At 67.1% G+C, this 57,086-nt stretch carries 54 protein-coding genes (2 of these 54 running past the window's edge); 32 read left to right on the top strand and 22 right to left on the bottom strand.

All coding sequences use genetic code 11. The features are described 5' to 3' along the window. From cysW to aceA, 7 genes are all read left to right on the top strand, one after another. Positions 1-622: the 3' portion of a sulfate ABC transporter permease subunit CysW gene (cysW, locus tag AAHB16_RS01315; protein ID WP_342049844.1), read on the top strand. It extends 404 nt beyond the left edge of the window; 622 of the gene's 1,026 nt are visible here — the last part of the coding sequence; its start codon lies beyond the left edge, outside the window; it ends in the stop codon at positions 620-622. Then, entirely contained in the window at positions 619-1,728 is a 1,110-nt protein-coding gene (locus AAHB16_RS01310; RefSeq protein ID WP_150372029.1) for a sulfate/molybdate ABC transporter ATP-binding protein, read from the top strand. Before cysW ends, AAHB16_RS01310 begins: the two co-directional genes overlap by 4 nt. Then, positions 1,725-2,675, top strand: coding sequence for a CysB family HTH-type transcriptional regulator (locus AAHB16_RS01305; protein ID WP_150372028.1), 951 nt, complete (start codon positions 1,725-1,727; stop codon positions 2,673-2,675). Before AAHB16_RS01310 ends, AAHB16_RS01305 begins: the two co-directional genes overlap by 4 nt. A 120-nt stretch (positions 2,676-2,795) precedes the next feature. Beyond that, positions 2,796-3,965, top strand: coding sequence for a sensor histidine kinase (locus AAHB16_RS01300; protein WP_342049843.1), 1,170 nt, complete (start codon positions 2,796-2,798; stop codon positions 3,963-3,965). A 19-nt stretch (positions 3,966-3,984) separates the two neighbouring features. Continuing rightward, a complete protein-coding gene (locus AAHB16_RS01295; RefSeq protein ID WP_342049842.1) occupies positions 3,985-4,806 on the top strand; it encodes a LytR/AlgR family response regulator transcription factor in 822 nt (273 codons plus the stop codon). A gap of 43 nt (positions 4,807-4,849) precedes the next feature. After that, complete coding sequence (locus AAHB16_RS01290) at positions 4,850-5,266, top strand: gamma-glutamylcyclotransferase family protein (RefSeq protein WP_150372026.1); 417 nt, start codon at positions 4,850-4,852, stop codon at positions 5,264-5,266. 295 nt (positions 5,267-5,561) lie between these two features. Further along, entirely contained in the window at positions 5,562-6,869 is a 1,308-nt protein-coding gene (gene aceA / locus AAHB16_RS01285; protein WP_342049841.1) for an isocitrate lyase, read from the top strand. A gap of 65 nt (positions 6,870-6,934) precedes the next feature. Here aceA and AAHB16_RS01280 read toward each other — a convergent pair whose 3' ends face one another. Both AAHB16_RS01280 and AAHB16_RS01275 read right to left on the bottom strand, forming a co-directional pair. Continuing rightward, positions 6,935-7,369: a universal stress protein gene (locus tag AAHB16_RS01280; protein WP_150372024.1), complete on the bottom strand. Its 435-nt coding sequence runs from the start codon at positions 7,367-7,369 to the stop codon at positions 6,935-6,937. Between the two features lie 106 nt (positions 7,370-7,475). Further along, complete coding sequence (locus tag AAHB16_RS01275; RefSeq protein WP_342049840.1) at positions 7,476-8,432, bottom strand: LysR family transcriptional regulator; 957 nt, start codon at positions 8,430-8,432, stop codon at positions 7,476-7,478. 147 nt (positions 8,433-8,579) lie between these two features. Between AAHB16_RS01275 and AAHB16_RS01270 the strand changes: the two genes are divergently transcribed. From AAHB16_RS01270 to AAHB16_RS01260, 3 genes are all read left to right on the top strand, one after another. Continuing rightward, on the top strand, positions 8,580-9,281 hold the full coding sequence (locus AAHB16_RS01270; RefSeq protein WP_150372022.1) for a haloacid dehalogenase type II: 702 nt from the start codon (positions 8,580-8,582) through the stop codon (positions 9,279-9,281). A 49-nt stretch (positions 9,282-9,330) separates the two neighbouring features. Continuing rightward, a complete protein-coding gene (aceB, locus tag AAHB16_RS01265) occupies positions 9,331-10,917 on the top strand; it encodes a malate synthase A (protein ID WP_150372021.1) in 1,587 nt (528 codons plus the stop codon). Between the two features lie 119 nt (positions 10,918-11,036). Further along, positions 11,037-11,507 carry an SRPBCC family protein gene (locus AAHB16_RS01260; RefSeq protein ID WP_342049839.1) on the top strand — a complete coding sequence of 157 codons (471 nt, stop codon included), beginning with the start codon at positions 11,037-11,039 and terminating at the stop codon, positions 11,505-11,507. 18 nt (positions 11,508-11,525) lie between these two features. Here AAHB16_RS01260 and AAHB16_RS01255 read toward each other — a convergent pair whose 3' ends face one another. Further along, entirely contained in the window at positions 11,526-11,795 is a 270-nt protein-coding gene (locus AAHB16_RS01255; RefSeq protein ID WP_150372019.1) for an acyl-CoA-binding protein, read from the bottom strand. A 141-nt stretch (positions 11,796-11,936) separates the two neighbouring features. Here AAHB16_RS01255 and tsaB point away from each other — a divergent pair, with 141 nt between their 5' ends. From tsaB to AAHB16_RS01235, 4 genes are read left to right on the top strand one after another with little or no spacing between them, the layout of a single operon-like run. Continuing rightward, positions 11,937-12,707: a tRNA (adenosine(37)-N6)-threonylcarbamoyltransferase complex dimerization subunit type 1 TsaB gene (gene tsaB, locus AAHB16_RS01250; protein WP_342049838.1), complete on the top strand. Its 771-nt coding sequence runs from the start codon at positions 11,937-11,939 to the stop codon at positions 12,705-12,707. Further along, positions 12,704-13,243, top strand: coding sequence for a ribosomal protein S18-alanine N-acetyltransferase (gene rimI / locus AAHB16_RS01245; RefSeq protein WP_411859817.1), 540 nt, complete (start codon positions 12,704-12,706; stop codon positions 13,241-13,243). Before tsaB ends, rimI begins: the two co-directional genes overlap by 4 nt. Continuing rightward, entirely contained in the window at positions 13,240-14,085 is an 846-nt protein-coding gene (locus tag AAHB16_RS01240; protein WP_446718049.1) for a uracil-DNA glycosylase, read from the top strand. Before rimI ends, AAHB16_RS01240 begins: the two co-directional genes overlap by 4 nt. Then, the gene (locus AAHB16_RS01235; protein ID WP_150372017.1) at positions 14,066-15,235 is read left to right on the top strand and encodes a DUF1853 family protein; all 1,170 of its coding nucleotides are present in this window, start codon (positions 14,066-14,068) and stop codon (positions 15,233-15,235) included. The genes AAHB16_RS01240 and AAHB16_RS01235 overlap by 20 nt, the downstream gene beginning before the upstream one ends. Before the next feature lie 40 nt (positions 15,236-15,275). Here AAHB16_RS01235 and lplT read toward each other — a convergent pair whose 3' ends face one another. After that, a complete protein-coding gene (gene lplT, locus AAHB16_RS01230; protein ID WP_150372016.1) occupies positions 15,276-16,595 on the bottom strand; it encodes a lysophospholipid transporter LplT in 1,320 nt (439 codons plus the stop codon). Between the two features lie 482 nt (positions 16,596-17,077). Between lplT and alr the strand changes: the two genes are divergently transcribed. The 6 genes from alr to AAHB16_RS01200 all read left to right on the top strand — a co-directional run bounded on the left by alr (position 17,078) and on the right by AAHB16_RS01200 (position 24,213). Further along, positions 17,078-18,184, top strand: coding sequence for an alanine racemase (gene alr / locus AAHB16_RS01225; RefSeq protein ID WP_150372015.1), 1,107 nt, complete (start codon positions 17,078-17,080; stop codon positions 18,182-18,184). 15 nt (positions 18,185-18,199) lie between these two features. Then, a complete protein-coding gene (gene radA, locus AAHB16_RS01220) occupies positions 18,200-19,567 on the top strand; it encodes a DNA repair protein RadA (protein ID WP_150372014.1) in 1,368 nt (455 codons plus the stop codon). After that, entirely contained in the window at positions 19,567-20,310 is a 744-nt protein-coding gene (locus AAHB16_RS01215; RefSeq protein WP_150372013.1) for a GntR family transcriptional regulator, read from the top strand. The genes radA and AAHB16_RS01215 overlap by 1 nt, the downstream gene beginning before the upstream one ends. Positions 20,311-20,620: 310 nt before the next feature. After that, positions 20,621-22,195: a gamma-glutamyltransferase family protein gene (locus tag AAHB16_RS01210; protein ID WP_342049837.1), complete on the top strand. Its 1,575-nt coding sequence runs from the start codon at positions 20,621-20,623 to the stop codon at positions 22,193-22,195. A gap of 86 nt (positions 22,196-22,281) precedes the next feature. After that, positions 22,282-23,568, top strand: coding sequence for an oxalate/formate MFS antiporter (gene oxlT / locus AAHB16_RS01205; protein WP_150372011.1), 1,287 nt, complete (start codon positions 22,282-22,284; stop codon positions 23,566-23,568). Between the two features lie 159 nt (positions 23,569-23,727). After that, complete coding sequence (locus tag AAHB16_RS01200; protein WP_342049836.1) at positions 23,728-24,213, top strand: disulfide bond formation protein B; 486 nt, start codon at positions 23,728-23,730, stop codon at positions 24,211-24,213. Positions 24,214-24,237: 24 nt separating this feature from the next. Here the strand turns inward: AAHB16_RS01200 and AAHB16_RS01195 are convergent, their stop codons facing one another. Then, the gene (locus AAHB16_RS01195; RefSeq protein WP_342049835.1) at positions 24,238-26,160 is read right to left on the bottom strand and encodes an ATP-binding cassette domain-containing protein; all 1,923 of its coding nucleotides are present in this window, start codon (positions 26,158-26,160) and stop codon (positions 24,238-24,240) included. Between the two features lie 282 nt (positions 26,161-26,442). On the opposite strand from AAHB16_RS01195, the gene AAHB16_RS01190 reads away from it, so the two are divergent. From AAHB16_RS01190 to AAHB16_RS01140, 11 genes are all read left to right on the top strand, one after another. Then, entirely contained in the window at positions 26,443-27,381 is a 939-nt protein-coding gene (locus AAHB16_RS01190; protein WP_342049834.1) for a MurR/RpiR family transcriptional regulator, read from the top strand. 13 nt (positions 27,382-27,394) lie between these two features. Beyond that, positions 27,395-28,369 carry an isoaspartyl peptidase/L-asparaginase family protein gene (locus tag AAHB16_RS01185; protein WP_150372007.1) on the top strand — a complete coding sequence of 325 codons (975 nt, stop codon included), beginning with the start codon at positions 27,395-27,397 and terminating at the stop codon, positions 28,367-28,369. Positions 28,370-28,371: 2 nt separating this feature from the next. Beyond that, the gene (locus tag AAHB16_RS01180; protein ID WP_342049833.1) at positions 28,372-30,264 is read left to right on the top strand and encodes a dipeptide ABC transporter ATP-binding protein; all 1,893 of its coding nucleotides are present in this window, start codon (positions 28,372-28,374) and stop codon (positions 30,262-30,264) included. Positions 30,265-30,296: 32 nt separating this feature from the next. Next, positions 30,297-31,853: a glutathione ABC transporter substrate-binding protein GsiB gene (gene gsiB, locus AAHB16_RS01175; protein WP_150372005.1), complete on the top strand. Its 1,557-nt coding sequence runs from the start codon at positions 30,297-30,299 to the stop codon at positions 31,851-31,853. Between the two features lie 59 nt (positions 31,854-31,912). After that, positions 31,913-32,833 carry a glutathione ABC transporter permease GsiC gene (gene gsiC / locus AAHB16_RS01170; RefSeq protein WP_150372004.1) on the top strand — a complete coding sequence of 307 codons (921 nt, stop codon included), beginning with the start codon at positions 31,913-31,915 and terminating at the stop codon, positions 32,831-32,833. An 11-nt stretch (positions 32,834-32,844) separates the two neighbouring features. Continuing rightward, positions 32,845-33,768: a glutathione ABC transporter permease GsiD gene (gene gsiD / locus AAHB16_RS01165; RefSeq protein WP_150372003.1), complete on the top strand. Its 924-nt coding sequence runs from the start codon at positions 32,845-32,847 to the stop codon at positions 33,766-33,768. Positions 33,769-33,774: 6 nt separating this feature from the next. Next, complete coding sequence (locus tag AAHB16_RS01160) at positions 33,775-34,818, top strand: DmpA family aminopeptidase (RefSeq protein ID WP_342049832.1); 1,044 nt, start codon at positions 33,775-33,777, stop codon at positions 34,816-34,818. 10 nt (positions 34,819-34,828) lie between these two features. Continuing rightward, positions 34,829-35,656, top strand: a complete 828-nt coding sequence (locus tag AAHB16_RS01155; RefSeq protein WP_150372001.1) for a M55 family metallopeptidase — start codon at positions 34,829-34,831, stop codon at positions 35,654-35,656. 55 nt (positions 35,657-35,711) lie between these two features. Continuing rightward, positions 35,712-36,548, top strand: coding sequence for a hypothetical protein (locus AAHB16_RS01150; RefSeq protein ID WP_342049831.1), 837 nt, complete (start codon positions 35,712-35,714; stop codon positions 36,546-36,548). Between the two features lie 85 nt (positions 36,549-36,633). Then, positions 36,634-37,719 (top strand): M14 family metallopeptidase, encoded by a 1,086-nt coding sequence (locus AAHB16_RS01145; RefSeq protein WP_150371999.1) that lies wholly within the window; start codon positions 36,634-36,636, stop codon positions 37,717-37,719. Positions 37,720-37,748: 29 nt separating this feature from the next. Further along, complete coding sequence (locus tag AAHB16_RS01140) at positions 37,749-38,498, top strand: sulfite exporter TauE/SafE family protein (protein WP_150371998.1); 750 nt, start codon at positions 37,749-37,751, stop codon at positions 38,496-38,498. Here AAHB16_RS01140 and AAHB16_RS01135 read toward each other — a convergent pair. The 9 genes from AAHB16_RS01135 to AAHB16_RS01095 form a co-directional block, all read right to left on the bottom strand. Continuing rightward, positions 38,485-39,939, bottom strand: a complete 1,455-nt coding sequence (locus tag AAHB16_RS01135; RefSeq protein ID WP_342049830.1) for a mannitol dehydrogenase family protein — start codon at positions 39,937-39,939, stop codon at positions 38,485-38,487. The genes AAHB16_RS01140 and AAHB16_RS01135 overlap by 14 nt on opposite strands. A gap of 6 nt (positions 39,940-39,945) precedes the next feature. Next, positions 39,946-41,157 carry a D-mannonate dehydratase ManD gene (gene manD, locus AAHB16_RS01130; RefSeq protein ID WP_342049829.1) on the bottom strand — a complete coding sequence of 404 codons (1,212 nt, stop codon included), beginning with the start codon at positions 41,155-41,157 and terminating at the stop codon, positions 39,946-39,948. Between the two features lie 27 nt (positions 41,158-41,184). Then, positions 41,185-42,732 carry a UxaA family hydrolase gene (locus tag AAHB16_RS01125; RefSeq protein WP_342049828.1) on the bottom strand — a complete coding sequence of 516 codons (1,548 nt, stop codon included), beginning with the start codon at positions 42,730-42,732 and terminating at the stop codon, positions 41,185-41,187. Positions 42,733-42,736: 4 nt separating this feature from the next. Next, positions 42,737-43,492 carry an SDR family oxidoreductase gene (locus AAHB16_RS01120; protein ID WP_150371994.1) on the bottom strand — a complete coding sequence of 252 codons (756 nt, stop codon included), beginning with the start codon at positions 43,490-43,492 and terminating at the stop codon, positions 42,737-42,739. Between the two features lie 44 nt (positions 43,493-43,536). Next, positions 43,537-44,940 carry a TRAP transporter large permease gene (locus AAHB16_RS01115; RefSeq protein WP_342049827.1) on the bottom strand — a complete coding sequence of 468 codons (1,404 nt, stop codon included), beginning with the start codon at positions 44,938-44,940 and terminating at the stop codon, positions 43,537-43,539. A 16-nt stretch (positions 44,941-44,956) separates the two neighbouring features. Then, complete coding sequence (locus AAHB16_RS01110) at positions 44,957-45,577, bottom strand: TRAP transporter small permease (RefSeq protein WP_150371992.1); 621 nt, start codon at positions 45,575-45,577, stop codon at positions 44,957-44,959. A 1-nt stretch (position 45,578) separates the two neighbouring features. Continuing rightward, positions 45,579-46,523, bottom strand: coding sequence for a sialic acid TRAP transporter substrate-binding protein SiaP (locus tag AAHB16_RS01105; protein WP_150373796.1), 945 nt, complete (start codon positions 46,521-46,523; stop codon positions 45,579-45,581). A 126-nt stretch (positions 46,524-46,649) separates the two neighbouring features. Then, a complete protein-coding gene (locus AAHB16_RS01100) occupies positions 46,650-47,720 on the bottom strand; it encodes an L-idonate 5-dehydrogenase (protein ID WP_446718048.1) in 1,071 nt (356 codons plus the stop codon). Further along, positions 47,720-48,466 carry a FadR/GntR family transcriptional regulator gene (locus tag AAHB16_RS01095; RefSeq protein WP_342049825.1) on the bottom strand — a complete coding sequence of 249 codons (747 nt, stop codon included), beginning with the start codon at positions 48,464-48,466 and terminating at the stop codon, positions 47,720-47,722. The genes AAHB16_RS01100 and AAHB16_RS01095 overlap by 1 nt, the downstream gene beginning before the upstream one ends. A gap of 285 nt (positions 48,467-48,751) precedes the next feature. On the opposite strand from AAHB16_RS01095, the gene AAHB16_RS01090 reads away from it, so the two are divergent. After that, the gene (locus AAHB16_RS01090; RefSeq protein WP_223851459.1) at positions 48,752-49,294 is read left to right on the top strand and encodes an RcnB family protein; all 543 of its coding nucleotides are present in this window, start codon (positions 48,752-48,754) and stop codon (positions 49,292-49,294) included. 79 nt (positions 49,295-49,373) lie between these two features. Here AAHB16_RS01090 and AAHB16_RS01085 read toward each other — a convergent pair whose 3' ends face one another. The 8 genes from AAHB16_RS01085 to AAHB16_RS01050 all read right to left on the bottom strand — a co-directional run. Continuing rightward, positions 49,374-51,539 carry a TonB-dependent siderophore receptor gene (locus AAHB16_RS01085; RefSeq protein WP_150371990.1) on the bottom strand — a complete coding sequence of 722 codons (2,166 nt, stop codon included), beginning with the start codon at positions 51,537-51,539 and terminating at the stop codon, positions 49,374-49,376. 165 nt (positions 51,540-51,704) lie between these two features. Continuing rightward, positions 51,705-52,607, bottom strand: coding sequence for a 50S ribosomal protein L3 N(5)-glutamine methyltransferase (gene prmB / locus AAHB16_RS01080; RefSeq protein WP_150371989.1), 903 nt, complete (start codon positions 52,605-52,607; stop codon positions 51,705-51,707). Positions 52,608-52,620: 13 nt separating this feature from the next. Next, complete coding sequence (dapE, locus tag AAHB16_RS01075; RefSeq protein ID WP_342049824.1) at positions 52,621-53,772, bottom strand: succinyl-diaminopimelate desuccinylase; 1,152 nt, start codon at positions 53,770-53,772, stop codon at positions 52,621-52,623. Positions 53,773-53,785: 13 nt separating this feature from the next. Next, positions 53,786-54,133 carry an arsenate reductase gene (locus AAHB16_RS01070; protein WP_150371987.1) on the bottom strand — a complete coding sequence of 116 codons (348 nt, stop codon included), beginning with the start codon at positions 54,131-54,133 and terminating at the stop codon, positions 53,786-53,788. Then, complete coding sequence (locus AAHB16_RS01065) at positions 54,130-54,513, bottom strand: hypothetical protein (protein ID WP_150371986.1); 384 nt, start codon at positions 54,511-54,513, stop codon at positions 54,130-54,132. Before AAHB16_RS01065 ends, AAHB16_RS01070 begins: the two co-directional genes overlap by 4 nt. Positions 54,514-54,527: 14 nt before the next feature. Further along, positions 54,528-55,355 (bottom strand): 2,3,4,5-tetrahydropyridine-2,6-dicarboxylate N-succinyltransferase, encoded by an 828-nt coding sequence (gene dapD, locus AAHB16_RS01060; protein WP_150371985.1) that lies wholly within the window; start codon positions 55,353-55,355, stop codon positions 54,528-54,530. Positions 55,356-55,405: 50 nt separating this feature from the next. After that, a complete protein-coding gene (gene dapC / locus AAHB16_RS01055; protein WP_342050013.1) occupies positions 55,406-56,605 on the bottom strand; it encodes a succinyldiaminopimelate transaminase in 1,200 nt (399 codons plus the stop codon). 90 nt (positions 56,606-56,695) lie between these two features. Next, a protein-coding gene (locus tag AAHB16_RS01050) for a ferritin-like domain-containing protein (RefSeq protein ID WP_150371984.1) crosses the window boundary here: on the bottom strand, positions 56,696-57,086 show its 3' end. It continues 413 nt past the right edge of the window; 391 of the gene's 804 nt are visible here — the last part of the coding sequence; its start codon lies beyond the right edge, outside the window — the gene reads right to left on this strand; the stop codon is at positions 56,696-56,698.

The raw sequence follows: 57,086 nt of genomic DNA, 5'->3' as shown, positions 1-57,086 counted from the left end.
CGCGCAGGGCTGGTTCGGCCCATGGCTGGAAGCGCACGACATCAAGATCATGTTCGCGGTGCCCGGCATCGTGCTCGCGACGGTCTTCGTGACGTTCCCGTTCGTCGCGCGCGAGCTGATTCCGCTGATGCAGGCGCAGGGCAGCGAGGAAGAAGAGGCCGCGATCGTGCTCGGCGCGTCGGGCTGGCAGACGTTCCGGCATATCACGCTGCCGAACATCCGCTGGGGCCTGCTGTATGGCGTGATCCTGTGCAACGCGCGCGCCATGGGCGAGTTCGGCGCCGTATCGGTGGTGTCGGGCCATATCCGCGGCCTGACCAACACGATGCCGCTGCACGTGGAAATTCTCTACAACGAATACAACTTCGCGGCCGCGTTCGCGGTGGCGTCGCTGCTGACGCTGCTGGCGCTCGTGACGCTCGGCATCAAGACGCTGGTCGAGATGCGCGCCGCGCGCGAACACAGCGAGGACGCGCTGGAGCGGCCGGCCGATCCGGTACTGGCCCCGTCCTCGCCCAGGGGTGCGGTGTCGGAACCCACCACGCAACACACCACGCAACACACCACGCAACAAGCATCGCATCAATCGCAGCAACAACCGCTGCAGGGACAGGCATCATGAGCATTCAGGTCAGGAACGTAGAGAAGCGCTTCGGCGACTTCGTGGCACTGGACAACGTGTCGCTCGACTTCGACGAAGGCGAGCTGACCGCGCTGCTGGGCCCGTCCGGCTGTGGCAAGACCACGCTGTTGCGCATCATCGCCGGCCTGGAACGCGCGGATGCCGGGCAGGTCGTGCTGGCCGGTACCGATGCCTCGCAGCATCACGTGCGCGAGCGTAACGTGGGCTTCGTGTTCCAGCACTACGCGCTGTTCAAGCACATGACGGTGTTCGAGAACGTGGCCTTCGGCCTGCGCGTGAAGCCGCGCGCCGAGCGTCCGTCGGAAGCGAAGATCCGCGAGAAGGTGAAGTCGCTGCTGGAACTCGTGCAACTGGACTGGCTGGCCGACCGCTATCCGTCGCAGCTGTCGGGCGGCCAGCGCCAGCGTATCGCGCTGGCCCGCGCGCTGGCCGTGGAGCCGCGCGTGCTGCTGCTGGACGAGCCGTTCGGCGCGCTCGACGCCAAGGTGCGCAAGGAACTGCGCCGCTGGCTGCGCCGCCTGCATGACGAACTGCACGTGACCAGCGTGTTCGTGACCCATGACCAGGAAGAAGCGCTCGAAGTGGCCGATCAGGTCGTCCTGATGAATCGTGGCCGCGTGGAGCAGTTCGGCACGCCGGAGGCCGTCTATAACCATCCGGCCACGCCGTTCGTGTTCGGCTTCCTCGGCAATGTGAACCTGTTCCACGGCCGCCTGGAAGTCGGCGACACCGGCGGCCTGCTGCATACGGGCGACTCGGTGCTGCCCGTGGTGGGGCAGGGCCACGAGACCGCCGGCGATGCCGTGGCCTATGTGCGCCCGCACGACCTCGACCTCGAGCGCTACGCGCCGGGCACCGACGGGATTGCCGTGACGCTGCGCCGCGCGCTGACGCTGGGCCCGGTCGCCCAGCTGGAACTCGAGCGCGAAGACAACCAGGACGTGATCGAGGTGGCGCTGCCGCTCGAACGCTTCCGCCATCTGGGCTTCCGCGAGGGCGAACTGCTCGCCGTGCGGCCCCGCCAGTTGCGCGTCTTCACGCGCGACACCCCTGTGCAGGACAAGAACAACGGAGTCACGCCATGAACTTCCAGCAACTGCGATCGATTCGCGAGGCGGTACGCCGCCAGTTCAATCTGACCGAAGTCGCCAACGCGCTGTACACCTCGCAGCCGGGCGTGTCGCGCCAGATCCGCGAACTCGAGGAAGAGCTCGGCGTGGAAATCTTCGAGCGCTATGGCAAGCGCCTGACCGGCCTGACCGAGCCGGGCCGCGAAATCGTCCGCATCGTCGAGCGTCTTTTGCTCGAGGCCGAGAACCTGCGGCAGGCCGGCGACGAGTTCGCGGGCCGCCATACGGGTCGCCTGACGGTGGCCACCACGCACACGCAGGCACGCTACGCGTTGCCGAAGGTGGTGCAGAGCTTCCGGCGCGAATACCCGCACGTGACGCTGGCCCTGCAGGAAGCGTCGCCGCAGCATATCGTCGAGCTGTTGCTGACCGGTCAGGCCGATATCGGCATCGCGACCGAGGCGGTGGCGAGCGAGGCGGGCCTGACGTCGTTCGAGGCCTACAGCTGGCAGCACGTGCTCGTGGTCTCGCCCGACCATCCGCTCACGCGCATTCCGGAACCGTCGCTCGAGGACATCGTCAATTTTCCGATCATCACGTACGACGCGGGCTTCACGGGCCGGCGCAAGATCGACGGCGCGTTCGCCGAGGCGGGCCTCCAGCCAGAGATCGTGCTGACCGCGATGGACGCGGACGTGATCAAGACGTATGCGGAACTGGACCTGGGCGTGGGCATCATCGCGTCCATGGCGTACGACGCGCGCAAGGACGCGGGGCTGGTGCGCATTACGGCCGATCACCTGTTCGAACCCAACACGACCAGTGTGGCGGTCCGGCGCGGGGCCTACCTGCGCGGCTATGCGCAGGCGTTTATCAGCATGTTCGCGCCGCACCTGTCGGCGGACACGATTTCCACCGCGCTCGCGGAGACCGTGCGCGGGCAGGCGCTCCAGGCGGCCTGATCCCACCGGTTTTCGCACACTTGGCGCCGTGCCGGTGCGTTTCGTCGCACGGCGCTTCCCCCGGCCCGGTAACCGGCGTAAAGTTACCTCCACGCAGCATTGCTGGAGGGACGAGACCCCGTGAACCGTTGTCTGTATGCCGCGCTACCGTCGAGGCTGACCATCCTTGGCCGCGATCTGCTGTTCGTCATCTGCATGAACACCGTGATCGCCCTGAGCCTCAACTACGGCTTCCGCACTGGCGGTTCGCTGTTCCACAATCTCGTCTATAGCCAGCTGATCGGCCTCTCCATCTGGGCGCTGATCGATATCCCGCGCGTGGGAATCTGGTGGAACGACCGGCCCCGCCGCTGGCCGTTCCTGTGCCTGGCCGCCGTGGCCGTGCCCGTGGGCGTGCTCTTCGGCAGCTGGGCCACGCGCGAGGTGCTGAACCTGCCGATCCGTTCGCATGCGGAGACCGGCGACATGCTGCGCATGTGCCTGGTGGTGGGGATGCTCGCCTCGGCGAGCATGATCTATTTCTACTGGTCGCGCGAGAAGCTCGCCTACCTCGAGCGGCAGGCCGCGCTGGACGCGCTGCAGCGCGAGGAAGCGGAGAAACAGCTCGTGCGCGCGCAGCTGATGGCGCTGCAGGCCCAGATCGAGCCGCATTTCCTGTTCAATTCGCTGGCCAACCTCGACGGGCTGATCGCCACCGATCCCCGCGCGGCGCGGCAGCTGCTTCAGCGGCTGATCGGCTTCCTGCGCACGTCGCTCAAGCACACGCGGGCGGAGCAATGCACGCTGCGGCAGGAGTTCGAACTGCTGCGCAGCTACCTCGAAATCCAGTCGATGCGTTTCGGCTCGCGGCTGGCGTTCGAGATCGACCTGCCGCCCGCGCTCGCGGATGTGGAAATTCCGCCGATGCTGATCCAGCCCCTGGTCGAAAACGCCGTGACGCACGGCATCGAGCCCTGCATGCGGGGCGGCGCGATCGTGCTGGCCGCGCGCGACCCCGGCGATGGCAATGTGCAGGTGGTGATCACCGACAACGGCGTGGGCTTCTGCCAGGGCGGCAGCAAGGGGTCCGGCATGGGCCTCACGCACGTGCGCGAGCGGCTGGCGCGGATCTTCGGGGCGGCCGCGACCATGCAGATGGAAGAAAACCAGCCGCGCGGCGTGATCGTGCGGCTGACGCTGCCGCTCGTGCGGCGGACCGATACCGCGCCGATGGTGCCCGCCGAGGGCGTGGCGGCCGTGCCGGCGCGCGCCCGTCCGGCGGGCGGTACCGTGTCGCCGGCGCATACCTGATCCACAACCCACCCCCGCGATGTCCCCGACGCTGCTGATCGCCGATGACGAACTGCTGCTTGCGCGCGTGCTCGAGGCCGAGCTCGGTGCGCTCTGGCCGGAGGCGCGCATCGTCTCCGTGGTGCATGACGGCGTATCCGCGCTGGATGCCGCGCGCGAGCACCGGCCCGACGTGGCCTTTCTCGATATCCGCATGCCCGGCATGAGCGGGATGGACGTCGCGCGCGAACTCGTGGAGCTGGATGCGCCGCCGCTCGTGGTTTTCGTGACCGCCTACGATCAGTTTGCGCTCGAGGCCTTCGAGCGCGCGGCGGTCGATTACGTGCTCAAGCCCGTGCAGCACGAGCGGCTGGAAGCCACGGTGGCGCGGCTGCGGGAGCGGCTATCGGTGCGGCTGTCGTCCCCGGCGGCCGAGCCCGAGCCGGCCGCGGTGGACGCCGATCGGCTCGCGCAGCTGCTGCACCGGCTGGAGGCGCTCGAGAATCCGCCACCGCAGCGCGGCGTCGCGCCGGGCCAGTACCTGCGCTTTATCAAGGCGCTGGTCGGGCACGAGGTCCGCATCATTCCCGTGGACGAGGTGATCTACCTCGAGGCCACGGACAAATACGTGAACGTGGTGTCCGCCAACGGCGAGGCACTGATCCGCACGAGCCTGCGCGAACTGGCGCAGCAGCTCGATCCCGACCGCTTCTGGCAGATCCACCGCGGCACCGTGGTGAACATCGATTGCGTGGCGAGCGCGGTCAACCAGTCGCTCGGGCGTGTGTCGCTGCGGCTGCGCAACCGCGCGGAGTCGCTGCCCGTGGCGCGGCAGTATGCGCACCTCTTCAAGCAGATGTAATCGCATAAGATGGCGTGTCTTTCCCCATCCTGTCCGTCCCATCATGCATCGCGTATTCGTCTACGGCACGCTCCGTGCCGGTGAAGTCAACGACCTGAACCTCGCCGCGGCGCGGCATGGCATTGCGGCGCCGACACTGGTCGGCCCCGGCGTGATCGCCGGCCGCCTCTATGACTTCGGCACCTATCCGGGCCTCGTGCTCGACGCCGCGGCCGGTCCGGTGGCCGGCGACATCTACGACATTCCCGAGGCGCTGCTGCCCGTGCTCGACGAGATCGAGGAGGTCTATCCCGGCCAGGCCACGCTGTTCGTGCGCGAGGTGCGCGACATTGCGCACGGCGGCGCCATGGTGCCGTGCCTGCTGTACCCCGTGGCCGATAGCGCCGTGGCGGGGCTCGCGCGAATCGAGAGCGGCGACTGGGTCGAATATCGACGCGCGCGGGACGTGGCGGCCGCCTGATCCCGTGACCGCCAGAATTTCACGATGCGGAAAGCTGTTTTGGTGCGCAAAAATGCATGGGTGCGGAGCACAACGTGCATTTCTCATCATGAAAGACCGCATGCCACATCGCGAAATTTATCCCGTAACACATTGAATATAAAGAAATAAAAATCTTCGCTTGCGGACGGTTCTGCGCTTGTTGCGACGCGGGAGGCTTCCCTACACTCTTATATAAGACACATGACCTGCGGCAGCAAAAACCGGTCGGTGTCACGAGTTTCGAAGCCCACCACATCGATCACAGGAGAACACCATGTCCCGCCAACAAGATATCCAGAAGCTCCAGCAAGACTGGGAAACCAACCCGCGCTGGAAGGGCGTGTCGCGTAACTACACGGCCGAGGACGTGATCCGCCTGCGCGGTTCCATCCAGGTCGAACACACGCTCGCGCGCCGTGGCGCCGAGAAGCTCTGGCATCTGCTCAATACCGAGCCGTTCGTGAACACGCTCGGCGCGCTGACGGGCAACCAGGCCATGCAGCAGGTGAAGGCGGGCCTGAAGGCGATCTATCTGTCGGGCTGGCAGGTGGCCGGCGACGCGAACGTCGCGGGCGAGATGTATCCCGATCAGTCGCTGTATCCGGCCAACTCGGTGCCGCTCGTGGTCAAGCGCATCAACAATACGTTCCAGCGCGCGGACCAGATCCAGTGGAGCGAAGGTTCGGGCGATGTCGACTACTTCGCGCCGATCGTGGCCGACGCCGAAGCCGGTTTCGGCGGCGTGCTGAACGCGTTCGAACTCATGAAGGCGATGATCGAGGCGGGTGCCGCCGGCGTCCACTTCGAAGACCAGCTTGCTTCCGTCAAGAAGTGCGGCCATATGGGCGGCAAGGTGCTCGTGCCGACGCGTGAAGCCGTGGCCAAGCTGCATGCCGCGCGTCTGGCGGCGGATGTCTCGGGCGTGCCGACGCTGGTGATTGCGCGGACCGATGCCGAGGCGGCCGATCTGCTGACCTCGGACGTGGACGATCGCGACAAGCCGTTCTGCACGGGCGAGCGCACGGTCGAAGGCTTCTATCGCACCAAGCCCGGCATCGATCAGGCCATCGCGCGCGCCATTGCCTACGCCGAAGTGGCCGACCTCGTCTGGTGCGAGACCGGCAAGCCCGATCTGGAGTTCGCGAAGAAGTTCGCCGAGGCCGTGCACGCGAAGTTCCCGGGCAAGCTCCTCGCGTACAACTGCTCGCCGTCGTTCAACTGGAAGAAGAACCTCGACGACGCGACGATCGCCAAGTTCCAGAAGGAACTCGGTGCGATGGGCTACAAGTTCCAGTTCATCACGCTGGCGGGCTTCCACTCGCTGAACTACTCGATGTTCAACCTCGCCTACGGCTATGCGCGCAACCAGATGAGCGCGTTCGTCGAACTGCAGGAAAACGAGTTCGCCGCGGCCGAGAAGGGCTTTACCGCGGTCAAGCACCAGCGCGAAGTGGGCACCGGTTACTTCGATGCGGTCACGCAGACCATCGAAGGCGGCCAGTCCTCGACCACGGCGCTCAAGGGCTCGACCGAGGATGAGCAGTTCTTCGACGAGAAGAAGGCCGAGCGCAAGGCAGCGTAAGGTCGCTCCCCCTCTCCCCCTCTCCCTGGATGGGAGAGGGGGAGAGGGGAGACGGGGAGCGCCTGCTATCGATAGACGATGACCGGGATGTCGGTGTGCGTGAGCACCTTCTGCGTCTCGCTGCCGAGTAGCAGGCCGGTCAGGCCGCGGCGGCCGTGGGAGGCCATGAAGATCACGTCGCAGCCGTGGCGCTCGGCCGCGTCGATGATGCCGAGGTAGGGCACCGCGAACGTGGTCATGTCGGCGTCGAACGGCAGGTCCTCGGCCCGTGCCGCGGTCTCGATCTCGCGCAGATAGAGCCGCGCCTGATTCTCGATGCGGTCCTTGAACGCCTGCGGCGCCTCCACCACGATCTCGCTGAAAGGCGTGTAGGGATACTCCTCGAGGCAGACATAGGCGGTGACGCGCGCGCCGATCGCCTTGGCCAGTTCCAGGCCGCCGTCGATGGCCTTCTTCGACAGCGCGGAACCGTCAGTGGGTAACAGGATGTGCTTGAACATGCTGGACCTCCTTTCTCGAAGTCAACCCGACAAGTTCATTCTAGTCCGCTTGCGACGCCTGCCCTTGTTTCAGATCAAACCGCATCGTGCCGTGCCGCACGCACCGTTACGCCACGATGTCGTGGCCGGCCTCGGCCGCGAGCGCGGCCGCCTGCTCGGCGCGGCGCCAGTAGGCGGGATTGCCGTAGGTGTTCTTGAGATGGTCGATAAACAGCCGTACACGCAGCGGCAGATGCTTGCGCTGCGGAAAGACGGCGTGGATGCCGATCGGCGGCGCCTGGAATTCGTCGAGCACGGTCACGAGCCGGCCGGCCGCAATCTCGTGGCCGACTTCCCACCACGAGCGCCAGGCGAGGCCATGGCCCTGGAGGCACCACTCGTGCAGCACCGCGCCGTCCGTGCATTCCATCGTGCCACCCACCTTGACGGTCACGGGCTGGCCGTCCTGCTGGAACACCCAGCCACGCTGGACGTTCGCGCTGGCGCCGAACGCCAGGCAGTTGTGGCGCGCGAGGGATTCCGGATCGGACGGCGTACCCGCGCGCGCGAGGTAGGCCGGCGAGGCCACGACCACGCGGCGGTTTTCGGCCAGCCGGATCGACACGAGATTCGAGTCGGGCAGGTCGCCGAGCCGGATTGCGCAGTCGAAGCCCTCGTTGACGAGGTCCACCACGCGGTCCGCGAGGTCGAGCGTGATGGTGACGTCGGGGTGCGATTCGATGAACAGCGGCACGACCGGCGCCACGTGCTTGCGGCCGAAGCCGGCCGGCGCGGTCACGCGCAGGTGGCCGCTGGCCTTGACGCCGCCGGCGGACACGCTGGCCTCGGCGTTGTGCAGGTCGTTGAGGATGCGCTGGCAGTCCTCGAGAAACGCGGATCCCTCGAAGGTCAGCGTGAGGCGGCGCGTGGTGCGGACCAGCAGCTTGACGCCCAGGCGTTCCTCGAGCGCGTCGATGCGGCGGCCGATGATGGCGGGCGCCACCCCCTCGGCCGCGGCGGCCGCGGAGAGGCTGCCGCGTGATGCGACCGACACGAACGTCTCGAGTTGTTTGAAGTGGTCCACGGTTGCAACGCATGAGTTTCAGCGGAATCGGGCTAGATTAGATGCCGAAAAGTAAAAGATCAAGTGACCCCCACCGGCTTTGTCGCACTGCAATGCGTGCCTACAATGCCCTGCATTCAGACGTGTACAACCCCATTCAGTCCATTCATGCACAAGATTCGCGCGGTCGTGTTCGATGCCTATGGCACGCTGTTCGACGTGTATTCGGTCACGGCGCGCGCGGAGCAGCTGTTTCCGGGCAAGGGGGAAGCGCTGGCACTGCTGTGGCGCGAGCGTCAGATCGACTACACGCGCGTGCGCACGATGGCGGCGCCCGATGGCGCGCGGTACAAGCCGTTCTGGGAGATCACGATCGACGCGCTGCGCTTTGCGGCCGAACGGCTGGGGCTGGACATGAACGCGGGCACGGAGGCGCAGCTGCTCAAGGAGTACGCCTGCCTGTCCGCGTTCCCGGAGAACCTCGGCGCGCTCAAGCGGTTGAAGCGCGCGGGGCTGCCGCTCGGCATCCTGTCGAACGGCAATCCCGAGATGCTCGATATCTCGGTCAAGAGCGCGGGCATGCAGGGCCTGTTCGACCATGTGCTGTCGGTCGAGTCCGTGCGCCAGTACAAGACCGCGCCGGCCGCCTATGCGCTCGGCCCGGCCGCGTTCGACCTGCCCGTGCAGGAGATCCTGTTCGTGTCCTCCAATGGCTGGGACGCGTGCGGGGCCGCCTGGTACGGCTATACGACGTTCTGGATCAACCGTGCCGGCCATCCGGCGGAGCGCCTCGACGTGGCGCCTGCCGGGACCGGGCACGACATGAACGACCTGCTCGCTTTCGTCGCCACCCGTGGCGTGCCGAACTGACGCGCGGGTCTACCCCTCACCATTCCATCGCATATACAGGAGAACACTGATGGCTATCACGCTGCCCGCGGGCATGAAGATTACCGGCGAGATCCTGCCGGCCTATGAAGACATCCTGACGCCGGAAGCCCTGGCCCTCGTAGACAAGCTCCACCGCGCCTTCGAGCCGCGCCGCCAGGAACTGCTGGCCGCGCGCGTGGAGCGCGCGAAGCGCCTCGACGCCGGCGAAATCCCCGATTTCCTGCCCGAAACGAAGTCCATTCGCGAGGGCGACTGGAAGGTGGCCCCGGTACCGAAGGCGCTCGAATGCCGCCGCGTGGAGATTACCGGTCCGGTCGAGGCCAAGATGGTGATCAACGCGTTCAACTCAGGTGCCGACAGCTACATGACGGACTTCGAGGACTCGAACACGCCGAACTGGCACAACCAGATGCAGGGCCAGGTCAACCTGAAGGCCGCCGTGCGCCGCACGCTGACGCTGGACTCCAACGGCAAGCACTACAAGCTCAACGACAAGATCGCCACGCTGCAGGTGCGTCCGCGCGGCTGGCATCTGGACGAGAAGCACGTCACGATCGACGGCAAGCGCATTTCGGGCGGTATCTTCGATTTCGCGCTGTTCCTCTTCCATAACGGCAAGGAGCAGATCGCGCGCGGCGCGGGCCCGTTCTTCTATCTGCCGAAGATGGAAAGCCACCTCGAGGCACGTCTGTGGAACGACGTCTTCGTGATGGCGCAGAAGGAAGTCGGCCTGCCGCAGGGCACGGTCAAGGCGACCGTGCTGATCGAGACCATCCTCGCCGCGTTCGAGATGGAAGAGATCCTGTACGAACTGCGCGATCACAGCGCGGGCCTGAACGCCGGCCGCTGGGACTACATCTTCTCGTGCATCAAGAAGTTCAAGGTGGACAAGGACTTCTGCCTGGCCGACCGCGCCAAGGTCACGATGACCGCGCCGTTCATGCGCGCCTACGCGCTGCTGCTGCTCAAGACCTGCCACAAGCGCGGCGCGCCCGCGATCGGCGGCATGAGCGCGCTGATCCCGATCAAGAACGATCCGGAGAAGAACGCGATTGCGATGGAAGGCATCATCAGCGACAAGCGCCGCGATGCGACCGACGGTTACGACGGCGGCTGGGTCGCGCACCCGGGCCTCGTGGAGCCGGCGATGAAGGAATTCGTCGCGGTGCTCGGCGACAAGCCGAACCAGTTCGAGAAGCAGCGTCCGGACGTGAACGTGAAGGGCGCCGATCTGCTCGACTTCAAGCCGGAGACGCCGATCACCGAGCATGGCCTGCGCATGAACATCAACGTGGGCATCCATTACCTCGGCGCCTGGCTGGCCGGCAATGGCTGCGTGCCGATCCACAACCTGATGGAAGACGCCGCCACGGCCGAGATCTCGCGCTCGCAGGTGTGGCAGTGGATTCGTTCGCCGAAGGGCAAGCTCGAGGATGGCCGCAAGGTTACCGCCGAGCTGGTGCGCGCGCTGATTCCGGAAGAGCTGGCGAAGGTGAAGCAGGTCGTCGGCGGTGAAACGCCGACCTACGACCGCGCCGCGCAGATCTTCGAGCAGATGTCCACGTCGGAAGACTTCGCCGAATTCCTGACGCTGCCGCTGTACGAAGAAGTCTGATCCGCCTCGTCGCGAATCGGCAAAGCCCCCGGGTTCCCCCGGGGGCTTTTTTTATGCATCTGCGGCACCATGTTCGTCACGCATTCATAATGACGGCATTGACGAACTGGAGAAGTGAGTTGCGTTTCGAACACCTGGTGGAGATCAACGATCCCGGCAATCCCGCGGTGGAACCGCTGACGGCAGGGCAGCTATGGCAGGGGCTCGTGCTGCGCGCGGAAGCGCCGACCGAGTTCATCCTGGGGCTCGACCGCGCCGAGGTGACGGCGCGCGGCGAAGGCTGGATCGAACGGGTGCTGCACTTCGGCGAGGCAAAGATCCGGGACCGCGTGGTGTACGAGCCGCAGCGGCAGGTCCGGTATGAAACCGCGGCCACGGCCGAGCATGCGGGCGGCACGCTGACGATGGTGATCGAGACGCCGGGCCCCGATGCGCTGCTGCTGCGCTTTATCTACGAGACGACGATGCCGGCGGTGGACGCGAGCGGCGACGACCGCTACGCGGAGATCGTCAAGTCCGCCTATCACGAGGCGGACCTGGACACCGTGCGCAAGATCCGCGAGGTCGCGCACAGCGGCCGGCTCGGCTGAGCCGGCCCCCGCGGCGGGTCAGCTGACGGCGCCGCTGCGCAGTTCTTCGACGAGGTCGATGTACTTCTGCATCGCCTCGTCCTTCGCCGTGCCCTTCAGCGATTCCCACGCCTCGAACTTGTAGCGGCCGACGAAATCCGTCATGCCGGGCTTGTCGCCATGCGCGTCGCCTTCGCTGCCTTGCTTGTACAGCGCGTAGAGGCGCAGCAGCGTCATGTTGCTCGGGCGCTCGCTCAGCGCTTTGACATCGACCGTGGCTTGTTCGAAGCGGGCCTGAAGATCGCTCATGGGGGACTCCTGTTTCAAGAAATTGCGGTGAATTTTGTGCGATGTCCGATGATAGCCGCGCCCGCGCGCCGTTTGCGGCAAAAAAATCCGAAGAAGCCTTCGGTCGCGCCTTGTCGCGGGGACAACGGATACAATCGCGGCATGTCCTGGATTCTTGCTGTCGAGACCTCCACAGAGTGGTGCTCCGTCGCACTGGGGCGCGCCGCGAACGATGGCGACGCCCCGTGTGTCTTTCGTCATGACCACACGGGCCCGCGCTCGTCCTCGCGCGTGCTGCCGGCGGTCGCCGAAGTGCTGGCCGAGGCCGGCGTGCGGCTGGCCGACTGCGCGGCCATCGCGTTCGGCGCCGGGCCCGGCTCGTTCACGGGCCTGCGCACCGCGTGCGGCGTGGCCCAGGGCCTCGCGTTCGGGGCCGAATTGCCCGTCATTCCCGTCAATACGCTGATGGCCTGTGCCGAGGCCGCGCGGACGCTGGCGTCCGCGGCGTCGCCATTGCCCGCCGGCATGCCGGTGCTGGTGACGCTCGACGCGCGCATGGACGAGGTCTACTCGGGCACGTTCGCCTGGGATGACGCGGCCGGAGAATGGCGGGTGACCGGCCCGATCGGCGTCGGTCCCGCGGAGGCGGTGGTCCGGCCGGAGGGCGCGTACTGGATCGCGGGCAATGCGATGGCGGTGTTCGGCGAGCGGCTGGCGGTCGCGGCCGGTGCCGCGCGGCAGGTGCCCGACGCGATGCCCGATGCGCGCGCGCTGGTCTCGATTGCCCAACGCGCGCTGGCGCGCGGCGAGACCATCGATGCGGCCGACGCGATGCCGATCTATCTGCGCGACAAGGTGGCGCAGACGATCGTCGAGCGCGAGGCGGTTGCCGCGGCCAAGGCCGCGGCGCTGGCGGCGGGGAGCGCGTCGTGAGTGCCGCGCTCCAGCCGTTTGCCGATGGCGCCTGGCCCGATGTGCCGGTCATGCCCGTGCTGCCGGACGGCTGGCGGCTGGGGCGGATGAGCGCGCTGGATCTGTCGGCGGTGGCAGAGATCGAGCAGCGGGCCTATAGCCATCCGTGGACGCGCGGCAATTTCGAGAATTCGCTCAAGGCGGGCCATCTGGGCCTGACGATGCGCGATCCGACGCATGCGCTCGTCGGCTATGCGGTGCTGATGCCCGTGGTCGATGAGATGCATCTGCTCAATATCACGATCGATCCGCGGCGCCAGCGGCAGGGGCTGGGCCGCATGCTGCTGGGCGTGGCGCTTGCCACGTCGCACGATCATCGGCTTTTTACGATGCTGCTCGAGGTGCGGCCTTCGAATACCGGGGCCATTACGTTGTATCAGGAAGCCGGGTTTGTGGAGATTGGCCGCCGGCGCGGGTACTATCCGGCCGCGGCGCAGGGGCGCGAGGATGCGCTCGTCATGCGGCGTAGCTGGCAGGGCGAGGAGGCGGCGCCATGAAGGAGAACGTGGTGGACCGTCGTGCGCAGTTTCTGGAGGTGCTTGGGATTCGCACCGAGTGGCTGCCGAAGGGGATGCCGAAGGGGATGCCGAAGGGGATGCCGGTTGGGGCAGCAACATCTGCGCGCGAGGCCGTGCAGGCCGACAACGTCGCGCAGCCCGTGCCGATGGCGGACGCCGGGCCGCGCGGTGCGGCACACCAGCCCATCCCCGAGGACGCGCCCGCGGTGGCGCGAGTCAGCCCGGTCGTGCCGCAGCGCGCGGCGGAGATCGCGGCCATGGACTGGGCCGCGCTCGAGGCGAGCGTGTCCGGCTGCACGGCCTGCGGCCTGTGCGAGTCCCGCACGAATACCGTGTTCGGCGTGGGCGACCGCGCCGCCGAATGGATGCTCGTGGGCGAGGCCCCGGGCCAGAACGAGGACCTGCAGGGCGAGCCGTTCGTCGGCCAGGCCGGCAAGCTGCTCGACAATATGCTCGGCGCGCTGAACCTCGCGCGCGGGCACAACGTGTTCATTGCCAATGTCCTCAAGTGCCGGCCGCCCGAGAATCGCGACCCCGCGCCGAACGAGGTCGAGCAATGCGAGCCTTATCTGCGCCGGCAGATCGCGCTGATCCGGCCGAAGGTCATCGTCGTGCTGGGCCGGTTTGCCGCGCAGTCCCTGCTGCGCACGACCACGCCGATCGGCAAGCTGCGTGGCACGGTGCACGAATACGAGGGCATTCCGGTCGTGGTGACCTATCACCCGGCCTACCTGCTGCGCACGCTGACCGACAAGGCACGCGCGTGGGAGGATCTGTGCCTGGCACGCGAGGTCCACGATCGTGCGGGAGCTCAAGCCTGACCTCGCGCATGCCCTGAGCCCCGGCGGACCGGCACTGGCCGGACCCGACGGGGTGGGCGAGGTGTGGCCGCTGTGGCGCTACGCGGCGTCGCAGCGGGTGCGGGATCTGGCATGGTGCTCGCTGGCACCGCCGCTGCTGTCGCGCCTGCCCATGGCCGAGCCTGCCTTTCATCTGGCGCATTGGCCCGCCGAATCCCGCGCCGCGTGGGTTCGCTGGCTCGCCGCGGCCGATCCGGCCACGCTGCCCGAAACCATCGCCGAACTCGCGGACCAGCGCGGGGCCGGGGAGCGCCTCGCGGGCGGCAGCGCGCGGGGAGCCGGGCACGGCGCGCGTGCCGCCAACCGCAGCCTGCGGCTCGGCCGCCATGCCGAGCGGCTGCTCCAGTTTGCGCTGTCCCATGCCCCGGGCCTCGAACTGCTCGCCGCCAACGTGCCCGTGCGGCATCGTCACGATCACGGTATCCGTACGCTGGGCGAGCTGGACTTCGTCTGGCGCGACCCCGTGCGCGACGAAGTGGTGCATTGGGAAATGGCCACCAAGTTCTACCTGCATGTGGACACGGGTGCGGCGACGCCGTGCCTTCGGGCCTTTGTCGGCCCGAACCTCGTGGACCGCCTTGGCGACAAGCTCGAGCATATCGTCCGGCGGCAGCTGCCGCTTGGCGACACCCCGGAAGCGCGTGCGGCGCTGGGCCGCGGGATCGACCGCGGCGAGGTCTATCTGCTGGGCTGGCTGTTCTATCGAGATGGGGTATTGCCACCGGGCCTCGACGCGCTCGGCATCGCGCCCGATCATCTGCGCGGCTGGTGGTCGACGCTCGATGCGTGGGCCGCGCGGGCGGCGGCGCGACCCGCCTCGCGCTGGTGCCGGCTGTCGCGCGCGGACTGGCTGTCCGCCATGCGGGTGGACGTTGCGGCGCCGGCCGGCGAACTCGTGTTCGAGGAGGTTTCAGCGCTGCGGGCCGCGCTGGCCACGCGGTTCGACGATCCGGATCCGGAGCAAAGCTGGCGGCGCGAGGCGCCCGTCATGCTGTGCGAACTCGCCCCCGCCGGCCCGCATGGGCACGAGGGGTGGATCGAGATTTCGCGGGGATTCGTCGTGCCGGAAGGCTGGGAAGCGCGGGCCGTGGAGCGCGTGGGGCGCCCGTAGTCGCGGCAGCTCGGCCGGGGCATTGCCCGGCCATGCCATTTCAGTGGTGCTTGTCCTCGCCGATCATCGCCAGCGAATTGAACGTGCGCACGTTATAGCGGTGGAGCCGCATCACCAGGTACATCGTGATGCAGATAAACAGGCCCAGCGCGATGATCACGAAACCGATCGGGCAGTTGAGCTTGATAAGCAGCGCATACAGGCACAGCATCAGCAGCACCGACACATTCTCGTTGAAGTTCTGCACCGCGATCGAGTGGCCCGCCGACAGCAGCACGTGCCCGCGGTGCTGGAGCAGCGCGTTCATCGGCACCACGAAGTAACCGGACATCGCCCCGACGATCGCCAGGAACACATAGGCGATGGCCATATACAGCGGCATGTGCCAGCCCATCAGGTCGAGGGTCACGGCCGGCATCGCGTCCTTCGTGTAGAACGCCATCAGCATCACGGTGGCACCCATGGCCACGCCGAACGGCAGCACCGACAGCGACCGCTTGAGCGGAATGCGCGCGGCCGCGAGAATCGCGCCGACGGCCACACCGACAGCCACCACGGCCTGCAACAGCGCTCCCTGCGACAGGTTGAGCCCCAGCGAATGCTCGGCCCACTTGAGCACGATGAACTGGAGCGTGGCACCCACCCCCCAGAACAGCGTGGTCACGGCCAGCGAGATCTGGCCCAGCTTGTCGCGCCACAGCGCCACGAAGCAGTCGCCGAACTCGGCGATCAGCTTGATCGGGTTCTTTTCCTGCGCGGGATAGCGCGCGCCGGTGTCGGGAATAAAGACATTGAAGATGGACGCGATCAGGTAGCACAGCATGATCACGACCATGGCCGCCTCGGCCGGGGTGTTGATGCCGGTATCGATATACGGCACGTCGAGGCGCAGCAGGATATCGGACACATGCACCGAGATCAGCGCGCCGCCGACCACGGTGCCGAGGATGATCGACCCGACCGTGAGGCCCTCGATCCAGCCGTTGGCCATCACGAGTTTCTCGGGGGGCAGCAGTTCGGTAAGGATGCCGTACTTGGCCGGCGAGTAGGCCGCGGCGCCAAAGCCGACGATCCCGTAGGCCAGCAGCGGGTGCAACCCGAACATCATGATGGCGCAACCGACGATCTTGATGGCATTCGTGATGAGCATCACGCGGCCCTTCGGCATCGAATCCGCGAACGCGCCGACGAACGCGGCGAGGACGACATAGGAGAGCACGAAGAACAGCTTGAGCAGCGGCGTCATCCACTGCGGGGAATGCAACTCGGTAAGAAGGGCGATGGCTGCGATGAGCAGCGCATTGTCGGCCAGCGACGAGAAAAACTGCGCGGCCATGATGGTATAGAAACCCTTCTTCATACTGTCGACTTTGTCTCCATCGCGGGCGGGCAGGGAAGCTGGCACGGCGGCCGTGTCAAAGTGGGGCGGATGCGTGACATTTGCTCGCCGGGAGGCTTGCCGAACCGTCATAGACATATTGCTTCACTTATAAAACATGGCCTGAGCGTCCGGCTTTATATCACGAAAACGCGACATTTCAGCACACTCGCGGACGGCCTTTTTGACAGCGGGTGGCGGAATCGATTCCCGGAATCCGCATCCAACTGTGTTCAAATACCGGCTGCGCGGCGCGCGCCCGGATGTGGCCTGTAGCCCCCGGGCGGCGATGCCAGCCACCACCGTATGGATCACGGTCTGTAAAACGTTGGGCACTTGCGGGGCGGTGACGGGGTCTACCCTGATGACCGCGCCGCCGGAGAGCGGCTTTCCACCTCGCCGCTTTCCAGCGCCAGCTTTCCAACGGACCAGCCATTGCCGTGGATGTTCCAACAATCTTTACCATGCCAAGACCCATCCAAGCTGTTATCCACCAGCCCGCCCTCGCCAACAACCTCGAGGTCGTGCGCGGCCGCGCGCCCGGTGCGCGCGTCTGGGCCGTGGTCAAGGCCAATGCTTACGGACACGGCATTCGCCGGGCGTTCGCGGGCCTGCGGGGCGCCGACGGGTTCGGGCTGCTGGACCTCAACGAGGCCGTTCTGCTGCGCGACCTGGGCTGGCAGGGCCCGATCCTGCTGCTCGAGGGCTTCTTCCAGCCGCAGGACGTGGCCCTGATCGAGCAGTACCGGCTGACCACGGCCGTCCATAACGAAGAGCAGCTGCGCATGCTCGAAGTCGCGCGCCCCAGGGGGCCGCTGGCGCTGCAGCTGAAGCTCAATACGGGCATGAACCGGCTCGGCTTCCGCCCGGCGCAGTACCGCACCGCGTGGGAGCGCGCGCGCACGATGTCGTGCGTGGGCAGCATCGTCCATATGACCCATTTCTCGGACGCGGACGGCCCGCGCGGTATCGCCCACCAGATCGAGGCGTTCGACGCCGCCACGGCGAACCTGCCGGGCGAGGCCAGCCTGTCCAATTCGGCGGCCGTGCTGTGGCACCCGGAGGCGCACCGCGCCTGGGTGCGGCCCGGTGTGATCCTTTATGGTGCCTCGCCGAGCGGCCGCTCGGCCGATATCGCCGACACCGGATTGCAGCCCGCGATGTCGTTGCATAGCGAGCTGATCGCCGTGCAGGACCTGCAGGTCGGCGAGACCGTGGGCTATGGCTCCCTGTATACAGCGGAGCGGCCGATGCGGATCGGCGTGGTCGCGTGCGGGTATGCCGACGGCTACCCGCGCCACGCCAGCGGCTGGGGCGAACTGCGCGCGCCGGTGCTCGTCGATGGCGTGCGCACCGAACTCGTGGGCCGCGTGTCGATGGATATGCTGTGCGTGGACCTGACGCCGTGCCCGAAGGCGCGCGTCGGTTCGCCGGTCACGCTGTGGGGTCACGGGCTGCCGATCGACGACGTGGCCGCGGCCAGCGGCACGGTCGGCTACGAGCTGATGTGCGCGCTGGCGCCGCGCGTCCCGACGACTGTCGCCACCATTACCGGTGCGCCGGAAGCTTAACGAGGGAAGTCGAGCTTGGCCAAGATCAAGACTGTCTACACATGCACGGAATGCGGCGGCACCACGCCGCGCTGGCAGGGCCAGTGCCCGCATTGCCAGCAATGGAACACGCTGGTCGAGAGCGTGGCCGATACGGGCTCCACGGCCGCGCGCCGGTTTCAGCCGCTGGCGGCCTCGGCCGTCGTGCGCAAGCTGTCCGAAATCGATGCGGCCGATGTGCCGCGTTTCTCGAGCGGGATCGATGAATTCGACCGCGTGCTCGGCGGCGGCCTCGTGGCCGGCGGCGTGGTGCTGATCGGCGGCGATCCCGGTATCGGCAAATCGACGCTGCTGCTGCAGGCGCTGGCCAATCTGGCCGGCGAGCGCCGCGTGCTTTATGTGAGCGGCGAGGAATCGGGCGCGCAGATCGCGCTGCGCGCGCAGCGGCTGGGCGTGGAAAGCCCGTCCCTGGGACTGCTGCCCGAGATCCAGCTGGAGAAGATCCAGGCCGCGCTGGATGCGGAGAAGCCCGAAGTGGCGGTGATCGACTCGATCCAGACGCTGTATTCGGAGGCGCTGACCTCGGCGCCGGGCTCGGTGGCGCAGGTGCGCGAATGCGCGGCGCAACTGACGCGCATTGCCAAGAGCAGCGGCATCACGATCATCCTCGTCGGCCACGTGACCAAGGAGGGCAGCCTCGCCGGTCCGCGCGTGCTCGAGCATATCGTCGATACGGTGCTGTATTTCGAAGGGGACACGCATTCCTCGCACCGGCTGATCCGCGCGTTCAAGAACCGCTTTGGCGCGGTCAACGAACTGGGCGTGTTCGCGATGACGGAGAAGGGACTGCGCGGCATCAGCAATCCGTCCGCACTGTTCCTGTCGCAGCATGAGGAATCGGTGCCCGGCTCGTGCGTGCTCGTGACGCAGGAGGGCACGCGTCCGCTGCTGGTGGAGGTGCAGGCGCTGGTGGACGCCGCGGGCTCGCCGAATCCGCGGCGGCTGGCGGTCGGTCTGGAGCAGAACCGGCTGGCGATGCTGCTGGCCGTGCTGCACCGGCATGCGGGCATCGCGTGTTTCGATCAGGACGTGTTCCTCAACGCGGTGGGCGGGGTGAAGATCACCGAGCCGGCCGCCGACCTGGCCGTGCTGCTGTCGATCCATTCGTCGATGCGCAACAAGCCGTTGCCGCGCGGCCTCGTCGTGTTCGGCGAGGTCGGGCTGGCCGGCGAGATTCGTCCGAGCCCGCGCGGGCAGGAGCGCCTGAAGGAAGCGGCCAAGCTCGGTTTCACGGTGGCCGTGATTCCGAAGGCCAACGCGCCGAAGCAGGCCATCGACGGGCTCGAGGTGATCGCGGTGGAGCGCATCGAGCAGGCGATCGACCGCGTGCGGCACCTCGAATAATGACCGCGCGCGCCGACCGGCCGTCGCGTTCGCACGCGGCCTACCAGAGCCTGCGCGACGATATCTTCGCGTTCCGGCTGCTGCCCGGCGACCGCTTTACCGAGAACGATGTGGCCGAACGGCTCGGCATCTCGCGCACGCCCGTGCGCGAGGCGCTGCTGCGGTTGCAGGGCGATGGCCTCGTGCGTGGCTATTACCGCAATGGCTGGGAGGTGGTGCCGCTCGACCTGGCGCGCTTCGAGGCCCTGTACGAGCTGCGCACGATGCTGGAGACGCATGCGGTCATGCGCCTATGCGGTGGCGGGGCGTCGGACGACGCCGCGGTCGCGAAGCTTGTGGCCGAGCTCGGTGCGATCTGGCGCGTGCCGGTGGCCGAACGGCTCGACGACGGCCAGCGCGTGGCCGAGCTCGACGAGGCGTTTCATCTGTCGATCGTCCATGCGGCCGGCAACCCCGAGGCCGCGGCCGTGCATCAGCAGGTGACGGACCGCATCCGCATCATCCGACGGCTCGACTTTGCGTTCGGCACGCGCATCGCGCTGACCTACGACGAACATGGCGCGATTCTCGCCGCGCTGGACGCGCGCGATGGCGCGCGGGCGGTCGCGCTGCTGTCCGCGCATATCGAGGATGGCCGCGCCGAAGTGAGCCGCCTGACGACGGAACGGCTCGAGCAGGCCCGCACCAGCCTTGTGCGGCCCGAAGGCGCGAACGCACCTGCACGGCGCAGGCGTTTCGGCTGACGGGCGGTCCCGGCCCATCTTTGTCGCGGCAACCGTGACGCGCATGGCGCGGCCTCTCCTCCGTCGCACACACCGTCTCTCCCATCCCGGCCATCCCGGCAATAGCCGCCTTTGCGGCCATGGGGGCCCCTTGCGGGGCCGCCCGGGCCGTGCGCCCGCGCCTCGCAGCCTGTGACCTGACGCGTCGCGCGTAACCGGCCATCGCCTTTGGCACACATGTTGCAATCGATACCGCAGGAAATTTATGTATACATAAATCGCGGATCGTCCTGTGAGCTTTCATCTTCAACCCAGTCGCGGCAGCCGCGGCATGGCCGTTGCCCCGCACGCGCTGGCCGCGCAGAGCGCGGCGGCCATTCTGCGCGAGGGCGGCAATGCCGTGGAGGCGATGGTCGCCGCGGCGGCAACCATCGCGGTGGTCTACCCGCATATGAACAGCATCGGCGGCGACGGCTTCTGGCTGATCGCACGGCCCGGCGAGGCGCCGCGCGGGCTCGAGGCCTGCGGCGCGGCCGCGGGCGCGGCGACCATCGCGCGCTATCGGGAGGCGGGCTTCGACCGTGTGCCCACGCGCGGCGGCATGGCCGCGAATACCGTGGCGGGCACCATTTCCGGCTGGCATGCCGCGCTCGAATGGTCGCGCGAAGCGCTCGGCGGACGCCTGCCGCGCACGCGCCTGCTGGCCGACGCCATCGCCTATGCGCGCGATGGCGTGCCGATGACGCAAAGCCAGGCCGCATGCGTCGCGCTCAAGGCGGACGAATTGCACGATATGCCGGGGTTTGCGGCGACGTTCCTGTCGCGCGGGCTGCCGAAGGCGGGCCAGCGTTTCCGGCAGCCGCGCCTTGCCGCCACGCTCGAGCAGCTTGCGCAGGCGGGCTTCGACGATTTCTATCGCGGCGACCTGGCGCGCACGCTCGCCGGCGAACTCGGCGACGTGGGCAGCCCGCTGTCGCTGGCCGACCTGCAGGCGCATCGCGCGGTCTGGAAGACGCCGCTCGCGCTCGCGCATTCGCGCGGCACGGTCTACAACATGCCGCCGCCCACGCAGGGCCTCGTGTCGCTGCTGATTCTCGGGCAACTCGACCGGCTCGCGCCTGACAACGGCCTGGGCACGGACCCCAACGGTCCGGCCTTCGTGCATGCATGCGTGGAGGCCACCAAGCAGGCGTTCCGCGTGCGCGACCGCCATATCACCGACCCCGCCTATATGGAGGTCGACGTGCGCGACCTGCTCGCGCCGCCGTGGCTCGATGCCGCGGCCGCGCGCATCCGTCCCGATGCGGTGCTGCCGTGGGGCGAGGGCATGGGGCCGGCCGACACCGTGTGGATGGGCGCGATCGATCGCAACGGCGTGGCCGTCAGCTTTATCCAGAGCATCTATCACGAGTTCGGCAGCGGCATCGTGCTGCCGGTCTCCGGCGTCAACTGGCAGAACCGCGGTTGCAGCTTCTCTCTCGATGCAGAGGCGCGCAATCCGCTGATGCCGGGGCGCAAGCCGTTCCACACGCTGAACCCCGCCATGGCGCGGCTGAACGACGGCCGCACGCTCGTCTACGGAAACATGGGCGGCGACGGCCAGCCGCAATCGCAGTCGGCCGTGTTCTCGCGCATCGTCCATTACGGCATGCATCCGCAGGCCGCGATCGATGCGCCGCGCTGGCTGCTCGGCCGCACGTGGGGCCAGACCAGCGACACGCTCAAGCTCGAGTCACGCTTTCCCGAGGCCACGCAGCACGCGCTGCGCGCGCTGGGGCACGACGTGGAGATCCTGCTGCCGTACGACGAGACCATGGGCCATGCGGGCGCGATCGTGCTCGGCGCCGATGGACTCTACGAGGGCGGCAGCGATCCGCGCAGCGACGGCGCGGCCGTGGGGTGGTAGCGGGGCGCCGGCCCAGGTTTCCGCCGCGCGCCGACCGGAGCGCGGCTTTTCTTGAAGTCCGTCTGACAGTGTGAAGGAGTAGTTCGATGCGTACCGTTGCTGAAGGTGCGGCGCTTCCGGCGTCGCAGGCATTGCCGCTGGCGCGCACGCGCTGGATACAGTTGTTGCTGGGCCTCGCCTGCATGATGGCGATCTCGAGCCCGCAGTACGTCTGGACGCTGTTCACCAAGCCGCTATCGGCCAAGCTTGGCGTGCCGCTGTCCGAATTGCAGATCACGTTCTCGATGCTGATCGTGCTGCAGACGTTCTTTTCGCCGTTCCAGGGCGCGCTGATCGAGCGCTTCGGCCCACGCCGGCTGATCGCGCTCGGCACGGTGCTCGCGGGCCTCAGCTGGGTGCTCGCTTCGCAGGCGCAGACCGTGGGCATGCTGTATCTGAGCTATGGCATCGTGGGCGGCCTCGGTACCGGCATCGTCTACGTCGGCGTGGTCGGCCAGATGGTGCGCTGGTTCCCCGATCGCCGCGGGTTTGCGGTGGGCATGGTCGCGGCCGGCTATGGCATGGGCGCGATCGTGACGACGTTCCCGATTGCGGCATCGCTGGCCGGCAAGGGCCTCGAGTCCACGCTGTGGCAGTTCGGCCTGCTGTTCGCGGCGATCGGTTTCGTCGCCTCGCAGGGGCTTCGCGCGCCGGCTGCCGGCGACGTGCTGCCGGCAGCGTCGTCGCAGGTGACGTCCAACGTCGCGGACGTGCCGACGCGCACGATGCTGAAGACGCCGCTGTTCTATCTGCTGTTCGCGATGATGACGATGATGTCGACGTCGGGCCTGATGGTCACGTCGCAGATGGCCGCGTTCGCCAAGGACTTCGGCGTGTCCAACGCCGTGGTGTTCGGCATGGCCGCGCTGCCGCTCGCGCTGACCATCGACCGCCTGACCAACGGGCTGACGCGGCCGCTGTTCGGCTGGGTCTCGGACAAGTGGGGGCGCGAAAACACGATGTGCTTCGCGTTTGCACTGGAAGCCGTGGCCATGACGCTGTGGCTGCTGACGCGCGAGAACGCGGTGCTGTTCGTGCTGCTGTCGGGCGTGGTGTTCCTCGGCTGGGGCGAAATCTTCTCGCTGTTCCCGTCGACGCTGACCGATACCTTCGGCACGAAGTACGCCACGACGAATTACGGCTGGCTCTATATCTCGCAGGGCATCGGCTCGATTTTCGGCGGTCCGCTCGCGGCGCTGATGCACGAGCGCATGGGCAGCTGGATGCCGGTGTTCGGCGTGGCCATCGCGCTCGACATCATCACGGCCGTGCTGGCGATCGCCATCCTCAAGCCGTGGCGCCGCCGGTATCTGTCGGCGCAGACGGCAGCGTGACGGGACGCTGACAGGATGTTCGCGGGGCACTGCGGCAATCCGCCGCAGCGCCCCGCGCGGTGTTTGTCCGTGCGGTCCGAACGCGGACGGGAAAATCGGCCATAATGCGCGTCGAAACGTTCGTCATGCCTCGCATGACTTTCCCTGTATTCGATGCCCATGCAAGCCAATTCCCGAGCTTACTTTCTGCTGATCGCGTTCCTTTCTTTCGGCGCGGTCGCGTTCGCCGTTTACCTGCAGATGGCCGAGGGCTACCAGCCCTGTCCGCTCTGCATCATGCAGCGCTTTGCGTTCCTCGGTATCGGCATCTTCTCGCTGCTCGCGGTCGTCGCGCAGAACACGCGCACGCTGTGGCAGGGGCTCGGCATGCTGTCGGGCGTCGCGGGCATCGCGGTGGCGGGGTATCACGTGTCGCTGTTGCTGAACCCGAAGGCATCGTGCGGTATCGATCCGCTCGAGAACTGGGTCAACCAGCTGCCGACCGCGCGGGTGCTGCCGCAGCTGTTCTACTCGGATGGCCTCTGCACGGCGGAATTGCCGCCGATTCTGGGGCTGTCGATTCCGGCGTGGTCGTTGATCTGGCTTGTGATTCTGACGCTGACTCTCGCGGTCGGCCTGATTCGCCGCGAAAAGCATTTCCGGTAATCGGTAAGGGAGACCGCTTCAAAACTACAGAATTTGTTCGATCTGTTCCTGTAGTTCCAGCCAGCGTTCTTCCAGCGTCTCAAGTTCGCCAGTGACCTCGCCCTGGCGCTTGAGCATCTCCATCAGCTTCGCCTTGTTGGCCTCCGCGTAGCTCGACTCGTCGGCCATGAACGCGTCGATGGCGTCCTTGTCGGCCTGCAGCACGGCCATCCGCTTCTCGATTTTCTCGACTTCCTTCGTCAGCGGCTTGCGCAGCTGCGCGAGGCGCTGGCGTTCGTCGGCCTCCGCGCGGCGCTGGTCCTTGCGGTTCACCGCCGGCGCCGCGTCGGTCGCATGCGCGGCCGTGGCGGCGTTGCGCTTCGCGGCCGCCTGTTGCAGCAGCCAGTCGCGATAGTCGTCGAGGTCGCCGTCGAACGGCCGGATCGTGCCGTCGGCCACGAGCATGAACTGGTCCGACGTGGCCCGCAGCAGGTGACGGTCGTGCGAGACGAGAATCAGCGTGCCTTCGAACTGCGCCAGAGCCATGGTCAGGGCTTCGCGCGTGTCGAGGTCCAGGTGGTTGGTCGGTTCGTCGAGCAGCAGCAGGTTGGGCTTTTGCCAGACGATCAGCGCCAGCGCGAGGCGCGCCTTTTCGCCGCCCGAAAACGGTTCGATCGGCGCGGTGGCCATGTCGCCGCGGAAATTGAAGCTGCCGAGGAAGTCGCGCAGTTCCTGCTCGCGCGTATCGGGCGCGAGGCGCGCCAGATGCTGGAGCGGGGAATCGTGATCGCGCAGCGTTTCCAGCTGATGCTGGGCAAAGTAGCCGATGACGAGGCCCTTGCCGTGGCGCAGCGTACCCGTCATCGGATCCTGCGTGCCCGCGAGCGTCTTCACCAGCGTGGACTTGCCCTGGCCGTTGGCGCCGAGCAGGCCGATACGCTGGCCGTTCTGGATCGACAGCGCCAGATTGTGCAGGATCGTGACGGGCGGCTGCGCGTCGGGGTAGCCGCAATCCACGCCGTCGAGCACCATCATCGGGTTCGGGGCGGACTCGGGTTCGCGGAATTCGAATGCGAAGCCCGCGGCGGCGTGCACGGGCGCCAGGCGCTCCATGCGTTCGAGGGCCTTGACGCGGCTCTGGGCCTGCCGGGCCTTCGTCGCCTTGGCCTTGAAGCGCGTGATGAACGATTCGAGGTGTGCGATTTCCTTCTGCTGGCGCGCATAGGCGGCCTGCTGCAGCGCCATCTGCTGCAGGCGCAGCGTCTCGAACTGCGTGTAGTTGCCGCCGTAGCGATTGAGCTTCAGATGCTCGATATGGACCGTGACCGTGCAGATGGCGTCGAGGAACTCGCGATCGTGCGAGATCATGACCAGCGTTCCGGGATAGCGCGCGAGCCAGTCTTCGAGCCAGACGATGGCGTCGAGGTCCAGGTGGTTGGTCGGTTCGTCGAGCAGCAGCAGGTCGGACGGGCACATCAGGGCCTGCGCGAGGTTCAGGCGCATGCGCCAGCCGCCCGAGAAGGACGAGACCGGTTGCGAGACCTGCGCGAGCGTGAAACCGAGACCCAGCAGCAGCGCCTCCGCGCGCGAGCTTGCCGTGTAGCCGTCGGCGTCGGCATAGGCGGCATGCGCCTCGCCCTCGGCGGCGCCGTCGCCCGAGGCCTGTGCCGCGGCGATGCGCGCTTCGATCTCGCGCAGACGGGTGTCGCCGTCGATCGTATAGTCCACCGCGCTGCGCGAGACGGCCGGGGTTTCCTGCGCAACGTGGGCGATGCGCCAGCTTGCGGGGATGAATACGTCGCCGCCATCGGGGTGCAGGTCGCCGCGCAGCATCGAGAACAGCGTCGACTTGCCGCTGCCGTTGGCCCCGACGAGGCCTACCCGTTCGCCGGGGTTCAGCGTCACGCTGGTATGGTCGAACAGCACCTTGGTGCCGCGCTGGAGGACAAGCTGGTCGATTCGGATCACGGGAAGACGGGCGATGGACGGTGAGGCAGGGCGGCATTGTAGCGCGGCGCGGCGCTGTGCCCGGCGTATAGGGGATTACCCGTATTCGGGTTCGCCGGGGTTCTCCTGGTATGCCGTTTGCGTGTAAATTTATTTACATGAACCGGCGCACGAGGAAAGTGCCTTTTCATCAGGCATGCTTTCCTGAAGCTTCCGATCGGTCCCAATATTGGTGCGGACCGTTCCTTGTACCCAAGTCTTGCACCAGATTGAAGCCTGCCCGCCCGCAGGATATTACTCCCCATGCACGAAGGTCTGTCGATTTCCGAGCGTATCGCCCGTAGCCTGCCCACGCTGACGCCCGCGCATCAGCGTATGGCCGGCTATGTGCTGGACAACCTGTTCCGCGCCGCGACGATGCGTATCGACGAATTCGCGACCGCGGTCGATGTCTCGGTGGCCACCGCGAACCGCTTTGCGCGCGCGCTCGGGTTCGAAGGGTACCCGCAGTTCCGCGCCGAACTCGTGCGCGGATTCGAGGCGACGCTCGCGCCCGTGGAGCGGCTGCGCACGGAACTGGAACGGCCGTCGTCCGTGGCCGACGTCATCGCCGCCGCGCTCGAAGACGGCGCGCGCAATCTGGAAGCCACGCGCCGCTCGCTCGATGCCGATGCCTGCGAGCGCGCCGTCGATGCCATTCTCGGCGCCGAGCGCGTCTACGTGATGGGCTTCGGCGCGAGCGGTTTCCTCGCCGGCCTGCTGCAGCACGGCCTCGAGATGCATTGCCGCATGGTCACCTCGGTGTCCAACGCGGGCGGTGCCTCGCACGCGGCCCGGCAACTGTTCAAGCTGCAGCCGCAGGACCTCGTGATCGCCATCGCCTTCCCGCGCTACGTCGCGGACTCGATGCTGCTGGCCCAGCGCGTGAAGGCGCACGGCGGCCGCCTGCTCGCGCTGACGGACGGCCCGACCTCGCCGCTGGCGCCGCTTGCCGATATCGCGCTGTATGCGAACGCGGGCAACCGGCTGTCGGCGAACTCCGATGCCACGGTGCTCGCGCTGATCGAGGCGCTGTGCGGCGCGGTGGCCTACCGCTCGGCGCGTTCGGTGAAGGCCGCGGCCGAGATGACCGAATTCCTGCTGCCATGGCTGTATGGCGCGCCCGGCGCGCGCAGCGATGACCGCGACACGCAATCCCGGCAAGGCGCCTCGCGTCCTGCCGCCCCGAAATCTCCTGACTGAGTTACCCGTACAGATGAATTCCGCTGTCATTGCCATTCACGGTGGCGCCGGCACGATTACCCGCGCCGCGATGGACGCGCAACGCGAACGCGAATACACCGAAGCGCTCGAACACGTGCTGCGCGAAGGCCAGCGCGTGCTGACCGCCGGCGGCAGCGCGCTCGACGCGGTGACCGAGGCCGTGCGCCTGCTCGAGGAATGCCCGCTGTTCAACGCAGGCAAGGGCGCCGTGCTCACGCACGCGGGCACCTATGAACTCGATGCCTCCGTGATGGATGGCGCGACGCTGAACGCGGGCGCGATTACCTGCGTCAAGCGCGTGCGCAACCCGGTACTGGCCGCGCGCGCGGTGCTCGAGCACAGCGAACACGTGCTGTTCGCGGGCGAGGGCGCGGAAGCGTTCGCCGAGGCGCAGGGCCTCGAGCTCGTATCCCCCGATTATTACTTCACGCAGGCGCGTCACGACCAGTGGCTGCGCGCGCGTGCGTCTGCCGGCATGGCACTGCTCGACCACGACGCGGCCGCGCTGGCCGCGCAGGCGAAGGCCGGCGGTACGGACCCGATCGATCCGGACCGCAAGTTCGGCACGGTGGGCGCGGTGGCGCGCGACGCGCAGGGCAACCTCGCGGCGGCGACGTCCACGGGCGGCGTGACCAACAAGCAGGTGGGCCGCGTCGGCGATACGCCCGTGTTCGGCGCCGGCTGCTACGCGGACGATGTGGCCGCGGTGTCCGCCACGGGCACGGGCGAGATGTTCATCCGTACGGTGGCGGCCTACGACGTCGCTGCGCAGATGCGCTATGCGGGCCTGTCGCTCGAAGAGGCCGCGCGCCGCGTGGTCATGGAAAAACTGCCCGCGATCAACGGCCGTGGCGGCCTGATCGCGGTGGATCGCGCGGGCAACGTCACGTTGCCGTTCAATACCGAAGGCATGTACCGCGGCATCGCGCGCGTGGGCGAGCCCGTCAACGTCTGGATTTACGGTTGAGCATGAATTCTCGAATCCCTCCCTCCGGCCTCGTGCTGCCGCCCGAACGCGTGGTGGCCGTGCGCGGCCTCACGGTGCGCTTTGCGACCAGCGAGCGCAGCGTGGAAGCCGTGCGCAACCTGTCGTTCCACGTCGATCGCGGTGAAACGCTGGCCGTGGTCGGCGAATCGGGCTCCGGCAAGTCCGTCACGTCGCTGGCGCTGATGCGCCTGGTCGAACACGGCGGCGGCCGCATCGTGAGCGGCAGCATGTCGCTGCGCCGCCGCAGCGGCGATGTCATCGACCTCGTCAACGCCAACGATGCCACGCTGCGCAGCGTGCGCGGCGCGGACGTGGCGATGATCTTCCAGGAGCCGATGACCTCGCTGAACCCGGTGTTCCCGGTCGGCGAGCAGATTGCCGAATCCATCCGCCTGCATCAGGGCATGAGCCGCTCGGCCGCGCGTGCCGAGGCACTGCGCATGCTCGAGCTCGTGCGCATTCCCGAAGCGCGCCGCGTGCTGGACCGCTTTCCGCACCAGCTGTCGGGCGGCATGCGCCAGCGCGTGATGATCGCGATGGCGCTGTCGTGCAAGCCGGCGCTGCTGATCGCCGACGAGCCGACCACGGCGCTCGACGTGACCATTCAGGCCGAGATCCTGCAGCTGATCCGCAACCTGCAGGCCGAGATGCACATGGGCGTGGTCTTCATCACGCACGACATGGGCGTGGTGGCCGAGGTGGCCGACCGCGTGCTCGTGATGTACCGCGGCGAGAAAGTCGAAGAAGGCGCGTCGGACGACGTGTTCCATACGCCCGCGCATCCGTACACGCGCGCGCTGCTGTCGGCCGTGCCGAAGCTCGGCGCGATGACGGGGACCGAGCTGCCGGCCAAGTTCCCGCTCGTGCAGGTCAACGACGCGGCGGGCCCCGTGGTGGAGATTCCGCAGGACACCGTGGCGCAGGACGCCGAGCCGATCCTGCGCGTGCGCGACCTCGTCACGCGCTTCGATGTGCCGGGCGGCATGTTCGGCCGCGTCACGCGCCGCGTGCACGCGGTGGAGCAGGTGAGCTTCGACCTGTACCCGGGCGAGACGCTCGCGCTGGTCGGCGAGTCCGGCTGCGGCAAGTCCACGACGGGCCGTTCGCTGCTGCGCCTGGTGAACGCACAGAGCGGCACCATCGAATTCGCGGGCCAGAACATCAGCCAGATGCAGGGTTCCGCGCTCCAGAGCCTGCGCCGCAATATCCAGTTCATCTTCCAGGATCCGTTCGCGTCGCTGGACCCGCGCGTACCCGTGGGCTACTCGATCATGGAACCGCTGCTCGTGCACAAGGTGGCGAGCGGCAAGGAAGCCGAGAAGCGCGTGGCGTGGCTGCTCGAGAAGGTGGGCCTCACGCCCGAGCAGGCCGGCCGCTATCCGCACGAGTTCTCGGGCGGCCAGCGCCAGCGCATCTGCATCGCGCGCGCGCTCGCGCTGAACCCGAAGGTCGTGGTCGCCGACGAGTCGGTGTCCGCGCTGGACGTTTCGATCCAGGCGCAGATCGTCAATCTGATGCTCGACCTGCAGCGCGAGCTCGGCGTGGCGTTCCTGTTCATCTCCCACGACATGGCCGTGGTGGAGCGCGTGAGCCATCGCGTGGCCGTGATGTATCTGGGCCAGATCGTCGAGATCGGCCCGCGCCGCGCGATCTTCGAGAATCCGCAGCACCCGTACACCAAGAAGCTGATGTCGGCGGTGCCGATCGCCGATCCGGCGCGCCGCCACCTGAAGCGCGAACCGCTGTCCGATGAAATCCCCAGCCCGATCCGCGCGGTCGGCGACGAGCCCGTGGTGAAGCCACTGGTGCCCGTCTCCGGCAGCGGCGCGCATGGACATTATGTCGCCCGCCATCCGGTCGGCGGCGCCTACTGAAGTTTGTGGTACTTCCACCAGGAGAAAGAAGAATGACTATCCGTATGGTTTCGCCCAGGCTGTTTGCCGGCGCCGTTGCAGCAGGCGCTCTGGGCATGCTCGGTGCGAGCCCCGCGTTTGCCGCCAAGGACGCCGTGATGGCCGTGGACTCCACGTTCACCACGCTCGATCCGTACGATTCGAACGACACGCTGTCGCAGGCGGTGACCAAGTCGTTCTACCAGGGCCTGTTCGGCCTGGACAAGGACCTCAAGCTCGTCAACGTGCTGGCCGAAAGCTACGAAGCCAGCAAGGACGGCCTGACCTACACGATCAAGCTCAAGAAGGGCGTGAAGTTCCATGACGGCACCACGTTCGACGCGAACGCCGTCAAGGCCAACTTCGACCGCGTGATCGACCCGGCCAACAAGCTCAAGCGCTACACGCTGTTCAACCGCGTGGCCAAGACCGACGTGGTGGACGCCAACACGGTCAAGATCACGCTGAAGGAGCCGTTCTCGCCGTTCATCAACGTGCTGTCGCATCCGTCGGCCGTGATGATCTCGCCGACCGCGCTCAAGAAGTGGGGCAAGGAAATCGCGTTCCATCCGGTGGGCACGGGTCCGTTCGAGTTCGTCGAGTGGAAGCAGACCGATTACCTGAAGGGCAAGAAGTTCGCGGGCTACTGGAAGACCGGCTATCCGAAGATCGACTCGATCACGTGGAAGCCCGTGGTGGACAACAACACGCGCGCCGCGGTCATGCAGACCGGCGAAGCCGACTTTGCGTTCCGCATTCCGTTCGAGCAGGCCGCCGTGCTGAAGACGAGCCCGAAGGTGGACCTGATCGACGCGCCGTCGATCATCGCGCGCTACATCTCGTTCAACACGCAGGTAAAGCCGTTCAATGACCCGAAGGTGCGCCAGGCCATCAACTACGCGATCAACAAGGACGCGCTGGCCAAGGTGGCGTTCGCAGGCTACGCCACGCCGTCCGAAGGCGTGGTGCCCGCCGGCGTGGACTATGCCGAGAAGCTGGGCCCGTGGCCGTACGATCCGGCCAAGGCGCGCGAGCTGCTGAAGGAAGCCGGCTACCCGAACGGCTTCGAGACCACGCTGTGGTCCGCGTATAACCACACCACCGCGCAGAAGGTGATCCAGTTCGTGCAGCAGCAGCTGCAGCAGGTCGGCATCAAGGCCAGCGTGCAGGCACTGGAAGCCGGCCAGCGCGTGGAAAAGGTGGAGAGCGTGCAGAAGCCGGAAGACGCTGGCGTGCGCCTCTACTACGTGGGCTGGTCGTCGTCGACCGGTGAGTCTGACTGGGCGCTGCGTCCGCTGCTGGCTTCGGAATCGATGCCGCCGAAGCTGCTGAACACCGCGTACTACAAGAACGACCAGGTGGATGCCGATATCGCCGGCGCGCTGCGTACGACCGACCGCGCCGAGAAGGCCCGTCTGTACAAGGATGCGCAGGAGCGTATCTGGAAGGATGCACCGTGGGCGTTCCTCGTGACCGAGAAGGTGCTGTTCGCGCGTGCGAAGCGCCTGTCGGGTGCGTACGCGATGCCTGACGGCTCGTTCAACTTCGACGAGATCGACATCAAGCAGTAAGCGGTAGGCATGACCCCTCCCCCATGGGGGGAGGGGAGCAATTACAACAAGAGTTCTCGATGCTGAATTACTTCCTCAAACGATGCCTGGGCGTGATTCCGACACTGCTGCTGGTGGCGGTGATGGTGTTCCTGTTCGTCCATATGCTGCCCGGCGATCCGGCGCGGCTGGCAGCCGGCCCCGAAGCCGACCAGGCGACCGTGGAGCTCGTGCGCAAGGACCTGGGTCTCGACCGTCCGATGCACGAACAGTTCGTCCGGTTCTTCTCGAACGCGCTGCAGGGAGAATTCGGCACGTCGCTGCGGACCAAGCGTCCCGTCAGCGAGGAAATTGGCGAGCGCTTCCTGCCCACCCTCTATCTGACGCTGACGTCGATGGCATGGGCGGTGGTGTTCGGCATGACCATCGGTATCGGCTCGGCGGTATTCCGCAACAAGTGGCCCGATCGCCTGGGCATGACGCTCGCGGTGTCGGGCATCTCGTTCCCCGCGTTCGCGCTGGGCATGCTGCTGATGGAAGTGTTCTCGGTCCAGCTGGGCTGGCTGCCGTCGATCGGCGCCGATAGCTGGAAGCATTACATCCTGCCGTCGCTGACGCTCGGCGCCGCCGTGGCCGCCGTGATGGCGCGCTTCACGCGGGCCTCGTTCATCGAAGTGCTGCAGGAAGACTTCGTGCGCACCGCGCGCGCCAAGGGTGTGCGCGAGACGGTCGTGGTGGTCAAGCACACGCTGCGCAACGCGATGATTCCCGTCGTGACGATGATGGGCCTGCAGTTCGGCTTTCTGCTGGGCGGCTCGATCCTCGTCGAAAAGGTGTTCAACTGGCCCGGCCTCGGCCGCCTGCTCGTCGACGCCGTGGAGATGCGCGACTACCCGGTCATTCAGGCCGAGGTGCTGCTGTTTTCGCTCGAATTCATCTTGATCAACCTCGTGGTGGACCTGCTCTACACGGTGATCAATCCTGCTATCCGTTACAAATAAGGGAGGCCGGCATGTCTGATATCTCTACGCCAGCCAGTTCCGGTTCGCACGAAGCGGCCACCGTCAATCCGTTTTCGCGCGAGCGCGTGCGCACGCCGTGGACCGAGTTCTGGCGCAAGTTCCGCAAGCAGCATCTGGCCATCGCCGCCGGGGCGTTCGTGCTGATGCTCGTCGTCATCGCGGTGCTGGCGCCGTATATCGTGCCGTACGACCCGGAGAACTACTTCGACTACGACTCGCTGAACGCGGGGCCGTCGGTCGCGCACTGGATGGGCGTCGACTCGCTCGGCCGCGATATCTTCAGCCGCATCATCGCGGGCACGCGTATCTCGCTGGCCGCGGGCTTCTTCTCGGTGATCATCGGTGCGATCATCGGCACCGTGCTGGGCCTGCTGGCCGGCTACTACGAAGGCTGGTGGGACCGCATCGTGACGCGGATCTCGGACGTGCTGTTCGCGTTCCCGGGCATTCTGCTCGCCATCGGCATCGTGGCCATTCTCGGCAACGGCATGACCAACGTGATCTTCGCGGTCGCGGTGTTCAGCATTCCGGCGTTCGCGCGGCTCGTGCGCGGCAACACGCTGATGCTCAAGCAGCTGACGTACGTGGAGGCCGCGCGCAGTATCGGCGCGTCCGACTGGACCATCCTGATGCGGCATATCCTGCCGGGCACCGTGTCGTCGATCGTCGTCTACTTCTCGATGCGTATCGGCACGTCGATCATCACGGCCGCGGGCCTGTCGTTCCTGGGTCTGGGCGCGCAGCCGCCGACCCCGGAATGGGGCGCGATGCTCAACGAGGCGCGGGCCGACATGGTGACCGCGCCGCATGTGGCGATCTTCCCGAGCGTGGCGATCTTCCTGACCGTGCTGGCGTTCAACCTGCTCGGCGACGGCCTGCGCGACGCGCTGGATCCGAAGATCGATCGTCGCTGATCGGTGATGACCCTTTCGAACCCGCCGCGCATCGGGCCACTGCCTTCGGGGCCGCGCGATGCGATCACCGATGTGGCCGGCGTGACCGTCGGCCACTGCACGCTTGCGCACGATGCCTGCCAGACCGGGGTGACGGTCGTGCGGCCGCATGGCGGCAACGTCTATACCGACAAGGTGCCCGCCGCGGCGTCGGTGCTCAACGGCTTTGGCAAGAGCATCGGCCTCGTGCAGGTGGACGAGCTCGGCGTGCTGGAGACGCCGATCGCGCTGACCAATACGTTCTCCGTGGGGGCGGTGGCGCAGGCGCAGATCCGCGCGGCGATTGCCGACAATCCCGAGATCGGCCGCGCGTGGCCCACCGTCAATCCGCTCGTGTTCGAGTGCAATGACGGGTACCTGAACGATATCCAGGCGATGGTGGTCGCGGGCGACCACTATGCGCGCGCGCTGAGTGGGGCCGGTGCCGATGTGGCGCAGGGCGCGATCGGCGCGGGGCGCGGGATGTCGTCGTTTGGGGTGAAGGGGGGAATCGGCACGGCCTCGCGCGTGGTGTCGTGCGCTGGCCGGCACGATGGCGAACGGTACACCGTCGGCGCGCTCGTGTTGTCCAACTTCGGCACGCCGGAGTCGCTGATACTCGCTGGCGAACACGTGGGCGCGCGGCTGGCCGCGAAGCTGGCCGAACAGACGGCGGCGCCGGAGAAGGGCTCGATCATCATGGTCGTTGCCACCGACGCGCCGCTCGATGCGCGGCAGCTGCGGCGTTTGTCGCTGCGTGCCGGCGCGGGCCTTGCGCGCACGGGTTCGGTGTTCGGGCATGGCTCGGGGGATATCGCGTTCGCGTTTTCCACGGCCTACACGGTGCCGCATGGCACCGACGCGCCAATGCCGGCCGTTGCCATGCTCCACGAGTCGCGGCTCGATCCATTGTTCCGCGCGGCCGCCGACAGCGTCGAGCAGGCCATTGTCCATGCACTGTGGCACGCCGAAGCCGTGACCGGCCGCGACGGCCATCGCCGCGCCGCATTGCGAGAGATGCTCGCATTTTGAACCGTAGACCATGAAGATTCTGATTTCGGCCGATATCGAGGGCGTGGCCGGCGTATTCCATCCCGAACAGACGCGGGCCGGCAACGGCGAGTACGAACGCGCGCGTGCGTGGATGACGGCCGAGGCCAACGCCGCCGCGCAGGGCGCTTTCGCCGGCGGCGCGACCGCGGTCATCGTCAACGATTCGCATGGCGGCTTCCGCAACCTGCTGCCCGATCAGCTCGATCCGCGCGTGCAGCTCGTGCTCGGCAAGCCGCGGTACCTCAGTATGATGGCCGGCGTCGAGCAGGATTGCGATGGCGTGTTCATGATCGGCTATCACGGCCGCGCGCAGAGCCGCGGCGTGCTCGCGCATACGATCAACAGCGGTGCGTTCGCGCGGGTCTGGCTCAACGGGCTCGAGCTCGGCGAGGCGGGCATCTACGCGGCGCTGGCCGGCGAGTTCGATGTGCCCGTGCTGCTGGCGAGCGGCGATGACGTGTTCGTCAACGAGACGCGGCCGCTGATGCCATGGGTGCGGTACGTGGAAACCAAGCAGGCGGGCGGGCAGGGCAGCGGTACGTCGCTGTCGCCGGCCGGTGCGCGGCAGGCGATTGCCGAGGCCGCCGAAGCCGCCACGCGGCTGGCCATCGAGCGGCCCGAGGCGCGCTGCCTCGAGCTCACGGGACCGATCAAGGTGCGGTTGCAGACCATGACCCCCGCGCATGCGGACCTGTTCTGCCAGTGGCCCGTGCTTGAACGCCTGGAGGGCGACCTGCTCGCGTTCCAGGCGGATTCGGTGCAGTCGGCCGTGCGGATGCTGAACTCGCTGTCGGCGATGTCGTTCATGCTGAAGTAGCCGCGGGGCGGCGGCAGGCGATAATGTCGCCTGCTTCGACCCGCCGCATTCGATCATGACCGTCCCCGACGGCTGGACGCCGGTCCGCAAGGACTTTGTCGATCCCGCCAATACCCGCTGCCATGCGCGCTCGCCGCTGGGCGGCCGCCACCATGGTTTTCCGGAAGGCCACGCGTATATCCTGCGCGACGCCGCGGGGCACGAGTATCCGTTTGGCGCCGATTGCGCGCGGGCGGTGTTGACCGAGCCGTCGTGGCTCGAGACCGTGCCCGACTACACCGAGCGCGATATGCCGGCCGCGTCCGCAACTGCCGCCTCGCTCCCGGACGATTCGTTCGAGGGGACCGACGGGACCGACGTGGGCCTGCGGCCCGCGGCCCGCGCGCCGCGCGCGGCGGGCACGGGGCGTGGCGATCGCGGCGGCGGCCAAGGCGGCGGTGGCAAAGGCGACGCCATCGACAAGGAAGCCACCCGCAAGCTCGCCCGCCGCAATGCCGCCACGCGCTATGTCGTCCTGCGCATGGAAAAGGTCGCCGGGGTGCCGCGCGTGCAGCCGACCGTCAGGTTTCCGGCGCTGGACGACATCTACCGCCAGATCGCGCGCGGCGAGCCGCTTTCCGACGCGCAGGTGACGCGCGTGCTCGGCATCGAGCGCAGTCCCAGCACGCCGCCCCGGCTCAAGGCCGAGAACCTGCTCGATGTCTATACCGCGCATGTCAAGCTCGAACGCCTGATTGCGGAATCGAACAGCGTCGAGAACATCCGTTTTCTGCGCGGCGTGCATGACTGGCTTGCCAGACATCTGGTGCTGTCGTCCGCCCAGATCGCCGCGGCGGGCATCGTCATGCATCCGCACGCGTTCCGCACTGGACTGGCCGCGGAACGCTTCTGACCCGGCGGGGTGGAAAGACGCGCCGAAAAGGCGTCTAATCGCAGCATCGTCCTCCGGACTCCGGCCCCCCAGGCCCCTTGCCGCCATGCGAGCTGCCGACTGTTTCGCGCCGAGCTATGCCGTTGCGCGCCAGAAGTTCCTCGATGCCGCGCGCAATGCCGGCGCCGCGCTGACCGAATTCCCCCATCCCACCGAACTGGGCCGCGACGACGAGCCGCTGGCCATCGACGTGGCGCTCGTGGGCGCGGCCGACGCCCCGCATTGCCTGATGGTCACCTCGGGCATCCACGGCGCCGAAGGCTATTGCGGCGCCGGCGCGCAGGTCGCGCTGCTGCGCGACACCACGCTGCATGCCGCCTGCGCGGAGGCGCGCGTGGCGCTGCTGCTCGTGCACGCGGTGAATCCGTATGGCTTCTCGCATCTGCGGCGCGTCAACGAGGACAATGTCGACCTGAACCGCAACTTCATGGATTTCGACCAGCCGCTGCCCGCGAACGCGGCCTACGCCGAGGTCGCGCCCCTGCTGTTGCCGGAGCAATGGCCGCCGTCGCAGGCCGACCATGCCGCGCTCATGCAGGCGATTGCGGCGCGCGGCATGGCCTGGTACCAGGCCGCGGTGAGCGCGGGCCAGTATCAGGATCCCGATGGCATGTTCTTCGGCGGCACGCGCGCGACATGGAGCAACTACACGCTGCGCCGCATCCTCGCGCGCTTCGGTTCCGGGCGCGAGTCGTTCAGATGGATCGACATCCATACGGGTCTCGGCCCGCGCGGCTATGGCGAGCCCATCTACATGGGCCCCGACGATGCGGCGCAACTGGCGCGCACGCAGCAGGTCTGGGGCAGCGGGGTGACGTCGATGTACGACGGGTCGTCCACGTCCGCCCACCTGAGCGGCGTGGCGTGGCTTGCGTTACCGCAGACACTGGGCCCGCTTGCCTCGCTCGACTATGCGGGCATCGCGCTCGAGTTCGGCACGCTGCCGATCGCGGAGGTGCTGGAGGCCCTGCGCGGGGATCACTGGCTGCACCGGCATCCCGATGCCGACGAGAACCAGCGCGCGCTGATCAGGCACGCGATCTGGCAGGCGTTCTATATCGATAGCGACGACTGGCGCGAAGGCGTGGTCGCACAGGTGACGGACGCGGTGGAAAAAGGTATCGTGCGCTGACGAGACAACAACGCATAACAACGAGAGACATGTCTATCGACACCACGCTGCTGCTGATCGCACTGGGCGCGATCGTGGCGGGCTTTGTACAGGGACTTTCGGGATTCGCATTCGGCATGGTGGCCATGTCGTTCTGGGCCTGGGCCGTGGAACCCAGGCTCGCCGCGGCGATGTCGGTGTTCGGCGCGCTGACGGGCCAGCTGCTCGCGGCATTCACGGTCCGGCGCAAGTTTCATTGGGCGGCGTTGCTGCCGTTCCTGCTCGGCGGCGTGCTGGGCATTCCGGTCGGCGTGATACTGCTGCCGATGCTCAACGTCCACTGGTTCAAGATCCTGCTCGGCACCGTGCTCGTGATCTGGTGCCCGATCATGCTGTTCTCGGCGAACATGCCGCGCATCACGCGCGGCGGCCGCTTTGCCGACGGCGTTGCGGGCTGGCTCGGCGGCATCATGGGCGGCATCGGCGGCATCACGGGCATGATCCCGACGCTCTGGTGCACGCTGCGCGGGTTCGAGAAGGACACACAGCGCACGATCATCCAGAACTTCAACCTCGGCGCGCTGATCGTCACGATGGCCATCTATGTCGGCACGGGCATCGTGACGGCCGACATGCTGCCGAAGTTCGCGATCGTCGCACCGGCCATGCTGATTCCCGCGTTTCTGGGCACGCGCGTGTACCTCGGCATCAGCGACATCGCGTTCCGTCGCATCGTGCTGTCGCTGCTGACGCTGTCGGGCGTGGCCATGCTGGCGGCGGCGGTGCCTAAGGTGCTTTGAGGATACCGGCGAGCGCGACAAGCGTGCCTTGCGCACGCAGTCGCCCGAGTTGCCGCCCCACCGCGTCGACGAACACCGCCGACGTGCCCAGCGCGCCAAACACCGGGGCAAAGCCGGTGATCGCCCGCACATCGCTCGCCAGCGGCCGCAACAGGTCGGCCATCGGATCCTCGATCGGATACGCTTCCCCGCGTTCATCGTAGCCGCGCAGGAAGTGGATCCACGCGGCCACGCCGAGCGCGAGGCGATCGAACGGTTCGCCGCGCGCGAGGCGTTCGGCGATCGGTGCCAGCAGTCGCTGCGGGATCTTCTGCGAACCATCCATGGCAATCTGCCGTGTGCGATGCCCAAGCGCGGGGTTCTCGAAGCGCGGCAGCAGGCTTTCGCGATACGCATCGACATCGAGCCCGGGCAGCAGGGGCAGCGTCGGCTGCAGCTCGTGGCGCATCGCATCGTCGATAAAGGCGCGCAGGCCAGGCTGGGCGATCACGCGATCGGTGGTCGGCCAGCCCGCCATCACGCCGAAGTAGGCCATCATCGACTGGCTGCCGTTGACGAGCCGGTGCTTGAGCCGCTCGAACGGCTGCGCGTGGTCGACAAACTGCGCGCCACCGGCTTCCCAGCGCGGACGTCCCGCGGAAAAGCGGTCCTCGATGACCCATTGCAGGAACGGTTCGCCGACCACGGGCCAGGCATCGTGCAGCCCCAGGGCGTTCGATACCCGCGTGACGTCGTCTGCCGTGGTCTTCGGCACGATGCGATCGACCATGCTGTTCGGAAACGTGCAGTGCGTGGCAATCCAGTCGCGCAGGGCGGGGTCCACGCGTTTGGCAAACGCTAGCAGCACGCCTCGCAGCGTATCGCCGTTGCTCGCGAGGTTGTCGCACGACAGCAGCGTCACGGGCCCGAGACCGCGTTGCCGCCGGCGTTGCAGGCCCCGCGCGAGGTAGCCGAGCGCGGTCACCGGCGGCGCCGCGTTTGACAGATCGTGCGCGATGCCCGCATCCCGCGGGTTGAGCGCGCCCGTGGCCGGATCGTGGCAATAGCCCTTCTCGGTAATCGTCAGGCTGACGATGCGCGTGTCCGCATGCGCGAGCCGTTCGAGCACCGCCTCGGGGTCGTGGTCCGCGACGAGCACGTCGATCACCGCGCCGATCACGCGATGATCGACGCGGCCACCGTCGCGTATCGCCAGCGTATAAAGGCCGCCCTGCGGCATGAGCGCGTCATGCGTATCGGGCCGCCGCAGCGAGACGCCGACGATGCCCCAACGATGGCCATCGGGGTCCGCCTCGATCGCATCCTCTGTCACCACAGCCTGATGCGCGCGATGAAAGGCGCCGATGCCCAGATGCACGATGCCGCCGCGCAGCAAGTCTCGGCGATAACGCGGCCGCTGCACGCGCAGCGCTTCCAATTGGTTCGGACCGAGTCGTTCCATGCGCGCTCACCAGTGCCACAGCGTGCCGTCGTGCGCCAGCCGGTTCACCGGCAGATACGCCCGCTGGTACGGATACTTCGCGGCCAGCGCCTCGTCGATGGTCACGCCGTGGCCCGGCACATCGCCGGGATACATCATGCCGTTCTCGAACGTATACGCATGCGGGAACACCGCATCGGTCTCCTCGCTATGCCGCATATACTCCTGCACGCCGAAGTTCGGTACCCACAGATCGAAGTGCAGCGCCGCGCCCATGCAGACCGGCGACAGGTCGGTCGCGCCATGGCAGCCTGTGCGCACCTGGTACAGCGCGGCCAGGTCGGCGATGCGCCGCAGATGCGTGATGCCGCCCGCATGCACGACCGTCGCGCGGATATAGTCGATCAGTTGCGATTCGATCAGCGCCTTGCAGTCCCAGATGCTGCTGAACACCTCGCCCACGGCCAGCGGCGTGACCGTATGCTGGCGAATCAGACGGAACGCTTCCTGATCCTCGGCCGGTGTCGCATCCTCGATCCAGAACAGGCGGTACGGCTCCAGCGACTTGCCGAGCCGGCCCGCCTCGATGGGCGTGAGCCGATGATGCACGTCGTGCAGCAGATGCGTATCCCAGCCCACGGCCTCGCGCACGGCCTCGAACAGCTTCGGCGTATGGTCGAGGTAACGCTCGGTGCTCCAGTCGTGCTCCGACGGCAGATTGGCATCGGCAGGTTCGTAGAACATGCGGTCGCGCGACACGCCGTACACCTTGTTGAGCCCGGGCACGCCAGACTGCGCGCGAATCGCGCGGTAGCCCATCTCCTTGTAGCGCAGCACCTCGTCGACGGTGGAGGCGATATCGCTGCCGTTGGCATGGCCATACACCATCACGCCGGTCCGGCTCTTGCCACCGAGCAACTGATACAGCGGCAGGCCCGCGGCCTTGGCCTTGATATCCCACAGCGCGGTGTCCACGGCCGCGATCGCGGTCATCGTCACCGGTCCGCGCCGCCAGTACGCGCCGCGGTACAGGTATTGCCAGATGTCCTCGATCTGATGCGCGTCGCGGCCGATCAGGCACGGAATCACATGCTCCTCGAGGTAGGCCACGACCGCGAGCTCGCGACCATTGAGCGTGGCGTCGCCGATGCCATCGACGCCCTCGTCGGTCTCGATCTTGAGCGTCACGAAGTTGCGCCCCGGACTGCAGACGATGACGCGCGCGCCGGTGATCTTCATCCCTGTCTCCTGTCTTGACCTTATGGTTTACATCACGGCGCCGAGCGCCCACGGCACGAACTCGTTCTGCCCGTAGCCATGCAGCTCGCTGCGCGTCTTGTGGCCGGACGCGGTCTCGAGCATCAGCCGGAAGATCGCCTCGCCTTTCTGCGCGACCGTGCTCGCGCCATCGAGGATGTCGCCGCAGTTGATGTCGATGTCCTCGGCCTGTCGCGCGAACAGCGCATTGTTCGTGGACAGCTTGAGCGAAGGCGAGGGCGCGCACCCATAGGCCGAGCCCCGGCCCGTGGTGAAGCAGATCAGGTTGGCGCCGCCGGCCACCTGTCCCGTGGCGGAAACGGGGTCGTAGCCGGGCGTGTCCATGAACACGAGCCCCTGCGCTTGCACGGGCTGCGCGAACTCGTACACCTCGACGAGGTTGGTCGTGCCGCTCTTGGCCACCGCGCCGAGCGATTTCTCGAGGATCGTGGTCAGGCCGCCGGCCTTGTTGCCGGCCGACGGATTGTTGTCGAGATTGCCCGCGTTGCGCGCGCAGTAGTCCTCCCACCAGCGGATGCGCGCGAGCAGGCGTTCGGCAACGGCCGGCGATACCGCGCGGCGCGTGAGCAGATGCTCGGCCCCGTAGATCTCGGGTGTCTCGGACAGGATCGCGGTGCCGCCATGGCGGACGAGCAGATCGACGGCCGCGCCGAGCGCGGGATTGGCGGTGATGCCCGAATATCCGTCGGACCCTCCGCATTGCAGGCCCACGATCAGATGGCGCGCGGGCACGCGCTGGCGCGTGACGCGATTGGCATCGTCGAGCAGCGCCTGCACCACGCCCACACCACGCGCCACGGTCTTTGTCGTGCCGCCGGTGTCCTGGATATTGAAGCTGTGGAAGCGCGGCCCCGCCGCCAGATCGCCGAGCCCCGGTTCCGCGAGCAGCGCGTCGATCTGGTTGGTCTCGCAGCCCAGGCCGACCACGAGCACGGCGGCGAAGTTCGGATGCCGCGCATAGCCGGCCAGCGTGCGCCGCAGCACGCGCAGGTTCTCGCCATCGCTGTCGGTCGCGCAGCCCGCGCCGTGCGTGAGCGCGACCACGCCATCGATATTGGGATACTGCGCGAGCGCCTCCGGATGGATATCGCGGCGAAAGTGGTCGGCAATGGCGCGCGCGACCGTGGCCGAGCAGTTGACCGAGGTCAGTATGCCGATGTAGTTGCGCGTGGCCACGCGGCCATCCGCGCGCACGATGCCCTCGAACGTCGCCTTGTCCGTGGCGTAGTCGGTGGCGTGCACATCCGCGCCGGCCGCATGATCGCGCGCGAAGGTTCCCATCGCAAGGTTGTGCGTATGCACGTGCTGGCCCGGCGCGATATCCTGCCGCGCAAAGCCGATGACCTGGTTATAGCGGCGCACGGGCGCGCCGGCCGCGATCGCGCGCACGGCCACCTTGTGGCCGGCGGGAATCAGTCCCTGCACCGTCACGCCGTCTTCGGCGAGCACGGTACCGGCGATCAACTGGCGGCACGCGATGACGATATCGTCGTTCGCGTGCATGCGGACGGTGTTCGGAGCGGTGGGGGCGGTCATGGCGTCAGTTGGACCATCCGCCGTCGATGATCTGCGCGGTACCGGTCGTGAATGCCGATTCGTCGGCGGCGAGGTAGACCGCCAGCGCGGCAATCTCGGCCGCGGTGCCGATGCGGCCCATCGGCTGGCGCGCGACGAAGTCCGCTTCCACCTGCGCGAGGGACCGACCGCTGCGCCGCGACTGGTCGTCGATACGCTGCCGCAGCGAGGGCGACTCCACGGTGCCCGGGCAGATCGCGTTGCAGCGGATGCCGTGCGCGATGAAATCGGCCGCGACCGACTTGGTCATGCCGATCACGGCGGCCTTGCTGGCGCCGTAGACGAAGCGGTTCGGAGCGCCCTTGATGCTGCCGGCCACCGACGACATGTTGATGATCGACCCGCGCCGGCGCTCCACCATCGCGGGCAGGAACGCGCGCATCATGCGGTACATCGCGGTGACGTTGAGCGTCATCGAGAAATCGAAGGCGTCGGCATCGCAGTCGAGGATGTTGCCGTGGTGTACGTAGCCCGCGCCGTTGAAGAGAATATCGATCGCGCCGATCTCCGCGGCGGCCGCATCGACCGCGGCGGCGTCCGTCACGTCGAGCCGGCGCGCGGTGCATTGCGGCAGGCGGGCGAGTTCGGCCAGCGCTTCCGGGTTGATATCGGCCGCAATGACGCGCGCGCCTTCGCGCAGGAAGGCTTCCACGGTGGCGCGGCCGATGCCCTGGCCCGCGGCCGTGACGAGCGCGAGCTTCCCTGCCAGTCTCTGTGACATGCGAACTCCCTGAGGGGATGGAACGGTTATTGGGTGCCCACCGGCTATTTGGTGCCCACCATCTGTGGCAGCCACAGCGTGATCTGCGGCACGTAGGTGATGGCGATCAGCGTGAGGAACAGCGGCACGAGCCACGGCAGTATCGCCATCGTCGTGCGCTCCACCGACAGCTTCGCCACGCGCGCGAGCACGAACAGCACCATGCCGAGCGGCGGGTGGAGCAGGCCGATCATCAGGTTCAGCGTCATCACGAGTCCAAAGTGGATCGGATCGATGCCGAGCTTGAGCACGATCGGCAGCAGAATCGGCACGAGGATCGTGATGGCGGCAGTCGTGTCGATAAAGCAGCCCACGAGCAGAATCAGCAGGTTGGCCAGCAGCAGGAACACCCACTTGTTTTGCGTGAACCCGAGAATCGCGTCGGTCAGCATCTGCGCGGCCTGGCTCGTGGTCAGCAGCCACGCGAAGATCGATGCCGCGGTGACGATGAACAGCACCGATGCCGTGGTCTCGATCGTGTCGAGCGTGGCCTTGGTCAGCGCGCGCAGGCTCATCGAGCGGTAACGCACGAGCCCGAGGAACAGGGCCCAGATGACCGCGGCCACGGCGGCCTCGGTCGGCGTGAACCAGCCGAGCGTCATGCCGCCGATCAGGATCACGGGCGCCATCAGCGCCATCACGGCCGAGAAGTCGAAGTACCAGTCGAGCGCGAGGAGGATGACGAGCGCCGACAGCGCGGCCATGTTCGTCGAGACACCGGCCTGCGTCATCAGCCAGATGGCGAGCGGGAACGCGAGCACGACGACGATCTCGATGCTGGCCGAACCCAGCAGCTTCCACGAGAACGCCGTGTCGCCGCCCCAGCCGCGCCGGCGCGCGATCCACGCGACCGTGGCCATCATGAACAGCGTGAGGACGAGGCCCGGGACGATGCCGGCGAGGAACAGCGAGCCGATGGACACGTTGGCCATCATGCCGTAGATCACGAACGGCAGCGACGGCGGGATGATGGGTCCGAGCGTGGCCGAGGCGGCAGTCACACCGACCGCGAACTCCGTCTCGTAACCATGGTCCTTCATGGCCTTGATCTCGATGGTGCCGAGGCCGGCCGCGTCGGCGATGGCCGTGCCCGACATGCCCGAGAAGATCACGGAGCCGATGATGTTCACGTGCCCGAGGCCGCCGCGCATCCAGCCCACGAGCGCCACCGCGAAGTTGTAGATGCGGCCCGTGATGCCGGCCACGTTCATCAGGTTGCCGGCAAGGATGAAGAACGGCACCGCGAGCAGCGGAAAGCTTTCCACGCCCGCGATCATCCGCTGCGCAAGGATGACGTCGGGCACGGTGCCGCTGGTCCAGATATAGAGCAGCGACGCAAGGGCCATCGCCACGGCGACGGGCATGCCGACCAGCATCAGGGCGAGGAAGGACAGGATCAGGGTCCACATGGTGTGCGCTCCGCGGTCAGTCGTCGATGGCTTCGAAGGCCTGCGGCCGCTCGAGGATCGAGTAGCCGCGGCGCCAGTTCTCCCAGCTGACCTGGCAGGACCGCGCGAACATCAGGATGAAACCGGCGAGCGCGAACCAGTACACATGGCTCTTGTTCCATTCGATCGTCGTCATCGGCTCCTCGCCCACGATGCCGATGTAGCGCCAGACCAGCCAGGCCGCGTACGCGAAGAACGCGCTGCGCACGATATCGACGAGCGTGGACAGCACGCGCGCCGCGCCGTGCGGCAGGTAGCGGTAGAGCAGGTCCACCTGGATATGCCGGCAGCGGTGCATGCACATCGATGAACCGATGAAGACCACGCCGATCAGGCAGTACGTCGCCAGTTCCTCGGTCCAGGACAGCGAGTCGTTCATCACGTAGCGCGTGAAGAACTGCAGGAACACGAGCACCGTCATGATCCAGAACAGCCCGACGGTGAACCAGTCCTCGACCCCGTGCCCCGAGATATCGACCGGCTGCGCGTCGGCTTCCTCGAAGCTCTGGACGATGTCCTCCACCGAGGACATATGGGGGGAGGGGGCCGACGCCTCGTCGGGTGGCTTGCGTACCGCGTTGGATGCGTGCGTGGCCATGTCACTTCACCGCCTGGATCTTTTCCCAATCGGCCTTGCGGTACCCCTGCGATTCGAAGCTCACGTTCTTGAGCACGGCATCGCGGTACTCGGGCACGCTGATCTGCGTCACGGTAATGCCCTTCTTCGTGAACACATCGACAAGCTCCTTCTCGCGCGCGGCCACGTCCTCGGTCGCCTTGACCGCGGCCTGCTGCATCACCTCCGTGAACATCTGCTTGTCGGCATCGGGGAGCTTCTTCCACAGCCCGCCCGCGACGATGGTGTTCAGGTGATCGACGATGTGGCCCGTGAGCACGATGTACTTCTGCACCTCGTAGAACTTCTTCGCCTCGATGGTGCCGAGCGGGTTCTCCTGCGCCTCCACGGTACCGTTCTGCAGCGCGAGGTAGACCTCGGCGAACGCGATCGGCGAGGTGTTGACGCCGCACGCGCGCGGCATGGCGAGGTAGGCGGGCACGTCCGGCACCCGCATCTTCAGGCCCTTCATCTCCGCGCAGTGCGCGAACGGCTTGTTCGACGTGGACTGGCGCGTGCCGTAGTACGTGGTGGAGACGATATGGTTGCCGGTCTTCTCCTCGTAGCCGCGCGTGAGCTCCTTGTAGATATCGCTCTTGGTGTAGGCCACGAGGTGAGCGGGATCGCGGAACGTGTACGGGTAGTACGTCACGCCGATGCGCGGGAACGACTTCGCGGCGAAGCTCGACCCCGAGATGATGATGTCCACCGTGCCCAGTACGAGGCCCTGGTTGATATCGTTCTCCTTGCCGAGCTGCGAGGCCGGGAACACGTCGATCTGGTACTTGCCGTTGCTGCGCTTCTTGATTTCTTCGGCCGCCCACACGGACCACTTGTGGAACGGCTCCGAGGTCTCGTAGACGTGGGCCCACTTGAGCTTGGTGGGGGCGGGGGCCTGCGCCGCGGCGGGCATGGCAATGCCGGCCATCAGCAGCGCGGCACCGAGGACGAACGACGAGAACCGACCGAATGACGCGAACCGATGATTGCGCAACATGGATGTCTCCTGATTTCCGTTATGGACGCGCGGCCTCTGCGAGCCGTCGCGCGGGGGCTAACCGGTCAACTGCACCTTCGTACTGCGGCCCTTGTCGGCCGCGAGGTGAAACGCTTCGATCGCCCGTGCCAGCGGCAATTGCGCGGACAGCAGCGGGCGCACGTCCAGGCGGCGGCGCGCCAGGGTCTGCACCGCCCAGTCGAATTCGCGGCCAAAGCGGAATGCGCCGACGTAGTCGAGCTCGCGCGCCATCACGCTGTTGGCGGGAAAGTGGAGGCCCTCCGCGGGCAGCGTGCCGATCTGCACGATGCGTCCGCCGCGGCGCGTCGCCGCGAGGCAGGTGGCCAGCGCGCCTGGGCTGCCCGCCGCTTCGAGGCTGATATCGGCGATGTCCTGCAATTCGGCCGGTGTGGCCTGATCGCTGCGAATCGTCTCGTCGGCGCCCACCGTGCGCGCGACCTCGAGCGGGCGGTCGGCAATATCGCAGACGACGATGCGCGCCGCGCCGGCAAGGCGCGCGGCCATCACGGTCAGGCTGCCGATGGTGCCGCCGCCCGTCACCAGTACCGTCTTGCCGAGCAGCGGGCCCGCGCGGTTGACGCCATGCAGCGCCACCGACAGCGGTTCCGCGAACGCGAGCTCGCCAAGCGAGAGATCGGTATCGACGGGCGTGAGCTGGCGCTCATGCATGAGGAAGTGTTGCCGGAACATGCCCTGCACGTGCGGATACACGCTCGCGCTGCCCAGAAACCGCATATTGCGGCAGAGGTTGTCGCGGCCCTCGCGGCAGTAGTCGCACTGGCCGCACGCATGCGAGGGATTGATCGCGACCTTCATGCCGGGCGCGAGCCGCGTGACGGCGCTGCCCACGGCGTCGACGGTGCCCGCCGCTTCGTGACCCGGCGTCAGCGGTTCGCGGATCACGAACGCGCCGACCTTGCCGTGGAAGAAGTAATGGAGGTCCGAACCGCAGATGCCGGCCGCGCCGAGGCGCACGCGAACGTCGTGCGGGCCGGGAGAGGGGGCCTCGGTCTCGGTGTAGCGAAGATCCTCGCTCCCGTGGATATGCATAGTCAACGACGGCATGGTCAACGACGGCGTAGTCAACGACGGGGTAGTCAGCGACATCACGAGGTCTCCTTGAGCGAAGCCACGGCGGCACGGCTGGCGTCGGACGCGCCGGGCCAGGCTGCATAGAAACGCTGGTGCGACAGTTCGAGGTGGTCGCACATGGCCGCGCGCGCGGCATCGGGCGAGCCCGAGGCGATGGCATCGACCACCGCGCGGTGCTCGGCAATCGCGGCATGCCAGCTCTGTGCGTTCTCAAAGTGGTTGCCGAACTGCGCCCACAGCGGGTTCTGCCGTTCGTCGAACAGTTCGGCCACCAGCCGCACGAGCACTGCGTTCTCCGCGGTTTCGCTGATGCGCAGGTGAAACAGCCGGTCGCCCCGCACCGGAATCTGTCCGCTGCCGGCTTCCTCGACCATCATCTCGATTGCCGCATCGAGGCCCTGCAGCAGCGCGGGCGTGCAGCGCCGCGCGGCGGTCGCGGCCATTTCGCCTTCGATGGTCTGGCGCGCGCGAATGACGTCGAGCGGAGACTCGGCAACGACGCTGTCCGTGCGCGCGCGTTCCGGAGCATGGACGTCGCACACGTAGATGCCCGAACCCATGCGCACCTCGACGAACCCCTCGACCTCGAGCGCGATCAGCGCCTCGCGCACCGAGGGTCGCGACACGCCCAGTTGCACGGCGAGGTCGCGCTCCGCCGGCAGACGCCTGCCGGCCGGAAACTCGCCGCCTTCGATCAGCCGGCGCAACTGGTCGGCGATCTGGCGATAGAGACGTCGCGGCTCGATCTGCTGGATGGGCATGTCACCTCGACAGGACGGGTCAAAGGGTCAGGCGGTCAGACCAATTTTTAGGAGACGTTGACACGATGCGCAAGGACGACTTGTGGCGCGGTGCAGCAAGTCAATCTGACAAGCGCATGCCAAAACTACAAGCCCGGCACGCCCGAACACGCGGCGGAAAGCGGCAAGTTGGCCGCCGGCGCACGACAATTCGGGGCTCGGCGGGGGCAGGCCCCGCAATTGCTACTAACCTGAGTTCAGGTTGCCCGGCCGGGCGGCCTACGTTCCATCAGTGAGGAGATCACGATGAAAACGAAGTCGTTAATACCATCCATCCTCGTCGCCACGGGTCTGCTGGCCACGCCGTGGCTCCATGCGCAGCCCACCAACCAGATGCCGGGCGACGTGCCGGGCCAGACCGCGCCGATGGGTCCGCGCCCGATGCCCGCACCGGGCCAGGCGGGCGGCTCGCCCTCGACGGCCACGCCGATGCCACCTGCCACGGGCGGTGGCGGTTATGGCCGTCCCATGCGACCTGGCGGTCCCGGTGGCCCTGGCATGCAGGGCGATCCGGGCATGTCGCAGCAACGCCCGCCGGGCCCGCCGCCCGCCATGAGCGGCGGCCGGCCGCCAGCCCCGCCGATGGGCGCGCAGTCGCCGTACGCGCCGCAGAAATGGAGCAAGGGTGACAAGCTCCCGACGGAGTTCCGCGATCGCCAGTACGTGATCGACAACTACAAGCAATACGACCTGCCGGCCCCGAGAAAGGGCCATCACTGGGTCGGCGTCGGGGCCGACTACTATCAGGTGTCGTCGAACGGCACGATCTTCTCGGTGGGTCCGCAATAAGCGGGAGCCGGAGCATCGATGAAAAAAGGGCACACCGCGGTGTGCCCTTTGCTTTGCCAGGCAGAAACGAAGCCGGAACTCAGTACGCGATCTTCGCGCTGATGCTGACCGCGCGCGGATCCGCGGGCTGGATATAGCTCGCGTACTGGAAGCCCCAGTAGCGCTTGTTGGTCAGGTTGCTCAGCGCGGCGCGCAGCGTGACTTCCTTGCCCGCGATGCGCGTGTTGTACGTCGCGCCGAGGTTGAAGATCGTATAGCCGCCGAGCGTCAGGTCGCCTTCCGGGCGCGCCTTGACCGTGCTCGTGTACTTGCCGTCGATGCCGACCTTCAGGCCCGGCACGACAGGTACGCGATAGGCCAGGCGACCCGTCAGCATGAAGTTCGGCGCGCCCGCCACGCGGTTGCCGATATTGGCCTGGCCCTGGTCGTAGTAGCTGTCGAGGTACATCGCGCTGCCGCCGACTTCCCACTGCGAACCGATGCGCGCGCCCGCCGCGAGTTCCACGCCCTGATAGATCGACTTGCCGTCCTGCACGAACACGGGCAGCGTGCCCGTGCCCGCGTTGCGGCCGTACTCGGTGCGCTGCTCGATGCGGAACAGCGCGGCGGTGCCGTTCCAGATGCCCTGTTCGGTCTTTGCGCCCACTTCGTACTGGCGGCTCTTCGCGGGCGTCAGCGCCTGGCCGGCGTTCGAATAGAACGACGATACGATACCGCCGCCGTCGAACGACTCGACGTAGCTCGCGTACAGCATCGTGCTCGGCATCGGCTTGAACATGATCGCCGCGGTCGGCGTCAGCAGGCCATGCTTGTTGTAGTTCGAGTCGCCACCGACCGAACCCGGCGTGCCGTAGCCGTTCTGCTCGTAATTCGTCACGCGCAGGCCGCCGAGCACCGACCACTTGTCGGTGATGTGGACGGTATCGCTGACGAACGCGGCCTTCTGCGTGGTATCGCCGGCGCGGTACTTGTTCATGCCCCACTGGCTGTAGTACTGGCCCACGTACGGAGCAAACAGGTTGCCGCCGGGCAGTGGAGTGTTGACGTAGTTGCTGCTGTAACGGTCGATCTGTTCCTGCCAGCTCAGGCCTGCCACCAGTTCATGGCGCAGGAAGCCCGTGCGGAACTTGCCCTCGACCATCGTCGTCCAGTTGGTGAACTGCTGGCTCTCGGAGCCGTCGTAGCGCAGGTCCGTGTAATCGCCGGCCGCGTTCGAGAGGAAGAACGTCGACTCGTTACGCGTGCGCGACTGCTTGCTGAAGCTGTACGTGGTGCTGACGGTCCAGTCGTCGTTGAGGCGATAGCGCAGGCCCGTCTGGTAGACCTGCAGGTTCGAGTAGAAGTGCGTGTCCGGGCCCGCATACAGGCCGCCACGGCCGCTGATCACGCTCGGGAGCTGGCCCCCGGCCGGAATGCCGCCCACATAGAAGGACGGCGTACCGCCCCAGGTGTTGCGGTCCTGGTAGATGCCGTCGAACGTCCAGGTCAGGTCCCGCGTGATGCGCGCGTCGAGGCCCAGCGAGACGGTATTGCGGTTCAGGCCGACGGCGTTGCTGGGCTTGCCTTCCTCGTGCGTGAGGTTCAGGCGGTAGCCGAACATGTTGTCGGGGCCCGCGCGGCCGCCGACGTCGACGTGCTCGGTCCAGACGTGCGACGAGCGGTAGCCGAGGTCGACGCTGGCCGTGAATTGGTCGGTCGGCTTCTTGGTCACGTAGTTGACCGTGCCGCCCGGATTGCCGAAGCCGTACATGAAGCCCGATGCGCCCTTGAGCAGTTCCACCTGCTCGAGCTGCTCGTAGGGCATGGTGATGCCGTACGCGATAAACGGCATGCCGTTGATCTTGTACGCGTTGCGCCAGTCGAGCTGCAGGCCGCGCACCGTCGTGTACGACGCCCAGGCATTGCCCGGATTGCTGTTGTCCGTCACCGACGCGTCGTTGAAAAACACGTCGCCGATCTTGGTCACGCCGCGATCGGCAATGTCGTCACCGCTGACGACGGTCGTCGAGAACGGCGTCTCCAGCTGCGTGCGGTTGCCGAGGGCGCCGCCCGATGCCTTCTTCTCGAGCTGCGGGCCCACGTCGATGTCCTGCCGCGCCTGCACGGTCACGGTCGGCAGCGCGGCTTCGGGCGCGGGCGTGGCGGTCTGGGCGAGCGCGGCACCGCAGAGCGGGAAACCGGCCAGCACCACCGTGCGGGCGAGAGCGGCAATAGGACGAACGCGAGGGGTGCGGCAAAAGGTCATGACGGATCGAAAGGATGGAAACGAGTCTGATAATCGTAATGCGAACCAGTCGCATTACGATTCGTAAAGGCCCGAATGATCCTATCGCCGCGGCAAGCCGTCAAGCAGGCCGCGGATTGCAACAAAGAACCGTGGCACGCATGCCACTATTGCAACAAGTGGAAATTAGCCAGGAAGGGCTTCGTAGGTGACGAGGAACACCTGTTCCTCGCCCGCGCTGACCGGCAGCCAGACGATCTCGAGATCGGGGAACGCGGCCTCGACATTCGCATGCTCGTTGCCGATCTCGACCACGAGCACGCCACCCGGATTGAGGCGCTTTTTCGCGCCCGCGACGATCCGGCGCACGATGTCCATCCCATCGTCGCCGCCCGCCAGCGCCATGCGCGGCTCCGCCAGGTATTCCGGCGGCAGGTCGCGCATCGACGCTTCGTTGACGTAGGGCGGGTTGGTCAGGATCACGTCGTACGTGGCACCCGCGGGCAGCGGATCGTAGAGGTCGCCCTCGTACAGCGAGATACGATCCTCCATGCGGTAGTCGGCGACATTGCGGCGCGCCACGGCGAGCGCGTCGGGCGAGAGGTCCACCGCGTCGATGCGCGCCTCGGGCCAGACATGTGCCGCGATGATCGGCAGGCAGCCAGAGCCCGTGCAGAGTTCCAGCACGGGGCCGATCTGCGACACGTCGCCGACCCACGGCTCGAGGCCTTCCTGCAGCAGTTCGCCCACGAAGCTGCGCGGCACGATCACGCGCGAGTCCACGTAGAAGCGCAGGCCGTGCATGAAGGCTTCGTGCGTGATGTACGCGGCCGGCACGCGCTCGGTGACACGGCGCTCGATCACGGCCAGCACCGCGTCGATTTCCTCGGGCAGCAGGCGCGCGTCGAGGAACGGGTCGAGCGTGTCGAGCGGCAGCGTCAGCGTATGGAGCACGAGGTAGGCGGCCTCGTCGTACGCGTTGGCGCTGCCGTGGCCGAACGAGAGCTTGGCCCCATGGAAGCGCGACACCGCGTAGCGCAGCAGATCGCGCACGGTGCGCAGCGGGGAGTTTGAAGCAGTAGGGGCCATGATGCGGAAATGATTAGGCGATGAGGCGTTCGAGCACGCCGCGATAGACGTTCTTGAGCGGCTCGATAAAGCGCACTTCGACGTGCTCGTCGATCTTGTGGATGCTCGCGTTCGGCGGACCGAATTCGATCACCTGCGGACAGATCTTTGCGATAAAACGGCCATCCGACGTGCCGCCGGTCGTCGAGAGCTCGGTCTTGACGCCCGTCTCCGCGGCGATCGCCGCCGTCAACGCTTCCGACAGGTCGCCGCGCGGCGTCAGGAACGGCTCGCCGCCGAGCGTCCAGTCGAGCGTGTAGTCGAGCTGGTGCGCGTCGAGAATCGCATGCACGCGCGCCTTGAGGCCGTCCGGCGTGCTTGCCGTGGAAAAACGGAAGTTGAAGTCGATGGTCACGTGACCCGGAATCACGTTGGTCGCGCCCGTGCCCGCGTGGATATTCGACATCTGCCACGTGGTCGGCGGGAAGTATTCGTTGCCTTCGTCCCACGTCTCGCCGACGAGCGTGGTCAGCGCGGGCGCGGCCAGATGGATCGGATTGCGCGCGAGGTGCGGGTAGGCGATATGGCCCTGCACACCCTTCACGGTGAGCTTGCCCGACAGCGAGCCGCGGCGGCCGTTCTTGACCATGTCGCCGAGCGTATCGACCGAGGTCGGCTCGCCGACCACGCAGTAGTCCAGGCGCTCGCCGCGCGCGCGCAGCGCTTCCACGACCTTGACGGTGCCGTCGTGGGCGGGACCTTCCTCGTCGCTGGTGATCAGGAACGCGATCGAGCCCGCGTGGGCCGGATGCGCCTGCACGAATTCCTCGACGGCGACCACGAAGCCCGCGATCGACGTCTTCATGTCCGCGGCGCCGCGGCCGTAGAGCTTGCCGTCGCGGTGCGTCGGCAGGAACGGGTCCGACGACCACTGGTCGAGCGGGCCCGTAGGCACGACGTCGGTATGGCCCGCGAACGCGAGCAGCTTGCCGTCCTTGCCCTGCGTACCGCGTTTGACCGCCCAGAGGTTGGTCACGCGGAAGTCGTCGGGGCCGCTGACGATGGCCTCGCAGGTGAAGCCGAGCGCCTTGAGGCGCGACTCGAGCACGGCCTGGCAGCCTTCGTCGGCGGGCGTGACCGAGCGGCGGCGCATCAGGTCTTCGGTGAGGGCGAGCGTGGGATTCATGAACAAAGATCGCTTAGAAAATACCGGAATACTGTTCGGGCTTGAACCCGACTTCGACCTTGCCCGCGGACTCGAGCACGGGCCGCTTGATCAGCGACGGGCTCTGCTGCATCAGCGCGATCGCACCCGCTTCGCTTTCCGCGCGGGCCTTGTCGGCATCCGACAGCGCGCGGTACGTGGTGCCCTTCTTGTTGAGCAGCGTGGTCAGCGGCACGTGCTTCAGCCAGCCGCGCAGCATCGTTTCGCTGACGCCTTGCTTCTTGAAGTCGTGGAACGTGTAGTCGACGCCGTTGTCGGCGAGCCAGGTGCGCGCCTTCTTGACGGTGTCGCAGTTGGGAATGCCGTAGAGCAGGACGGTCATGATGTTCGGAGCAGGAGATTGAGGGCGATCACGAGCGCGCCGATGCCGAGCGCCACGCCACCCATCGCCACCGCCGTCATCAGGCGCAGGCGGCGGTCGAGGCGGGCCGCTTCCTTGCGCAGCGCCTCGATCGTGATCGCGTGCTGCTCGGCCAGCAGCTTGACGGCCTCCGCCTGCTGGACCGCGGCCGCCTCGAGCTCGGCAATGCGCGCCTGGGAATCGGCATCGCCGAGCGCGCGGCCGCCGGGCGCGTCGGCGTTATCGGGCGAACCGTCCTTGCGCCGCCCCTTCTTGATCTTCTCGATGGTCTTGTTGGCCTGCTCGAGAATGGTGGGCAGCAGCGACAGGACGGTGCCGACGGTCGCGGGGTCCAGAGCCATGCGGGGCAATGCGATCAGTCGCCGCGCAGCAGGTCGTTCAGGCTGGTCTTGGCGCGCGTCTGCGCGTCGACCTTCTTCACGATCACGGCGCAGTACAGGCTGTACGAACCGTCCTTCGAGGGCAGGTTGCCGGCCACGACGACCGAGCCCGCCGGCACGCGGCCGTAGTGGATCTCGCCCGTTTCGCGATCGTAGATCTTGGTCGATTGGCCGAGGTACACGCCCATCGAGATCACCGAGTTTTCTTCGACGATCACGCCTTCCACGACTTCCGAACGCGCGCCGATAAAGCAGTTGTCCTCGATGATGACGGGGTTGGCCTGCAGCGGCTCCAGCACGCCGCCGATGCCCACGCCGCCCGACAGGTGGACGTTCTTGCCGATCTGCGCGCACGAACCGACCGTGGCCCAGGTATCGACCATCGTGCCTTCATCGACATAGGCGCCGATGTTCACGTACGACGGCATCAGCACGGCGTTCTTCGCGATAAACGAACCGCGGCGCGCCACGGCGGGCGGCACCACGCGGAAGCCGGCCTTGGCGAAGTCGTCGCCCGACCAGTTGGCGAACTTCGTCGGCACCTTGTCGTAGAACTGGGCAAAGCCGCCGGCGCTCATCGGCGCGTTGTCTTCCAGGCGGAACGACAGCAGCACGGCCTTCTTGATCCACTGGTTGACGATCCAGTCCTTGCCTTGCTTCTCGGCCACGCGCAGGGCGCCCGAGTCCAGTTGCGAGATCACGTTGGCCACGGCCTCGCGGATATCGGCGGGCGCCGACTTCGGCGACAGGCTCGCGCGGTCTTCCCAGGCTTGATCGATCAGGGCTTGCAGGGCTTGCGTCATGATGGTTTTCTCAGTCGAAAAATCGAAATGTCGTAGATGGTTTGTTGGGGTCAGCCCAGCGACTTGCAGAACTCGACGATGCGGCGCGCGCCCGCGCGGCATTCCTCGGGCGTGGCGACCAGCGCCATGCGCACGCGGTTGACGCCGGGATTCACGCCGTGCGCGTCGCGCGCGAGGAAGCTGCCGGGCAGTACCGTGAGGTTCTGCGAGGCCAGCAGGCGACGCGCGAACTCGGTGTCCGACAGGCCCGTGCGCGACACGTCGGCCCACAGGTAGAACGCGGCATCGGGCAGCGCGACGTCGAGCACTTCCGACAGCATCGGCGTGACCTCGCGGAATTTCTCCACGTAGGCCGCGCGATTGTCGCGGACGTGCACTTCGTCGTTCCACGCGGCCACGCTGGCGGCCTGCACGGCGGCGCTCATCGCGGTGCCGTGGTACGTGCGGTACAGCAGGAATTTCTTGAGCAGCGCCGGATCGCCGGCGACGAAACCCGAGCGCAGGCCCGGCACGTTCGAGCGCTTGGAAAGGCTCGAGAACATGACCAGGCGCTCGAAGCCGCGGCCCAGCTTGTGCGCGGCTTCCAGCGCGCCCAGCGGCGGGTTGGCTTCGTCGAAGTAGATTTCGGAATAGCACTCGTCGGACGCGATCACGAAACCGTGGCGGTCCGACAGCGCGAACAGTTGCTTCCAGTCCTCGAGGGACATCACGGCGCCCGTCGGATTGCCCGGCGAGCAGACGTAGAGCAGTTGCACGTCGGCCCAGGCCACGTCGGGAATCTGTTCGAACGCGGGCGCGAAGTTGCGCGCGGGATCGCTGTTCGCGAAGATCGGCCGCGCGCCGGCCAGCAGCGCCGCGCCTTCGTAGATCTGGTAGAACGGGTTCGGGCACACCACCAGCGGATTCGGCCGGGAGGCATCGATCACGGTCTGCGCGAACGCGAACAGCGCCTCGCGCGAGCCGGCCACGGGCAGCACCTGCGTCAGGGCATCGACCTCCGGCAGGCGGTACCGGCGCTCGAGCCAGCGCGCGACGGTCTGGCGCAGCGCGTCGGAGCCGATGGTGCTCGGGTAGACCGCGAGGCCGCCGAGCGACTCGATCATCGCGTCCTTGATGAACTGCGGCGTCGGGTGCTTGGGCTCGCCGATGCCGAAGCTGATCGCCGGGATGTCGGCGGGTTTCACGTCGGCCACCAGCGCGCGCAGTTTCTCGAAAGGATAGGTCTGGAGCAGGTCGAGGCGCGGGTTCACAGTGGCTTGGCTTTGCATGCGGTGGAAACGCAGCATTATAGAGGAATGCCGCCCCCGATCCTACCGCGCCAGACCCGCCCGCGCCCGGCGCTAGCGCAGGATGGTCAGGGACACCATCGCGACCAGCGGACGATGCACGAGACGCTCGATGCGGGCATGCAGGTGCAGCGGCCGCAACAGCATCTTGATCGTCATCTCGATGGGCAGGTTATGCCGCACCACGTCGCTGCACCGGGAATTCAGCGCGGCCACGTCGGCGGCCGGAATCTCGTCCTGCCCGCGCTCCACGCGCAGGATATTGCGCAGCGAGATCTCGGCGTCGTCGTTCTTGATCTCCAGCAGCCGGCGCGCGATCACGCCGAGCACCTTCAGGCGGCCATGGCGCTCGCGGCCGTTCAGGTCGTTGAAGTAGCGGAAGAAGTGCTTGTAGTGGCCCACCTCGTCGCTGGAGATGCGGCGCGCGAGGTCCCGCAGCACGGGT

This window comes from Cupriavidus sp. OTU4054 (assembly GCF_038440175.1).
In the GTDB taxonomy this organism is placed as follows: domain Bacteria; phylum Pseudomonadota; class Gammaproteobacteria; order Burkholderiales; family Burkholderiaceae; genus Cupriavidus; species Cupriavidus pauculus_D.
This window is presented reverse-complemented; position numbering and strand designations above follow the sequence as displayed.

Coding starts and splice junctions, on each gene's coding strand:
- AAHB16_RS01310 (WP_150372029.1), top strand. CDS start 619: ATGAGCATTCAGGTCAGGAACGTAGAGAAGCGCTTCGGCGACTTCGTG.
- AAHB16_RS01305 (WP_150372028.1), top strand. CDS start 1,725: ATGAACTTCCAGCAACTGCGATCGATTCGCGAGGCGGTACGCCGCCAG.
- AAHB16_RS01295 (WP_342049842.1), top strand. CDS start 3,985: ATGTCCCCGACGCTGCTGATCGCCGATGACGAACTGCTGCTTGCGCGC.
- AAHB16_RS01290 (WP_150372026.1), top strand. CDS start 4,850: ATGCATCGCGTATTCGTCTACGGCACGCTCCGTGCCGGTGAAGTCAAC.
- aceA (WP_342049841.1), top strand. CDS start 5,562: ATGTCCCGCCAACAAGATATCCAGAAGCTCCAGCAAGACTGGGAAACC.
- AAHB16_RS01280 (WP_150372024.1), bottom strand. CDS start 7,369: ATGTTCAAGCACATCCTGTTACCCACTGACGGTTCCGCGCTGTCGAAG.
- AAHB16_RS01270 (WP_150372022.1), top strand. CDS start 8,580: ATGCACAAGATTCGCGCGGTCGTGTTCGATGCCTATGGCACGCTGTTC.
- aceB (WP_150372021.1), top strand. CDS start 9,331: ATGGCTATCACGCTGCCCGCGGGCATGAAGATTACCGGCGAGATCCTG.
- AAHB16_RS01255 (WP_150372019.1), bottom strand. CDS start 11,795: ATGAGCGATCTTCAGGCCCGCTTCGAACAAGCCACGGTCGATGTCAAA.
- tsaB (WP_342049838.1), top strand. CDS start 11,937: ATGTCCTGGATTCTTGCTGTCGAGACCTCCACAGAGTGGTGCTCCGTC.
- AAHB16_RS01240 (WP_446718049.1), top strand. CDS start 13,240: ATGAAGGAGAACGTGGTGGACCGTCGTGCGCAGTTTCTGGAGGTGCTT.
- lplT (WP_150372016.1), bottom strand. CDS start 16,595: ATGAAGAAGGGTTTCTATACCATCATGGCCGCGCAGTTTTTCTCGTCG.
- alr (WP_150372015.1), top strand. CDS start 17,078: ATGCCAAGACCCATCCAAGCTGTTATCCACCAGCCCGCCCTCGCCAAC.
- AAHB16_RS01215 (WP_150372013.1), top strand. CDS start 19,567: ATGACCGCGCGCGCCGACCGGCCGTCGCGTTCGCACGCGGCCTACCAG.
- AAHB16_RS01210 (WP_342049837.1), top strand. CDS start 20,621: ATGGCCGTTGCCCCGCACGCGCTGGCCGCGCAGAGCGCGGCGGCCATT.
- oxlT (WP_150372011.1), top strand. CDS start 22,282: ATGCGTACCGTTGCTGAAGGTGCGGCGCTTCCGGCGTCGCAGGCATTG.
- AAHB16_RS01200 (WP_342049836.1), top strand. CDS start 23,728: ATGCAAGCCAATTCCCGAGCTTACTTTCTGCTGATCGCGTTCCTTTCT.
- AAHB16_RS01190 (WP_342049834.1), top strand. CDS start 26,443: ATGCACGAAGGTCTGTCGATTTCCGAGCGTATCGCCCGTAGCCTGCCC.
- AAHB16_RS01185 (WP_150372007.1), top strand. CDS start 27,395: ATGAATTCCGCTGTCATTGCCATTCACGGTGGCGCCGGCACGATTACC.
- AAHB16_RS01180 (WP_342049833.1), top strand. CDS start 28,372: ATGAATTCTCGAATCCCTCCCTCCGGCCTCGTGCTGCCGCCCGAACGC.
- gsiB (WP_150372005.1), top strand. CDS start 30,297: ATGACTATCCGTATGGTTTCGCCCAGGCTGTTTGCCGGCGCCGTTGCA.
- gsiC (WP_150372004.1), top strand. CDS start 31,913: ATGCTGAATTACTTCCTCAAACGATGCCTGGGCGTGATTCCGACACTG.
- gsiD (WP_150372003.1), top strand. CDS start 32,845: ATGTCTGATATCTCTACGCCAGCCAGTTCCGGTTCGCACGAAGCGGCC.
- AAHB16_RS01160 (WP_342049832.1), top strand. CDS start 33,775: ATGACCCTTTCGAACCCGCCGCGCATCGGGCCACTGCCTTCGGGGCCG.
- AAHB16_RS01155 (WP_150372001.1), top strand. CDS start 34,829: ATGAAGATTCTGATTTCGGCCGATATCGAGGGCGTGGCCGGCGTATTC.
- AAHB16_RS01150 (WP_342049831.1), top strand. CDS start 35,712: ATGACCGTCCCCGACGGCTGGACGCCGGTCCGCAAGGACTTTGTCGAT.
- AAHB16_RS01145 (WP_150371999.1), top strand. CDS start 36,634: ATGCGAGCTGCCGACTGTTTCGCGCCGAGCTATGCCGTTGCGCGCCAG.
- AAHB16_RS01140 (WP_150371998.1), top strand. CDS start 37,749: ATGTCTATCGACACCACGCTGCTGCTGATCGCACTGGGCGCGATCGTG.
- AAHB16_RS01135 (WP_342049830.1), bottom strand. CDS start 39,939: ATGGAACGACTCGGTCCGAACCAATTGGAAGCGCTGCGCGTGCAGCGG.
- manD (WP_342049829.1), bottom strand. CDS start 41,157: ATGAAGATCACCGGCGCGCGCGTCATCGTCTGCAGTCCGGGGCGCAAC.
- AAHB16_RS01125 (WP_342049828.1), bottom strand. CDS start 42,732: ATGACCGCCCCCACCGCTCCGAACACCGTCCGCATGCACGCGAACGAC.
- AAHB16_RS01120 (WP_150371994.1), bottom strand. CDS start 43,492: ATGTCACAGAGACTGGCAGGGAAGCTCGCGCTCGTCACGGCCGCGGGC.
- AAHB16_RS01115 (WP_342049827.1), bottom strand. CDS start 44,940: ATGTGGACCCTGATCCTGTCCTTCCTCGCCCTGATGCTGGTCGGCATG.
- AAHB16_RS01110 (WP_150371992.1), bottom strand. CDS start 45,577: ATGGCCACGCACGCATCCAACGCGGTACGCAAGCCACCCGACGAGGCG.
- AAHB16_RS01105 (WP_150373796.1), bottom strand. CDS start 46,523: ATGGCCGGCATTGCCATGCCCGCCGCGGCGCAGGCCCCCGCCCCCACC.
- AAHB16_RS01100 (WP_446718048.1), bottom strand. CDS start 47,720: ATGTCGCTGACTACCCCGTCGTTGACTACGCCGTCGTTGACCATGCCG.
- AAHB16_RS01095 (WP_342049825.1), bottom strand. CDS start 48,466: ATGCCCATCCAGCAGATCGAGCCGCGACGTCTCTATCGCCAGATCGCC.
- AAHB16_RS01090 (WP_223851459.1), top strand. CDS start 48,752: ATGAAAACGAAGTCGTTAATACCATCCATCCTCGTCGCCACGGGTCTG.
- AAHB16_RS01085 (WP_150371990.1), bottom strand. CDS start 51,539: ATGACCTTTTGCCGCACCCCTCGCGTTCGTCCTATTGCCGCTCTCGCC.
- prmB (WP_150371989.1), bottom strand. CDS start 52,607: ATGGCCCCTACTGCTTCAAACTCCCCGCTGCGCACCGTGCGCGATCTG.
- dapE (WP_342049824.1), bottom strand. CDS start 53,772: ATGAATCCCACGCTCGCCCTCACCGAAGACCTGATGCGCCGCCGCTCG.
- AAHB16_RS01070 (WP_150371987.1), bottom strand. CDS start 54,133: ATGACCGTCCTGCTCTACGGCATTCCCAACTGCGACACCGTCAAGAAG.
- AAHB16_RS01065 (WP_150371986.1), bottom strand. CDS start 54,513: ATGGCTCTGGACCCCGCGACCGTCGGCACCGTCCTGTCGCTGCTGCCC.
- dapD (WP_150371985.1), bottom strand. CDS start 55,355: ATGACGCAAGCCCTGCAAGCCCTGATCGATCAAGCCTGGGAAGACCGC.